The sequence below is a fragment of the Nostoc sp. genome (assembly GCF_036917935.1).
GTDB lineage: Bacteria > Cyanobacteriota > Cyanobacteriia > Cyanobacteriales > Nostocaceae > Nostoc.
Genome location: NZ_JBALEL010000064.1, coordinates 1 through 57,671, shown reverse-complemented (window position 1 = coordinate 57,671; position 57,671 = coordinate 1). Strand labels below are relative to the sequence as shown.

General features: G+C 41.5%; 52 protein-coding genes and 4 pseudogenes (1 of these 56 running past the window's edge). 25 read left to right on the top strand and 31 right to left on the bottom strand.

The features are described 5' to 3' along the window. Positions 1-188, top strand: partial view of a tetratricopeptide repeat protein gene (locus V7K62_RS28425; protein WP_334870114.1) — the final stretch only. Its footprint begins 892 nt before the window's first position; only the last 188 of its 1,080 coding nucleotides appear in the window; its start codon lies off the left edge, out of view; the stop codon is at positions 186-188. A gap of 99 nt (positions 189-287) precedes the next feature. Here V7K62_RS28425 and V7K62_RS28420 read toward each other — a convergent pair whose 3' ends face one another. Both V7K62_RS28420 and V7K62_RS28415 read right to left on the bottom strand, forming a co-directional pair. Then, complete coding sequence (locus tag V7K62_RS28420) at positions 288-1,004, bottom strand: hypothetical protein (RefSeq protein WP_334870112.1); 717 nt, start codon at positions 1,002-1,004, stop codon at positions 288-290. Positions 1,005-1,394: 390 nt separating this feature from the next. Next, positions 1,395-2,921: a sensor histidine kinase gene (locus V7K62_RS28415; RefSeq protein ID WP_334870109.1), complete on the bottom strand. Its 1,527-nt coding sequence runs from the start codon at positions 2,919-2,921 to the stop codon at positions 1,395-1,397. Positions 2,922-3,360: 439 nt separating this feature from the next. Here V7K62_RS28415 and V7K62_RS28410 point away from each other — a divergent pair, with 439 nt between their 5' ends. Next, the gene (locus V7K62_RS28410; RefSeq protein WP_334870107.1) at positions 3,361-6,240 is read left to right on the top strand and encodes a hypothetical protein; all 2,880 of its coding nucleotides are present in this window, start codon (positions 3,361-3,363) and stop codon (positions 6,238-6,240) included. A gap of 124 nt (positions 6,241-6,364) precedes the next feature. On the opposite strand, the gene V7K62_RS28405 is transcribed toward V7K62_RS28410, so the two are convergent. Together V7K62_RS28405 and hisG are read right to left on the bottom strand one after the other, a co-directional pair. Further along, entirely contained in the window at positions 6,365-6,796 is a 432-nt protein-coding gene (locus V7K62_RS28405) for a hypothetical protein (RefSeq protein ID WP_334870105.1), read from the bottom strand. A gap of 503 nt (positions 6,797-7,299) precedes the next feature. Beyond that, entirely contained in the window at positions 7,300-7,944 is a 645-nt protein-coding gene (hisG, locus tag V7K62_RS28400; RefSeq protein WP_334870103.1) for an ATP phosphoribosyltransferase, read from the bottom strand. Positions 7,945-8,020: 76 nt separating this feature from the next. Between hisG and rppA the strand changes: the two genes are divergently transcribed. Further along, positions 8,021-8,719, top strand: a complete 699-nt coding sequence (gene rppA / locus V7K62_RS28395; protein WP_334870252.1) for a two-component system response regulator RppA — start codon at positions 8,021-8,023, stop codon at positions 8,717-8,719. Here the strand turns inward: rppA and V7K62_RS28390 are convergent. The 3 genes from V7K62_RS28390 to V7K62_RS28380 all read right to left on the bottom strand — a co-directional run bounded on the left by V7K62_RS28390 (position 8,716) and on the right by V7K62_RS28380 (position 10,964). Beyond that, positions 8,716-8,931, bottom strand: a complete 216-nt coding sequence (locus V7K62_RS28390) for a hypothetical protein (RefSeq protein WP_334870101.1) — start codon at positions 8,929-8,931, stop codon at positions 8,716-8,718. The two genes, rppA and V7K62_RS28390, sit on opposite strands and share 4 nt — an antisense overlap. After that, positions 8,906-9,199, bottom strand: a complete 294-nt coding sequence (locus V7K62_RS28385) for an FAD-dependent oxidoreductase (RefSeq protein ID WP_334870098.1) — start codon at positions 9,197-9,199, stop codon at positions 8,906-8,908. Before V7K62_RS28385 ends, V7K62_RS28390 begins: the two co-directional genes overlap by 26 nt. 709 nt (positions 9,200-9,908) lie before the next feature. Continuing rightward, positions 9,909-10,964, bottom strand: coding sequence for a 1-acyl-sn-glycerol-3-phosphate acyltransferase (locus V7K62_RS28380; protein ID WP_334870096.1), 1,056 nt, complete (start codon positions 10,962-10,964; stop codon positions 9,909-9,911). 580 nt (positions 10,965-11,544) lie between these two features. Here V7K62_RS28380 and V7K62_RS28375 point away from each other — a divergent pair. Both V7K62_RS28375 and V7K62_RS28370 read left to right on the top strand, forming a co-directional pair. Beyond that, complete coding sequence (locus tag V7K62_RS28375; protein ID WP_442937348.1) at positions 11,545-11,796, top strand: helix-turn-helix domain-containing protein; 252 nt, start codon at positions 11,545-11,547, stop codon at positions 11,794-11,796. A 1-nt stretch (position 11,797) separates the two neighbouring features. Continuing rightward, positions 11,798-15,544 carry a PAS domain S-box protein gene (locus V7K62_RS28370; RefSeq protein WP_334870092.1) on the top strand — a complete coding sequence of 1,249 codons (3,747 nt, stop codon included), beginning with the start codon at positions 11,798-11,800 and terminating at the stop codon, positions 15,542-15,544. A gap of 27 nt (positions 15,545-15,571) precedes the next feature. Here the strand turns inward: V7K62_RS28370 and V7K62_RS28365 are convergent, their stop codons facing one another. The 11 genes and pseudogenes from V7K62_RS28365 to V7K62_RS28315 form a co-directional block, all read right to left on the bottom strand. Further along, positions 15,572-15,835: a type II toxin-antitoxin system RelE/ParE family toxin gene (locus tag V7K62_RS28365; protein ID WP_334870090.1), complete on the bottom strand. Its 264-nt coding sequence runs from the start codon at positions 15,833-15,835 to the stop codon at positions 15,572-15,574. Between the two features lie 71 nt (positions 15,836-15,906). Beyond that, positions 15,907-16,206 (bottom strand): annotated as a pseudogene (locus V7K62_RS28360) (ArsR/SmtB family transcription factor). Positions 16,207-16,223: 17 nt separating this feature from the next. Then, positions 16,224-16,619, bottom strand: coding sequence for a type II toxin-antitoxin system VapC family toxin (locus V7K62_RS28355; RefSeq protein WP_334870088.1), 396 nt, complete (start codon positions 16,617-16,619; stop codon positions 16,224-16,226). Beyond that, complete coding sequence (locus tag V7K62_RS28350) at positions 16,616-16,900, bottom strand: hypothetical protein (RefSeq protein WP_334870086.1); 285 nt, start codon at positions 16,898-16,900, stop codon at positions 16,616-16,618. The genes V7K62_RS28355 and V7K62_RS28350 overlap by 4 nt, the downstream gene beginning before the upstream one ends. 112 nt (positions 16,901-17,012) lie before the next feature. After that, complete coding sequence (locus V7K62_RS28345) at positions 17,013-18,218, bottom strand: aspartate aminotransferase (protein ID WP_334870084.1); 1,206 nt, start codon at positions 18,216-18,218, stop codon at positions 17,013-17,015. After that, positions 18,215-19,405, bottom strand: coding sequence for an iron-containing alcohol dehydrogenase family protein (locus V7K62_RS28340; RefSeq protein WP_334870082.1), 1,191 nt, complete (start codon positions 19,403-19,405; stop codon positions 18,215-18,217). Before V7K62_RS28340 ends, V7K62_RS28345 begins: the two co-directional genes overlap by 4 nt. 5 nt (positions 19,406-19,410) lie before the next feature. Continuing rightward, the gene (locus tag V7K62_RS28335; protein WP_334870080.1) at positions 19,411-19,665 is read right to left on the bottom strand and encodes a hypothetical protein; all 255 of its coding nucleotides are present in this window, start codon (positions 19,663-19,665) and stop codon (positions 19,411-19,413) included. Between the two features lie 168 nt (positions 19,666-19,833). Next, positions 19,834-21,024 carry an RNA-guided endonuclease InsQ/TnpB family protein gene (locus tag V7K62_RS28330; RefSeq protein ID WP_334870078.1) on the bottom strand — a complete coding sequence of 397 codons (1,191 nt, stop codon included), beginning with the start codon at positions 21,022-21,024 and terminating at the stop codon, positions 19,834-19,836. Between the two features lie 457 nt (positions 21,025-21,481). Continuing rightward, positions 21,482-22,003 (bottom strand): Ycf51 family protein, encoded by a 522-nt coding sequence (locus tag V7K62_RS28325; protein ID WP_334870076.1) that lies wholly within the window; start codon positions 22,001-22,003, stop codon positions 21,482-21,484. A 502-nt stretch (positions 22,004-22,505) separates the two neighbouring features. After that, positions 22,506-23,879: an O-antigen ligase family protein gene (locus V7K62_RS28320; protein WP_334870074.1), complete on the bottom strand. Its 1,374-nt coding sequence runs from the start codon at positions 23,877-23,879 to the stop codon at positions 22,506-22,508. Further along, positions 23,861-24,703 carry a YaaW family protein gene (locus V7K62_RS28315; protein ID WP_334870072.1) on the bottom strand — a complete coding sequence of 281 codons (843 nt, stop codon included), beginning with the start codon at positions 24,701-24,703 and terminating at the stop codon, positions 23,861-23,863. The genes V7K62_RS28320 and V7K62_RS28315 overlap by 19 nt, the downstream gene beginning before the upstream one ends. Positions 24,704-24,827: 124 nt before the next feature. Between V7K62_RS28315 and V7K62_RS28310 the strand changes: the two are divergent. The 3 genes and pseudogenes from V7K62_RS28310 to V7K62_RS28300 all read left to right on the top strand — a co-directional run bounded on the left by V7K62_RS28310 (position 24,828) and on the right by V7K62_RS28300 (position 27,827). Beyond that, positions 24,828-25,919, top strand: a pseudogene (locus tag V7K62_RS28310) (NAD(P)/FAD-dependent oxidoreductase). 533 nt (positions 25,920-26,452) lie between these two features. Then, a complete protein-coding gene (locus tag V7K62_RS28305) occupies positions 26,453-26,830 on the top strand; it encodes a hypothetical protein (RefSeq protein ID WP_334870069.1) in 378 nt (125 codons plus the stop codon). Positions 26,831-27,026: 196 nt separating this feature from the next. Next, positions 27,027-27,827 carry an SIMPL domain-containing protein gene (locus V7K62_RS28300; protein WP_334870066.1) on the top strand — a complete coding sequence of 267 codons (801 nt, stop codon included), beginning with the start codon at positions 27,027-27,029 and terminating at the stop codon, positions 27,825-27,827. A 409-nt stretch (positions 27,828-28,236) separates the two neighbouring features. On the opposite strand, the gene V7K62_RS28295 is transcribed toward V7K62_RS28300, so the two are convergent. Continuing rightward, the gene (locus V7K62_RS28295) at positions 28,237-28,503 is read right to left on the bottom strand and encodes a type II toxin-antitoxin system PemK/MazF family toxin (RefSeq protein ID WP_334870250.1); all 267 of its coding nucleotides are present in this window, start codon (positions 28,501-28,503) and stop codon (positions 28,237-28,239) included. 642 nt (positions 28,504-29,145) lie between these two features. Between V7K62_RS28295 and V7K62_RS28290 the strand changes: the two genes are divergently transcribed. The 3 genes from V7K62_RS28290 to V7K62_RS28280 all read left to right on the top strand — a co-directional run bounded on the left by V7K62_RS28290 (position 29,146) and on the right by V7K62_RS28280 (position 31,048). After that, complete coding sequence (locus tag V7K62_RS28290; protein ID WP_334870062.1) at positions 29,146-29,469, top strand: hypothetical protein; 324 nt, start codon at positions 29,146-29,148, stop codon at positions 29,467-29,469. Positions 29,470-29,472: 3 nt separating this feature from the next. After that, a complete protein-coding gene (locus tag V7K62_RS28285) occupies positions 29,473-29,670 on the top strand; it encodes a VOC family protein (protein ID WP_334870249.1) in 198 nt (65 codons plus the stop codon). Between the two features lie 466 nt (positions 29,671-30,136). Then, positions 30,137-31,048 carry a bestrophin family protein gene (locus V7K62_RS28280; protein ID WP_334870060.1) on the top strand — a complete coding sequence of 304 codons (912 nt, stop codon included), beginning with the start codon at positions 30,137-30,139 and terminating at the stop codon, positions 31,046-31,048. Positions 31,049-31,163: 115 nt separating this feature from the next. Here V7K62_RS28280 and V7K62_RS28275 read toward each other — a convergent pair whose 3' ends face one another. After that, positions 31,164-32,012 carry a M28 family peptidase gene (locus V7K62_RS28275; RefSeq protein ID WP_334870058.1) on the bottom strand — a complete coding sequence of 283 codons (849 nt, stop codon included), beginning with the start codon at positions 32,010-32,012 and terminating at the stop codon, positions 31,164-31,166. 319 nt (positions 32,013-32,331) lie between these two features. On the opposite strand from V7K62_RS28275, the gene dnaK reads away from it, so the two are divergent. From dnaK to V7K62_RS28245, 6 genes are all read left to right on the top strand, one after another. Then, on the top strand, positions 32,332-34,413 hold the full coding sequence (gene dnaK / locus V7K62_RS28270) for a molecular chaperone DnaK (protein WP_334870056.1): 2,082 nt from the start codon (positions 32,332-32,334) through the stop codon (positions 34,411-34,413). Positions 34,414-34,693: 280 nt separating this feature from the next. Next, complete coding sequence (locus V7K62_RS28265; RefSeq protein ID WP_334870054.1) at positions 34,694-35,686, top strand: J domain-containing protein; 993 nt, start codon at positions 34,694-34,696, stop codon at positions 35,684-35,686. 87 nt (positions 35,687-35,773) lie between these two features. Beyond that, a complete protein-coding gene (locus V7K62_RS28260; RefSeq protein ID WP_334870248.1) occupies positions 35,774-36,286 on the top strand; it encodes a J domain-containing protein in 513 nt (170 codons plus the stop codon). A 56-nt stretch (positions 36,287-36,342) separates the two neighbouring features. After that, positions 36,343-36,615, top strand: a complete 273-nt coding sequence (locus V7K62_RS28255) for a DUF3143 domain-containing protein (protein ID WP_334870052.1) — start codon at positions 36,343-36,345, stop codon at positions 36,613-36,615. Positions 36,616-36,753: 138 nt separating this feature from the next. Beyond that, positions 36,754-38,490: an eCIS core domain-containing protein gene (locus V7K62_RS28250; protein WP_334870050.1), complete on the top strand. Its 1,737-nt coding sequence runs from the start codon at positions 36,754-36,756 to the stop codon at positions 38,488-38,490. A 233-nt stretch (positions 38,491-38,723) separates the two neighbouring features. Continuing rightward, on the top strand, positions 38,724-39,518 hold the full coding sequence (locus V7K62_RS28245) for a pentapeptide repeat-containing protein (RefSeq protein WP_334870048.1): 795 nt from the start codon (positions 38,724-38,726) through the stop codon (positions 39,516-39,518). Between the two features lie 55 nt (positions 39,519-39,573). Here the strand turns inward: V7K62_RS28245 and V7K62_RS28240 are convergent, their stop codons facing one another. The 5 genes from V7K62_RS28240 to lysA all read right to left on the bottom strand — a co-directional run bounded on the left by V7K62_RS28240 (position 39,574) and on the right by lysA (position 43,413). Further along, entirely contained in the window at positions 39,574-39,774 is a 201-nt protein-coding gene (locus V7K62_RS28240) for a DUF2442 domain-containing protein (protein ID WP_334870046.1), read from the bottom strand. A gap of 181 nt (positions 39,775-39,955) precedes the next feature. Continuing rightward, entirely contained in the window at positions 39,956-40,126 is a 171-nt protein-coding gene (locus V7K62_RS31685) for a DUF4160 domain-containing protein (protein ID WP_442937347.1), read from the bottom strand. 125 nt (positions 40,127-40,251) lie between these two features. Beyond that, on the bottom strand, positions 40,252-41,001 hold the full coding sequence (locus V7K62_RS28235; RefSeq protein ID WP_334870044.1) for an isoprenyl transferase: 750 nt from the start codon (positions 40,999-41,001) through the stop codon (positions 40,252-40,254). Next, positions 40,998-41,921 carry a diadenylate cyclase CdaA gene (cdaA, locus tag V7K62_RS28230; RefSeq protein WP_334870041.1) on the bottom strand — a complete coding sequence of 308 codons (924 nt, stop codon included), beginning with the start codon at positions 41,919-41,921 and terminating at the stop codon, positions 40,998-41,000. Before cdaA ends, V7K62_RS28235 begins: the two co-directional genes overlap by 4 nt. 94 nt (positions 41,922-42,015) lie before the next feature. Continuing rightward, positions 42,016-43,413 (bottom strand): diaminopimelate decarboxylase, encoded by a 1,398-nt coding sequence (gene lysA, locus V7K62_RS28225; RefSeq protein ID WP_334870039.1) that lies wholly within the window; start codon positions 43,411-43,413, stop codon positions 42,016-42,018. Positions 43,414-43,505: 92 nt separating this feature from the next. Here lysA and rimI point away from each other — a divergent pair, with 92 nt between their 5' ends. From rimI to V7K62_RS28185, 8 genes and pseudogenes are all read left to right on the top strand, one after another. Continuing rightward, positions 43,506-44,057: a ribosomal protein S18-alanine N-acetyltransferase gene (gene rimI / locus V7K62_RS28220; RefSeq protein ID WP_334870036.1), complete on the top strand. Its 552-nt coding sequence runs from the start codon at positions 43,506-43,508 to the stop codon at positions 44,055-44,057. A gap of 609 nt (positions 44,058-44,666) precedes the next feature. Beyond that, a complete protein-coding gene (locus tag V7K62_RS28215) occupies positions 44,667-47,135 on the top strand; it encodes an ATP-dependent Clp protease ATP-binding subunit (protein WP_334870034.1) in 2,469 nt (822 codons plus the stop codon). 212 nt (positions 47,136-47,347) lie between these two features. After that, complete coding sequence (locus V7K62_RS28210; protein ID WP_334870033.1) at positions 47,348-47,620, top strand: hypothetical protein; 273 nt, start codon at positions 47,348-47,350, stop codon at positions 47,618-47,620. Next, a complete protein-coding gene (locus V7K62_RS28205) occupies positions 47,617-47,982 on the top strand; it encodes a clan AA aspartic protease (protein WP_334870032.1) in 366 nt (121 codons plus the stop codon). The genes V7K62_RS28210 and V7K62_RS28205 overlap by 4 nt, the downstream gene beginning before the upstream one ends. Before the next feature lie 137 nt (positions 47,983-48,119). After that, positions 48,120-48,326 carry a hypothetical protein gene (locus V7K62_RS28200; protein WP_334870030.1) on the top strand — a complete coding sequence of 69 codons (207 nt, stop codon included), beginning with the start codon at positions 48,120-48,122 and terminating at the stop codon, positions 48,324-48,326. Beyond that, complete coding sequence (locus V7K62_RS28195; RefSeq protein ID WP_334870028.1) at positions 48,326-48,595, top strand: type II toxin-antitoxin system RelE/ParE family toxin; 270 nt, start codon at positions 48,326-48,328, stop codon at positions 48,593-48,595. The genes V7K62_RS28200 and V7K62_RS28195 overlap by 1 nt, the downstream gene beginning before the upstream one ends. A 232-nt stretch (positions 48,596-48,827) precedes the next feature. Then, a complete protein-coding gene (locus V7K62_RS28190; protein ID WP_334870026.1) occupies positions 48,828-51,965 on the top strand; it encodes a UvrD-helicase domain-containing protein in 3,138 nt (1,045 codons plus the stop codon). Between the two features lie 41 nt (positions 51,966-52,006). Further along, positions 52,007-52,144, top strand: a pseudogene (locus V7K62_RS28185) (Uma2 family endonuclease); the annotation flags it as partial. A gap of 102 nt (positions 52,145-52,246) precedes the next feature. On the opposite strand, the gene V7K62_RS28180 reads toward V7K62_RS28185, so the two are convergent. From V7K62_RS28180 to V7K62_RS28155, 6 genes and pseudogenes are all read right to left on the bottom strand, one after another. Beyond that, positions 52,247-52,993 carry a creatininase family protein gene (locus tag V7K62_RS28180; RefSeq protein ID WP_334870024.1) on the bottom strand — a complete coding sequence of 249 codons (747 nt, stop codon included), beginning with the start codon at positions 52,991-52,993 and terminating at the stop codon, positions 52,247-52,249. Between the two features lie 398 nt (positions 52,994-53,391). After that, positions 53,392-53,665, bottom strand: a pseudogene (locus V7K62_RS28175) (cupin domain-containing protein). A gap of 22 nt (positions 53,666-53,687) precedes the next feature. Then, positions 53,688-54,047, bottom strand: a complete 360-nt coding sequence (locus V7K62_RS28170; protein WP_334870020.1) for a Mo-dependent nitrogenase C-terminal domain-containing protein — start codon at positions 54,045-54,047, stop codon at positions 53,688-53,690. Between the two features lie 589 nt (positions 54,048-54,636). After that, a complete protein-coding gene (locus tag V7K62_RS28165) occupies positions 54,637-56,097 on the bottom strand; it encodes a protein kinase domain-containing protein (RefSeq protein WP_334870018.1) in 1,461 nt (486 codons plus the stop codon). A 48-nt stretch (positions 56,098-56,145) separates the two neighbouring features. Continuing rightward, the gene (locus tag V7K62_RS28160; protein WP_334870016.1) at positions 56,146-56,694 is read right to left on the bottom strand and encodes a GIY-YIG nuclease family protein; all 549 of its coding nucleotides are present in this window, start codon (positions 56,692-56,694) and stop codon (positions 56,146-56,148) included. Between the two features lie 72 nt (positions 56,695-56,766). After that, positions 56,767-57,096, bottom strand: a complete 330-nt coding sequence (locus V7K62_RS28155; RefSeq protein ID WP_334870014.1) for a hypothetical protein — start codon at positions 57,094-57,096, stop codon at positions 56,767-56,769. Positions 57,097-57,671 lie beyond the last annotated feature (575 nt).

Sequence of the window (57,671 nt, the reverse complement as noted above, 5' to 3'; positions counted from 1 at the left end):
AGTTGCAAAATGTGCGAGAAGAATTAAAATCTTTTGAATCTTATGCTCAGTTATATAAGCAACAAGGTAATTACCTAACTGCCCGCAATTTTTACGAAAGGGCGATTATATTGGCGCGGACATTGCAAGACAGCAAGCAAGAAGTGCAATTGCTAGATCAGCTAACTAAAATGCTTCACCGGAAGTAGCAGTAGGACACCGGAAATCTTTTGCATCGTTGAAAGTAGGGGCAATTGATCAATTGCCCCTACTGTTTTGTGTATAATTTAACCCACGCCTTGACCCTACTAATTCAAGAACACTGAACCGTTTGGTTCAATTCTCATAGCACTTCTACCCTGTGCTGCATTGGTAGCTTCCTTAAATGTAACTTCCAAACTTCCTGGCTCTGAAGAAGCTTGTGGAGTCACTATCAACTGTCCGCCATCTTCTCGTTCAAATGTTAGCGTTACTGGTGTCTTTAGACTTTGCAGTATTACATTTGACTTACCTTGTAGCGATCGCGGTGCCGTATCGCCAATCACTTGGAAAGTTACATTAGCCGCAGTATCATTCACCAACCTGATATTAACTGCACCATTATTGAGTGCGATCGTCGCACTGGGGGTTTGCCGTGGTTGTAGCAGTGGTTGTTGGTCAGTGGAAACCGCCCCTGATGAGGGCTGTTGAGTTTGATCTTCAGAGGCTGGGCGTGGTAGTCTGACACCTGGTTCTGGAGCTTCAGCACCGCCGACACCCAATTTTGTTTGCTCTTGTGATCGGGTAGTAGGGACAGGAAGAAGCCCTTGAGCAGCTAGTCTTTGTGTTAGTGCGTTGGGAGGACATCCCTGTGGTACTACAACCTGATTATTATGTGGTTCTTCGTAGAAAATACGAGGACAAGGGTTAATTTTGGGAGTAGATTCTTGTGCTACTACTTGAGGAATTGCTGGCAGACTAATCAGTAATCCACTACAGATAGCACCAAATAACTCAGCGGACTTGCGAAAATTTTGAGATTTCATATTCCTTATTGACTCCTAAAAAAACATCAGACTGAATCTTTTTTTAATAATTTGCAAACAGTATATTGGATTAGATTTAAGCTGTTATTGATGTAATCCTACCAAGTATCTCTATTTTTTGTATCTAACCAGAGACTTGAAAATAATCTGAAATTAGACATAATTATTTCAATCCCAAGGCTGAAAAAGTCAAATCATTAGTGATAAATTCCCAAAATAGCCAAGAAAAATTAATCAGTTATGATCACTACTCAAGCAAATAAATAAGAGTAGAAAGATTAAAGTGTAGCAATCCAACAAATGGCTAAATATTGCAACTATTGCGACATGAAATAGCAAATTTGTTTGCTTTTCTACATCTATCAGAGGAAACAAACATTTATTACCAAATTAAGACTCAAGAGTTATTGGTAAAATGACAGTAAACGTGGTGCCTTTACCAAGGTCACTTTCAACTTGAATATGACCCTGATGATGTTCGACAATAGCTTGAGCGATCGCTAATCCCAATCCTGAACTAGTAGCGCTGGCTGTCGCTGTATTCCCAGTTTTATGAGTACGTGCCGGATCTACCCGATAAAAGCGGTCAAACAAGCGTGGTAGTGCTGACGCTGGAATTCCAACTCCAGTATCACTCACTTTAACTTGCAACTGGGCACTGGTGTAACGTAGTCCAGAAACACGATTTATTCCTTCTATCCGCGCCAATTCCACTTTCACCCGTCCACCGGCTGGAGTGTAATGCAAAGCGTTAGCAATTAAATTTGTGAACAGCCGCACTAGTTGATCCCAATTGCCCACAAGGGTAAACCAATTTTCCAGTAATTCGGGGCTAGTTTCAGAGGCAGGAGGATCAACTAAGTCTAGAGAAAGAGCGATTTCTTTTTCAGGGACTAATAATTGTTGTTCTTCAACCACCTCTATTAGCAAAGCGTCTAGCGGACAAAGTGAAAAAATATCTTTGCTAATACCACTATCCTGCCGTGCTAGGAAGAGTAAGTCATTGACTAACTTACCCAAACGCTGCGTTAACCGTTCCACCACCTTTAACTGCTGCCGATACTGTAAATAAGTAGTCGCTTCTGCCTCTGCTAAATCCAAGTCAGCAAGGGCAACTTGCACATTGGTTTGAATCAAAGTAATGGGACTTCTAAGTTCGTGGGAAGCATCAGCAGTAAATTGTTTGAGACGTTGATAAGACTCACCTACAGGTTCCATCGCTTTACCCGAAAGAAACCAACCACTTGCCCCTACAGAAAGCACCATTAACGCAATACCTAGCGCCAAATCAAAAATTAACTGGCGACTGGGTTTAGTGACTTCAAACCAGGGATGACTAACACGCAAATATCCTAATACTTGCCGTCTCACTTCCACCCGTTGGGTGACTTGTCGCAATAATAGTGGGGAGTTAGGAATTTTAAATTTTGTTCGCGCAGCGTTAGCGAGTCCGCGTCCCTTGCGCGTCTCGTAGAGAGAGTCATTTTGAATTTTGAATTTTGAATTTTCATTTTCTCCCCTGACTACACGCACAGTTTCACCAGTGCGATTGGCACGAATGGGAATATTTAGGGGTTCAGATAGGGTTGACCAAAGTAATTTACCAGTCGGACTAAACCATTCTAGGTCGATGTGGTCATCTTCTACAGTGTCGGTATTGTCACGAAAACTAGCTTCTACATTAATGCGAAATTTATCTGCATCAGCATTAATTGGCTCAAATATGAGTGTAGATGCACAGCCACTAGTTGTGAGGCAACGCTCCACTATTTCCACTACATGGTTAAGGGTGTCATCAATCCGCTCAATCAATGTACTGCGGACGTATAAATAAACGCCACTGGCAAACAGTAGTAGTAATACAGCAGTGACGGCAGTGTACCAAATTGCAAGACGGCGGCGAGTAGCCTGAAACATATTTTTTTTTACCTACTTTTTTGACTCAATATCATCACATTACGTGTTTATACGGCTAAAAAGTAGAGCGCTTTTCTCGCTCTGGTGATTTTGCTGAGGTTTAATTTTTGCTGAAGAATTAGACTTTTGTTGCAGCAAATCTGCTTAATCCTATTTTATTTTTTACAACCAGGATAAAAAAATCGGTTTTCTTTGGCTATATAGAATTACCCGAAAAGATTCTTGAATTCATTCAGACGAGACAACAAGAAATCCGATTTATAAAACTCACATTCTGACTAGTTTTTGATACTTAGAAATTAATTTTGCTAGGTAAAAAGGCAGATTATATTCAGTATTTTTAACTTATTTTGATTTTTATAATTAAGTCTATTAAACAGCATATTTCTATTGTGTAAAACTGCAAACTTTCAAATATAAGAATGGGGAAATCTCACCAATGAGATTCAAAAAGAATCAAAAAATAATTGCAAAATGCTTTTTTCTCTCAGCCATTTTGTTCAAAATAATACTAGTTCAATTTTCTGCGATCGCATTAGGTTTTGACGGTACAAACAATATTGCTTTGAAATCAGAAAATAATCCAAATGCTAGTAATAATAGTTTGCTCAAGTCTAAGAAAGTAAATAATTCCCCAAGTCAAGCACTATTAAAACCAACTTTAAAATCTGCTGTAGATAAAACCAAACAGTTATCCAAATTCACCATAGCTGACGTTATTCCAATTGAAAAATATAAAGTAGAACCTACCAAGCCACCTGAGGAAGGTGAAGAAGAGACTAAACCAAATATAACTAAGCCATACACACCAACACAACAAATCCTAATAGAGAAACTACGTCTTTCAAAAAAGCAACAACAAACAAAACAAAAACAAATAATTATTGATGCTCTCACACTTAGTGCCAATAAATATCCTTGGATTGTTAACCCAACAGATAACCTTACTTTTTCTACGGAATTATTTAAGCCAAATGAGGATGAAAATTATATAGATACGGATATAAGTGTAAGATTTTCTGGAGACAATCAGATTATTAATAAATTTACTTATGCTAAATTTCCTAAAGCTGACCAGTTTTACTGGGTTCTCGATCAAAATAGAATAGTAATTGAAACTAAAGGCTCCCAAGTAGGTATCCTCTCTCAAGGAAGACAAACTAATACTTATATCACCCAAAATGTTACATCCCAGCAGGCATTTTGGGGATTACAAACTCTGTTCGCTATACCGACAGATTTTCAGAGTTTAGCTGGAGAAGTTGGTACTAATAATTATTCTGTAACTTCAATAGCAGGAGAATTGGTAAATCCTGAAGGTATACCTGCTGGTAGAGTTATTATTAATAGTGGGATTGACTTAAACAATCCTAATGTCACAGTTCTCAAAAATCCTATTCCACTTCTTGGCAGTGGCTCTACTTTGAGTGCTGATGGTGGGCAAGCATTATTTCAATCTTTAGATGCTATCAATACTCCCAAAATTCTGCAAGGCTTTCCAACGACGAATTTACAACCTTTACTAGATGGTGGGAATGTTAGACTCCAAAAAGGCGAAATCATTCCTAACAACGTCCTAGAAGCTGCTGGCATTTTCTGGGGAGATATTTTGACAGGAGAAGGTTTTGGTTTTACTGCTCCTGTCTCTTCTTTTCCGGGTATTAAGGTTGCTCAACTTGGAAAATTTGATAACTTTGACTTGTTAAACGTAGCAGTCAATCCTTTTCTCTCTCAATCCGAGAAAGACTTTCATTATCTTAACTCTTTAGAGTGGCTATCTTTAGGAAGAAGGCAACCTGTATTTGAGACACTATCTGAAACTCAAGAAACTTCTGATTGGCACAGAATTTATGTTAGCCATCCTCATAATCGTAGCTTAATTCAATATGACCCAATTGCCGTTAAAGCTACTTACTCTAATATTTTTGCTGCTCCAGGATTATCTCTAACAGCTAAATTTAGCGATACTAGTATTGATGCAATTCAATCAGTGAATTCTACATTAGGCTTGCTATTAGGTGGAGCTTTTGAAGCTATCAAAATCCCTAATATTCAACAAGGTTTAGAAGAAGCTAGACAAAAATTTAAGAATGGAGAAGGTTTTATTCCTTTAAATACACCTGCTACATCTGAACAAAGAAAACAAATCAACAACAGGCTAAATCGTACTTTATCCTATGCCAATGCAAGTAGTGGACTAGAGCAGGTATCTGGAACTTACACACTTCCTAGTCAAGTAACTCCTAACAACTCCAGCATCTTGCAAATAAGAACGGGAAACCACAAACGAGCAGTTCAGTTTCTGCAAAGAAATATTTCTATTTTAAATGAAGGTGATACCTTTTTTTCCGATCTCAGGCTCTCTAATCAGAAATTTGGCCCTCTAACTTATATTGGTGTCCCAATTCCTTTAAATGATACTTCCATTAATCCTATTAACAAATCCTCTGCTGTGGAAGTAATTTTGACAAACCCCCAAGGGCAACAATTTGTACAAAAATTTAATTCAGCAGATGCAACGATAGTACCTATCCAGGTGCGATCATCTGATTTAGCATTCGATTATATGGAACTCACTAGAGTTGACAAAATAGGTGTTAGTTTTAATAGCTTTAACGGTTATCTATCTTTACCGACAGTTGAATTATTAGCAGCAGGTTCTTCTGGAAATTTTAACTATAGTGCCAATTTAGGAGCGTGGTTTAATGTAGATGCCAAGTCTGCGCCAGGCGTTTCCAATAATAATTTAGGAACGGAAGAACCAACTTTAGGTATCTATACTAATATACTTCTCAACTATATTAAAACTGATGTAAGGTTCAATTCAGCTAAAAAACCTGTAGCTGTTAATACTCACGTACCGTACTTGAGATTTGACTGGAATAGTGCCTCTAATAAAAATAATCCTTTTTCTACCTATTTAAGTTATTTCTATCAGCATCAAGAAAGAAATTTTGGTTTTTCTTTAGCTCCTGGTATTGCTTTTATTGAGAATAATAGCAATGGTGAATTTTTAGGTCTTTTCAATGGAGAATTTAGCACTAGTCATGGCTTGAATTTGAAGACAAACTTAGAGATGGGCAAAGAATGTTTCTTTGAATTTCAAGGATTACATAGAGTCAGTAAAAATATTTCTGCCGGTGTTTATCTAAAAAATTATAGTGTTAATAATCTGGGTTTGAGCAGCCGAGTTTCTGGCATCAACTATGGACTCATTGTCAGGCACAATTTCCCAGATAATAGTGTGTTTATAGAAACTCAAATTGGTACAGGTGAAAATGGGTTTGACCTCAAGCTTCAAGGTGGTTATCGATTTTGATGGTATTAATGTAAAGTACCAAAATAGAGATGTTGCATTGCAACATCTCTATATCATTGAACAACAAAATTCCTGACTTTTCTAAAAAGTCGTGAATTTAAGCCTTTCGATTTGTAAATCCTGTCTAATCTAAAGCACCCAAGCCATTATTACCAGCGCCCGCTCGGATTATAGTTGTCATATCTTCAATCGATGCACCACTATTTAATAAATTCGCTGCTGTATCAATAAATGAGTTTGGGCTAGAGACTGTAGTAGTTTTAACTACTCCTGGAGTTATAGTCAGACTAGTTATGGTTTCGTCATTTCCGCCTATTATCCCCCCATAAGTAGGTGTAATTTTTAAACCTCCGTCAAAGTACGAGCCAGAAGGTAAAATTACCTCGCCACTGACACCGAGAAAAGTACCAGAAGGTCTAATCAAACTAATAGCGCCACGAGCAGTAGCTTGCTGGGCATTTGCTGGCGCTGCTAAAAAATTTCCTACACTCACTAAACCGAATAGGCAGATACTTCCCCGCAGAATTAGAGATAATTTGTTAGATAAATTATTCATGATTTTATTAACTCCTCATGCTTTTCGCCTTAGGCTCGTTTCCAGATTTTGCTTGGGAATGCAGACTCAACCTCGACTAGCAAAAGTAGAGGCGTAATCTTTTTTTAATTCCTTTTTGCAGATAAAATATATAACCCTGGCTGTGAGCATTTTGTTAAAAATGGACATTTTTAGGGTTCGTATTATTACGCAAGCCCTCTAGCCATTTTTCGGTGAGTGTTTCAGGGTTTATATTGATATCACTAAAGCTATGTAAAGGGATGATGAGGAGTCGAATGGCAATTCAGCAACGCTTTGATTGCATTTGCTGAGGAGTTAAAAAAAAATTTAATGCTTTGTATACGGACAGTTGCTACACGTCTTATGCAACACAAGGTAGGGGCTTTTAAAACCTCATTGCGGTGCCGCGAGTAAAGAAGGCGGCAGCCCTCTCAGTAGGCGTTCCCAGCCTGGGGCTGGGAACGAGCATCCGAAGAAGCGTGATTACAAATTATAAATTGGTATTAAACCTCTACCAAAACGGCCTCTCGCAGCTTGGCAATCACATCATTCAAATTACCCGTGTTCAGGCGGTAACTCAGAGGATGGGCAATTAACCGCGCCGTGCTTTGATACAGAGTAGCAATTTCAATCAAACCATTTTCGCGCAGAGTCCGCCCTGTAGAAACCAAATCTACGATCGCTTCTGACATACCAGTAATTGGGCCTAGCTCTACTGAACCATACAATGGCACTATTTCTACAGGTAAATCCAGACTGTGGAAATATTCACGAGCGCAATTCACATATTTTGAAGCCACTCTACCATGCGGTGGTAAATCTAAAGGCGATCGGTAAAAACTAGATGCTTTTACCGCTACCGACATCCGGCAATGTCCAAACTGCAAATCCACTAAGTGGGCAACTTGCGGCTGCTTCTCCCGTAGCACATCGTAACCAACCACCCCCAGTTGTGCCTGACCATATTCCACATAAACGGGTACATCCTGCGCCCGCACCAGTAAAGCTTTTGCAAGTCCCTTAGTGTCAGGAATTTGAAGTTGGCGATTTCCTGAATCTAAAAAAGCACTAAAATCTAACCCAACAGATTGTAGCAAGCGGATGCTATTTTTAAGTAGTTCCCCTTTTGGCAATGCAACAGTCAGCATTCTATTTCTTAGTATCCTTGGCGTTCGGACAGTTGAATAATATTGAGAATATCTCTATATGCTTACCACAAGCAGCATGAGAATTTTATTAGTTGATGATGAAGTTGAACTAACTCAACCCTTGAGCCGTTTGTTAACTCGTGAAGGTTACGCTGTAGATGCCGCTTATGATGGGACATCTGGCAGCGAACTTGCACAAACAGGCAGTTATGACTTACTGATTTTAGATTGGATGCTGCCAGGAAAAACCGGGTTAGAGATTTGTCAGGAATTGCGACACCAAAGCAAAACCACTCCCGTGTTGTTTCTCACAGCTAAAGATACTCTTGATGACCGCGTAGAAGGTTTAGATGCTGGTGCGGACGACTATTTGGTTAAACCTTTTGAACTGCGGGAGTTACTAGCCAGAGTCCGCGCTTTATTGCGTCGTTCCGGTTCCCAAATCTATGAAACTACCACCGGACGACTGACTGTCGCTGATTTAGAACTCGATTGTGACAATCAAGTAGCCTATCGCCAAGGACGGATAATTGAGCTATCGCAAAAAGAAAGCCAGTTATTGCAATACTTTATGGAACACACTGGACAGCTGTTAACTCATGCCCAGATTATGCAAAATTTGTGGCAAGAGGAAGAACAACCCAGTAGCAATGTGATAGCGGCATTAATTCGCTTGCTGCGGCGTAAGATTGAGGTGGGTAAAGAAACTACGCTGATTCACACAGTTTATGGCAAAGGCTATCGTTTTGGTGCTTCATCAATGGAGTTAGTTTAGCTGCCTACTTCCAATTCACAATCATTCGGTTCATTGGTAGAAGAATCATTGACTTTTTTCAGTCTTTGCGACTTTAATTCCTGTCGAAGTTTGTTGTAGAGGGATGAATCCACAGGCATCATAATTTGTGAAATCCCCTTCCAGACACCAAGCTGATTATTTGCACCCATATCTTCCATGAGTTGCTCAGTATAACGCCAGGATAACGCCATCTGTGGAACATTCGGGTAAGTAATTCCGCATTTGCTCTGCTGTGGGCCACTCTAGGTAGGATGCAGGCATGGGATAGTCTGAAAAACTATATGTGTCACCTGTATTCTGGGTTGTTAATCCTGGGTAAGTTCGAGATTTTTCCCAAACACCACCCAGTCCTTTTTGTTTCTCGAATATAGTAACGTCGTAGCCTTCTTCGACAAAAGTTTTTGCTGTCACCAGACCGCTGATTCCAGCCCCAATCACGCAAATTTGTTTGATTTCCATTCTTTTGTAAGTAAATTATGAAATAATTTCTGCAAAGATGAATTTACAATAATTCAGGCACAAGTATCAAAACGAAAATGGCTATATTTTGCCGTTGATTGATAAGTTTTGCTTAAGCTGTGGTAACGACAACATAAGCATTTGCTACAAATAGATCAGCATTCGTAACGAAACACGTAGTGTTGGTTACTAACGCATAAGTTGTGGTTACTAACGGATAAGCATTCGTAACGAAACACGTAGTGTTGGTTACTAACGGACAAGCTGTGGTAAGAACAATAACTTTATTCATAACCACAGCTTCTGTGTTGTTATCACAGAAACTTTATTTGTAACGTCGCTGGTGCAAAAGTACTCAAATTTTTGTAAAGAGGATTTTCGCAAAGCTTCGCATCGCACGAGCATAATCTAAACGCTGCGGTTCATTGTCCTCAAAGTTACTGGTGAGTAATGGCGATTTATTCTTCAGCGGAGTAATTTTATTAACTTACTAGAAGCCGTCTATACAGCATCAGCAATATTTTCGCGGATTTTTTCTAGAGGCTTAGTTAAAAGTATAGTGGCGATGTCTACGACGGGCTACGCCTACGCACTCACAACAGCCGTCAGTGTCACAGGTTCCATAAATTTACTACAAACTTACAGCAGTTTTCATTTAATTGAACCACATTGTAGGCCTGTTATAATCAAGAAATTTCAGCTTGTAGTATTAAGATTTAAGCAAAAACTGATTAATTTGAAGTTGCAGTTTTTCTCGTAATTGTTGCGCCTGTTGATAAGCTACTGTACGCCCTTTCTTTGAGTGGGTGTCTAATCCTGCTGGTTCTAAGGGTTGAATAAAGCAACGTAGACGAGTTCTCATTGCCCAAATTCCCATTGAGGGAAACAGAATTAAGACCAGCATTAAAGGCGAAAAAGGCAAGAATGGTAACTTGACTAGTCGTTGCAATTTGATGAAATTAACAGCCCAAGGATGCAGAAATTCACTGCCGATGCAAACTATTGGGAGAATGGGAATATGATAGCGATCGCTCAACTGAATAAAACTCACATCAAACTTTTCTAGTTGATAGCGTCTTTTCCAACCTTTCAAAGGCCCGCGGATGCCTTCGGGTGCATATAAGATAATTTTACCTTGAGTGTTCGCCGTAGGCGTTGGCTGCCCCATCGCTGTCTCAAAATCATCTAATTCGGCTCGCACCCCACCTAAAACCTGCGACCATTTAGGTGGTAGCCACCAAATCACCCAAGGATGCTCAAATAATGCTGGACTTGCTATGGGTTGTACCACCCATCCTTTCGCTTCACTTAATAAATAACCCAAGGTCAAAAAATCCCAAGGAAAACACATGCCGGCGTGATTCATTGCTACAATCAATGGCCCTGTTGATGGCAAGTTTTCGACTTGTTGCAATTCTCCCCGAAAATAATATTTAACGATGGGGCCAATAATTTCTGAGCCAAAAGCTTGTTGATATTTGGGATCAAATTCACCAACTTCTTGGCGGGGTGGACGAAAACCTAGACGCAACCAGCGACTCAGCAACGCTAGATAAAAGCCGCCAGGAATTAAAAATAATCCATATTCTAACCAATTCCAACCATCTGGATCGTTATGATAGTGCTGCCAATGGCGATTGAATAAAATTAGCCAGCCTGGAGGATACCAAAGACAAAACCAATCAAACCAGCTAAATATATAGCCTTCACCTGGCGTATTTTCCAGTTGAGTGTTTAGCAGGTCTTTGGAGTGTTGATTAATCAAAACAGTTAAAGTTTAGGCAAAAATTTTATTCAATGTGCATCATAACTTTCTAGTTTTGCCATTGGTATCCTACCGTAGAAGTAAAATTAACTTAATTATTTTGAAATCTATCTCAACTCTAGTTGCCAAAATTAGCGATGATTGGGAAACTTTGATCAAATATAAATATAGCGGTTCTCGGCCCAAGTGATGTACAAGAACCCCACCCCCAACCCCCTCCCCGCTTGCGAGCAGGGGGCTATGACGTACCTAATATGATTAGGAAACGCTATAAACAAAATTTATAATAAATTAATTTGGGTATTAGGCATGAGAATATAACGCAGCAGCAAAATTTTGGCTGTGCGTGATGGCTGAGAATCATCAAATCGTCTTAAATAATACTATTGTGGGATCACATATTCAACAAAATTTAATGTTTATTTTATATCTACCTTCTACATTGAACTGTAATCCGTGAACACTGATTACTGAATATTGGTGTTCAGCCAAAAGATGAAATTGATAGCAACTGATGATTGTTGAAATTCTTCCTCAAGCTGGAGACAAATGGCGAGACACCTGTCCTACTCTTCTGATTATGAAACTAGGAAAGCCACTCAAAATTTCAAATTTAATCCGTGAACTTCGGCAGCAACTCGATCTCTCTCAGGAAAAGTTTGCAGCTAAGTTGGGAGTTTCTCTGCGAACAGTCAATCGTTGGGAGAACGGATCTACAGTACCTTCGCCGATGGCACTAAAGCTAATTGAAGAAATGTTAGAGAAGACGGGCAAAACCAAAAGACTAGTGAACGAGTATCTCCCAAAATCGGAGCAACGGGAGGACTCTTAAGATGATGGTGAAAGTACCCGAAACAATTTTGATGATGCGTTCTCGGTTCCTAGCTTATGGTGTGATGATTGTGGCAGTCATAGCAGCACTGCTGTTGACAAAACTGTTGCTGCCAGTTTTTGATCCGAGCGTATTTACATTATTTTATGCTGCTGTGGCAGTCAGCGCCTGGTATGGCGGCATGGGACTTGGAGTATTAGCGATCGCTTTATCTGTGACAATTGCGCTCTATTTTTTGATCGAGCCAGTCTACTCGTTTGATTTCTTCAGCTTGCAAGTCTTGGTAAGATTAACCACGTTCTCACTAGTATCCTTCTTAATTACTGCACTCTCTTCAGAGTTACGCACTGCTAGACGCAAGGCAGAGACAAGCCTCAAGTTGTTGCAAAATAGCGAAATGCGGTTTAGCCGATTGGCAGAATCCAACATCATTGGGGTGATCGTAACTGATGTGAACAACGGCTCGATCGTGGAAGCCAATGAAGCTTTTCTGAAGATGATGGGCTATACGCGAGCAGATTTCTCCGCTAGCCAAATCAACTGGCGCGAGATTACCCCACCTGAATATCTGCTTTTGAGTGAGCGTTCAGTAGAAGAACTGAAAACTACCGGAGTATGTAAGCCCTTTGAAAAAGAATACATTCGTAAAAATGGCGATCGCATTCCCGTTCTGCTCGGTTCTGTTGTCTTGGGAGACAATCAAGAAACGGTGATTGGCTTTGTTGTTGATTTGAGCGAACGCAAACAAGTAAAACAAACTTTGCGAGAGAAGGAGGAGCGTCTGAGGTTAGCTAACGAGCGGTTTGAGTTAGCAGCATCTGCGGTAAACTGTCTCATTTATGACTGGAATATAGAACAGGATACCGTTGAAAGAACCGAAGGGTTAACCCGAATTTTGGGTTATTCTCTCGCAGAAGCTGAAGCAACTGGTAATTGGTGGTGTGAGCTTGTCCATCCAGAAGATTTGCAACGTGTACAAGAGGCGGTACTTGCTTTGGCAAAAGGCGATCGCTATGCTGCCGAGTATCGAATTCGCAACAAAAACAATCAGTACATCTATGTGTTGGATCAGGGGATAGTGGTGCAGCGAGATGCTGATGGAAACCCGGTACGCTTAGTTGGCAGCACTACAGATATTAGCGAACGCAAACAGGCAGAAGAAGCAGTCCAAGCAAGTGAGGAGCGGCTCAGAAGTTTTGTAAAAGCGAATATAGTTGGCATCCTCTTTGGTGATGTAAATGGTAGCATCACTGAAGCCAACGATGAGTTTTTGCGAATTGTCGGCTATACCCAGGAAGATATCCAGACAGGTAGACTATCTTGGGCTGATATCACGCCCTCTGAGTACCAATATTTAGATGAACTGGCTATTGCCGAGGCAACAGCGAAGGGAACCTGTACTCCTTATGAGAAAGAATGTATTCGCAAGGATGGTTCCAGTGTCCCGGTTGTAGTTGGCTACTCCCTTTTAGGAGAATCTCGCCATAAATCAGTCGCATTCATTCTGGATATTAGCGATCTCAAACAAGCTAAAAAAGCGCTGAGTCAGAGTCAAGAGCAATTCCAAGCTTTTATGGACAATATTCCCGCCGCAGCATGGATTACGAATGCAGACGGGCGTGTACTTTACCTCAGTCCAACTTATTTGAGTACATTTGATTTAGCAAGAAATAAGGCGATTAATAAAAATATTTTTGAGCTATACCCAGCCCAAATCGCTCAACCTCTCCTCGATAACATTAGAATGGTTGCCGAGACGAATCAGGTTGTGCAAACCATTGAGTCTGCTCCACGCACAGATGGCACCCTCGGCGAATTTTTGGTTTATAAGTTTCCCATTGCCAATGCATCTGGGCAACGTCTGGTAGGAGGAGTTGCAATTGACATCACCGAACGCGAACGCGCCCTTCGTGAACGTCAGCTTGCTGAACTTGCCTTACAAGAACGCAGTGAAAGACTTAAACTGCTCTCGGAAACAACCAGTGATTTGCTTTCAACCGAGCGCCCCTTGGATTTAATGAACAGCTTGTTTAGCAAACTCTCGGCGCAGATGGATTTGCATTTTTACTTCCACTATCTAATCGATACACACGAAAATAAGCAGAGACTTCGGTTAGTAGCTTGGAATGGGATTACTGATGAAGTATTTCAAGCAATTGAATACCTGGAATTTAATCAGGGGATGTGCGGACTAGTGGTGCAAGAAGGCCGTCAACTCGTCGTCAATAATGTGACGCACTCTACGCATCCAAATGCCCACATTCTCCATGCTTTGGAAATCACAGCTTATGCAGGCCAACCATTAATTGCTCAAGGAAAGCTGCTTGGTGTCCTCTCTTTTGCCAGTCGCACCCGTACCCGCTTCACTTCTGGAGAAATTGCTCTATTACAAGCCACCTCCGATCAGGTGGCGGTTGCTCTGGAACGCGCCCAGTTAATGGCTTCGTTACAGCGACGCAAAGAAGAATTGATCCAAGCTAACCGGATCAAAGATGAATTTTTGGCGGTTCTTTCCCACGAACTTCGGACGCCGCTAAACCCGATTTTGGGATGGGCGAAGTTACTACAAACGAAAAAGTATGATCAAGCAACCACCACTCGCGCTCTCGAAACCATTGAACGCAATGCCAAGCTTCAAACTCAATTAATCGAAGATTTACTGGATGTCTCTCGCATTCTGCAAGGTAAACTTAGTCTGAATATTGCTCCTGTAAATCTGGAAACTGCGATCGCCGCAGCTATAGAAACTGTACGTTTAGCTGCTGAAGCCAAATCTATCAATTTGCGATTTACAATTTTAGACTTTCCTGCGGAACGCTACGCGAACGGCGTGAGCGCTCAGTCGAACGGTTTTGGATTAGAAAATTCTCAAATAAATTTAGAATCTATCGATTTTAATAAGCAGCCTGACAATTTAAGATCCAAGATTTCAAATCCCAAATTTCTAGTAACGGGTGATTCCAGTCGCTTGCAGCAAGTAATCTGGAATTTACTTTCCAATGCTATTAAGTTTACACCCCAAGGTGGAGAGGTAGAAATTAGTTTAGAGTCTGTTGATTCTCAGGTTCAGCTGCGAGTCAGTGATACAGGTAAGGGAATTAACCCTGACTTTTTACCATTTGTTTTTGACTACTTCCGACAAGCTGATGGTGCAACTACCAGAAAATTCGGCGGACTGGGATTAGGATTAGCTATTGTTCGTCACATTGTCGAGCTACATGGTGGCACAGTAAAGGCAGAAAGTTTGGGTGAAGAACAGGGAGCAAGCTTTACAATTATGCTACCGCAGATCAAGATTCATCTAAATAATCAGCAGATTATCTCTAAACCTGATGATTCGCCCGATCTAAATGGGTTGAAAGTTCTGCTTGTGGATGATGAGCGTGATACGCGAGAGTTAATTGCTTTCATTTTAGAGCAGTCTGGCGCGGTAGTAATCCAGGCCGCATCTGCTATAGAAGCACTACGAGTTATGCCTCAGTTCCAGCCAAATCTGCTGTTAAGCGACATTGGAATGCCGGAAGTAGACGGCTATATGCTGATACGTCAAATTAGAGCTATGTTACCAGAACTTGGAGGGAAAATTCCCGCGATCGCTCTGACAGCTTATGCAGGTGAGGTTGATTATCAACAGGCAATTGCCGCCGGATTTGGGCAGCATATCACCAAACCAGTGGAGCCAGCTAAATTACTTCGAGCGATCGCTAACCTGATGTGTAATTGTAGTAATCTGCAAACTAACTCATGACCATTTTAGGTCTAGTGCCAGCTAGTTTTAGACTTCATTAGATTCCTGATTCTCACCTAAGGTTTGTTGTGCGGCGTGTCGAATGTGAACTGTGGACGCTTCACTATCCTCAATAATAGTGAAAATAATTCGGTATGAATTACGACTTTTGCCATACATAATTTGGCGAATCTCTTTGCTGAAATACTTATTTTCCCTTGCTAGAGGACAACGTTTAGGCATTTCCGACAAAGACTCGATTGCTGAGAGCAATCCTTGATACCATTGTTTTGCTCTCTCAGGAGACATCATCGGTTTTCTGTTCGTCTGCTATTCATACTCAGTAAGTGTACTTACCCCTAATCCTAGCAGAAACGGGCAGATTAAATTACGCTACTATGGTTAAAATCTGCCAGATATTCTTCTAAAACACTAAACTGGGGCAAATTCAAGCTGTAATAAATCCAGCGTCCTTCCTGACGGGAGTTAACTAAGGTAGCTTCTTTGAGGGTTTTCAAGTGAAAAGATAATTTTGACTCACTTACCTCCAAAGCCTTGCACAAATCACACACACAGAATTCTCATCGTTGTAGCAATTCTAACAGTTTGATCGTAAGTGGATCTGAAAGGGCATGAAAGACTCTAGCAATTAAATCAGGAATCGTGGTGGGGGAGGTTTGTATGAATTAGATTTTGATAATCAAGGCAGAATTCTTTTTACATCAGAATAGGCAAGTATTTTTTCATCTACACTCACCAAAGGAACATCATAAACTCTTGCTGTTGAAACTATAATTCTATCGGCTGGATCTTTATGAAAATTACCTGGAAGTGAGTAGGAATCAATGGCAATTTGGGGAGTGATTGATAAAAGAAGTACTCCTTCTTGTGCCAAAGCAATATTAAACCATTCTTGAATCGAACAGAGAAGAATTAACTTATTCTGGGTAACAAGTCTGCTAATCTCTAACAAACTTATGGAGCAAACACCTAAACCATGAGGTCTTTCCCTATTTATTGCCTCACGGTGGAGAGGAGTCAACCTTGAATCATTGTGATTCCACCAAACCCAAATATGAGTATCAAGAACGATCACAAATCATTCACTTCCAAATTCTGATTCATTTCCCAATCATCAGGAGAAATAACGGGTTCATTCGGATCTGCTAAATAAGCGTAGGGTTGCATTTTCAAAAGAGGATTAATGGCAAATTTGCCTTGATTCTTAGAAGAATAGCTAATTTGCCCAAACTTTTCTTGAATACTTTCCCTCAAAATAGAAGAAGCTAGTTCTTCAACAGACATTTCTTTTAAAGCAGCAGCTTTAATTAGAGATTCTTGAGTTTCTTGACTGATGTAAATATTAGTACCAATCATTTTTAACTCTATCTACTTTTTTACATGATATCAAACATCATCAGCAAAAATTTTAGTCATGTAATGTTGGGTTTCCTGACTCTATTCAACTAACGAGATCGGCGATCGCTTCTCAAGCAGAGACTACAGCTTCAGGCTGATAACGGATACCAGCTTGCTTGAAGCGATGTAAAGCTTCACCCAAGCGATCGCAGTCGGCAATCAAACTAATCCTGACATAACCCTCACCTGCAACCCCAAAGGCATTACCTGGAGTCAGGACAACACCAGTTTGTTGCAAAACATTCAGGGCAAAATCTGTAGAACCCATGCCAACAGGACACTTCACCCAAAGATACATTGTCGCCTTGGTTTTGGGAATATCCCAACCCAACTCTCCTAATCCTTGAATCAGGAAATCGCGGCGGGTACGGTAACGTTGTTGTACCTCGTGCAAATACACATCTGGCAGTTGTAAAGCTGTTTCGGCTGCTGTTTGTAAGGCGGCAAAAATACCGTAATCCAAGTTAGTTTTCAGTGTCCGTAAACCTTGAATTACATGGCGGTTCCCCACCACAAACCCAACACGCCAACCAGCCATATTATAGGTTTTAGATAAGGTGTGAAATTCTACACCAATTTCTTTCGCGCCGGGAATTTCTAACAAACTAGTGGGTTGATAACCATCAAAAGCTAACTCGGCGTAACACAAATCATGCACCAGCAGAATTTCATATTTGCGGGCGAAGGCGACGATTTCTTCAAAGAATTCGCGGGGGGCGGTGGCAGCAGTGGGATTACTGGGATAGTTGAAATAGAGGATTTTGGCTTGTCTTGCAACTTCGTCAGGAATGGCAGCTAAATCGATTAACCAATCATTCTCTGGTTTGAGAATCAAACTGTGGATTTTCCCACCAGCGATCGCCGGTCCCCGGAAATGTGCCGGATAAGCGGGAGAAGGAACCAGAACTAAATCGCCAGGATTAACGTAGGCGAGTGCTAAATGGGTTAATCCTTCTTTAGAACCGAGTAGCGGTAAAGCTTCGCTATCAGGATCGAGAACCACACCATAACGGCGATGATACCAGTTAGTGATCGCGCGGCGGAAACTAGCTGTGCCCTCAAAGGGTGGATAACCGTGATTGGCGGGATCTTTTAAAGCAGCGATCGCCGCTTCGACAACTGGGGCTGGCGTTGCACCATCGGGGTTTCCCATACCCAAATCAATTAAATCTAACCCTTGTTCCCGTGCTTTAGCTTTCAGTTCATCTAAACGGGCAAATACATAAGGTGGTAGTTTTTGTATGCGTTCTGCTGGGACAATCCAATTTAAACTCATAAAACCTCGTCACTCATTCCCTTGGGCGAAACTCGATTTGTAGTGTCTTTACTATCTATAGGTGCAGTGGTAGAAACCATTGCCGCCATCAACTGTTCCAACGCGACTTTAAACGGTAGTCGATGGATGTCAGAATTAGGAAGTAGGGCAATTTCAGCGGCCGTTTGCAACTCGCCTAATGTAATATTACCCAATCCCAAATCGCTCAATTTTTGGGGTAGTCCAATTTCTGCGTAGAACTTTAACAACTGTTGTCGTGCTGATGCGGCTAGTTGATTACCTTGTAGCATTTCTTCTAAACGCAGTTGCACTAAAATCCCAAAAGCAACTTTTTCGCCATGAATACTGCCATGTCCTGAAATATGAGTTAAACCATTATGCACGGCATGGGCGGCAACTGTGCGACATTGCGCCCCTCCAAGTCCCCCAACTACGCCGGCGAGTAAAACAGTGGCGTCTACAACTTCTCGCCAAACCTCACTACCTGGTTCTTCGAGGGCAGGGGCTGACTTTTGTAAGAGAATATCTCGCAAAACTCTTGCTTGTTGCACCGCCGCAATAATTAAAGTGTCTTGCAAATGTCCACTGCTAACTGAGGCTTCATACCACTTAGCGATCGCATCACCAATTCCAGCTACTAAAGTACGTTGTGGTGCAGTTTTAATCAAGTCATAATCGAGTATCAGTAAATTGGGACAATGAGATAGCGTCACGTCGTAGAGAAACGCCCCATCTTCCGAATAAACATTCGACAAGGCACTCCAAGCTGCACAAGTAGCCCCGGAAGTCGGAATTGTCACCACTGGCAACTGTAACTGCTGCGCGAGTAATTTGGCTGTATCTAGGGCTTTGCCGCCACCAACACCGATAATCACATCAGCTTTATGTTCTTTTGCCGTTTTCTTTAAAGATTTCAGGCTAGCTTCACAGCAATCTGCACCATAAAAAGCTTGGACAGTATGTAATTGTTGCGTTTCTAAAACTGGTTGCAAATTTTCTTGGCTGATGGCGAGAGTAGATTCACCTGTGACAATCAAGGGACGACTTCCTAAACAGGAAATCTCAGTTGCGGCTGCTTGCAACACCCCAGAACCACGAATTACTTTTGCTGGGGCAACTGTGAGCGTAAATAATGAACTAGAGGTTTGAGTAGACAAAGAAGGTTGAGTAGAAAAACTATTAGGCATATAATCTAGTTTGCCAAAACTTTGATATTTCTTAATAATATAGACTGGTGAGCAGGGATACTTGTTGCCAAGCTGGTTTTTGGATCGCTCCAACCTTGCACCCGGCTCATCTGGATTTGAGCCAAGCAATGAAATAGACAAAGCCTGTTGCCGACTGATTGAGTAGTTTGACGACGTTGCTTGAATCTATGATGCCCATTCACCTGAAATTCCGAATTATCAAAGTTTTGAATAACCCTATAACTAATTAACATTACCATTGTCAGATTCTCAAGAAAAGCAATCGAGAATTGATAATGTGTCGCTGGTCATGCTATTTCATCCAATCCTTAGCTAGAGAGACATAGATAGGGGTTTGCAAATTTGACACTCTCAGCGCTGTTCGCGCTTGCGTCTCCCTTTGGGAGAAGCGACTGAGATTCTTGAATCTAAGACATAACTTGCTCTTGCAGGTTTGCACCAACTAGAGTAGCGGTTTCATCTCCCCAAGCGTTGCTTGCATCAAGTGCAAAGGTTCCAGTATGCCCTACTGTACCCAATCCTCGACTAAGGATATTTCTAGCTGCGTTTTCATCCCTATCCATCACACAACCACACTTACAAACGTGCGTTCGAGTTGACAGACTTTTCTTAACAATTTCACCGCAGCTAGAGCATTCCTGGCTACTATATTGCGGATTAACCGCAACTGTTACGCGCTTAAATACTTTTGCAAAGTATTCAATCCACACGCGAAACTGATACCAAGAAGCATCGTTAATAGACTTGGCTAAACAATGATTTTTCACCATATTTTTAATCTTCAAATCTTCATAGGCTATCAAGTCGTTAGACTGAACTACGCACCGTGCTAATTTCACAGCATGGTCTTTACGTTGCCTACTTATTTTGAGGTGGCGTTTACCTAAAATCTGTCTAGCTTTGCCTCTGTTTTTTGAACCTTTCACTCTTCTGGAAACACGACGTTGTGAACGCTTGAGAACACTTGCTCCTTTACGAAGAAATTTAGGGTTCACTAAGCTTGCCCCGTTTGAATCGGTGTAGTACTCTTTGAGTCCAACATCTAAGCCGATTGTGTTACCTGTTGGCTCTATATCTTCTGAGCGGTCTACGTCAACGCAAAACTGAACATACACACCATCTGCACGTTTTACCAATCTCACCCGTTTAATCTGGTTAATTTGGTAGAAGTGCAAATCACGAGTACCTTTAAGTTTTAATCTCCCAATACCTTTTTTATCACTGAAAGTTATGGTTTTACGATTATCTGCAAGTTTCCATCCTGATGTTTTGTATTCAACAGAACGACAATCTTTCACAAATTGTGGATACCCCTTTAAATCCGGAACACCCTTCTTACAGTTGTCATAAAACCGAGAGATAGAAGACCATGCTCGTTCAGCACTGGCTTGTCTTGCCATTGAATTGAGTTCATTAGCAAAGGGAAAATTAGCCGCAAGGACAGCACAATATTTCTGCAACTCGTTTTTACCAGTGCCTTTAACATCCATCCATAACCGAATACAGCTATTGCGAATGAACTTTGCAGTGCGAATTGCATCATCTATTGCCACTAATTGCGCTGACTTCCCATAAGCTTTAAACTCAAAAACAAGCATCCTTCTTACCTCCTATCTTATACTACCATGCTTGGCGTAAAACTAATCCGAAGTTAAAAAATATCCAATGCGACTAAAGTCGCACGAGTCGCTTATATCTCAGCACTAAAGTGACTGAGCTTTACGCCTACCGGAAAACTTGTAAGCCCCTAAAACTGACTTAATTTGCTGCAAGGATTTTTGAAAATGGCAAAAATGGTAATTAGGACAACAACTGACAAATCACAACTGTCAGTACCCATTACCCGCACGCTAATTAACTTTTTCCCACAGTGGAACCACTAAAGTGTGAATATCTTAATCTAAAAATAACTATTAATGTATCAGTAAATACAAAATAATTTTTGTCATCCTGATAACAGGTAAATTACTTTTGTGATCTGGCATTGGGTATGGGGCATGGGGTTATATGGGGCATTAATTATTCTTCTCCTCCGCTCCCCCTGCCCCCTGCCTCTTAAGCGTTGGATTTTGGCAATTGAGCGAAATTGTCTGTGTAAATTTTGACTGTTACCGGGGAATTTTGATGAGAAACGAGCGATCGCTTCACCTCACCCAAGTAAACTGGTACAGAAATCCCTGCTTCCCGGTGGATAATAGTGCGGGCGCGAACTGTCAAATTATCGTCTTCCCGTGTACCAGAGCGACCATAAGAAAAGAGATTACTAGCTGCTTGACGTAAAGTTGCTTCTAATTGTGTGGGTGTAATTTTGGGTGATGTGGCAATCACCGCTTGGGTTGAGCCATTGTCATAAACTAAAGTGTAGCGAACTGCTCCGGGAATCACAGTCCGACTCAAGGGGACTATTGAGAGTCCAAATAAACCACCAGTCAGCACCAGCATAAAGCCAGTCGTACCCACCAGCCGAAAGCGGATGCCCCATTTGAGAATAAAAGCCAAAACTGTTAAGGCAGCAAATACCAAGGTAGCTATACCTGACCATTGGGTGTACTGAAGAAAGTTAGCTGTTGTGAGCATAGGTTATTGAGGCGTCTTTTTTTCGTTACCGACACACCCATTTTACCGAGAGGTTACACCATAAGGGTTATTGTAGTCTTTAATGCCAATCAAAATATTAGGCAAACTGCTATTAATGTTCCAAATTCCTCAGTTAATCAGAACAGTATTGGCTCACCAGAGACGATGTGGGAATTTTGAGATGTCTGCAACTTAGTTTGACATTCCTTGATGAAAGCTCAAATTATTTCAGATATTCCGTCAAATTCAATAGTTTTTGAAATTATGCTTAACTGAAGAAAAATGATAAATATACAAAAGGGCATCTACATAGAGATGCCCGTCATGCAAGAAAACCCCAAAGGGTTGTCCTTACACCTTCCCAACAATCAGCAACAGGGACTAATGAAGTATTCATTAGTCTCTTTGTATAGTAATATTATTAACCTCTAAACCTAGATGTCCCCAGTGTATACACGGAAAAATAACTAAACGCTGTTCGCTATTGCCTAACTAACTAATTTTAACGAGATGCAAGCCTGTGTTTTTCGCGATCGCGATGTACTACTCCAGAAATAGCAGCCAAAATTAACCATGAAAGCGCATTCAAACGAAAATCGAAGAGGGTTACATCTACTGTATTTAATAAAATCCACCCAACAAAAGCCAGAAGATAACTGAAAAATATCAATTTGTCTGCTGGATTTATATATTTTAACTTTTGCAGTAATTGGATACCTGTAATCAAAATCCAAGCGAGTAAGCCACAAAATAAAAAAGCACTGGGAAAACCAGTTTCAGCAGATAACATCAAAAACAAGTTATGGGGATGACCCAAGGGAATCTGCATCTGGGCTTTGTAAAGTGTACTAAAACTGCGTAACCCCCAGCCAGTCCAAGGATGTTCTTGAGCTAAAGACCAGGCAAACTCCCACTGAGTTTTTCGCATTAAAGCGACTGGTCTATCTGGATACATATCGTCATTTAACCTTGCCCAAAAGAATGCAGGAACTACCAAGCGAAAAATTTTAGCGACTGGTGAGGGAGCAAAAGCTGCCAAAAACACACTAGAAACGATCGCAGCAACACTACCTACAAGAATGCGCCAACCTTGGTAGAGTGCATAAGCTAAACAGGCAAAAATAGCGATCGCCCACCCATTACGCGAGTTGGTGAAAATCAAGGTAATAAAATTCGCAATCACCGCCACTGTTAGGAAGAGAAAGGGAACTGGGGACTGGGGGAGCAGAGGAAAAGTTGCAGTCAGTCTTTCCCCTCTGCCTCTTATGCCCAATCCCCAATACCCAATCGCCAATCGCCACTGTTCTAGCCACAAGCCGAGACTAAGGATGAAAACTATTACTAGATAAGCTGCAAAGGTGTTAGCGTGCAAGAAAAATGAAGCGATGCGGCCCGGCGGATTTCCTCCTGGTATGACTGTCCAACTCAACACAACCCACAAAATCTCGAACTTAAAACTCCATCCCAAAAATAACTGCCCCAAGCCGATAATTACCACCGGCATGGAACCGATCACCAACATCCAAGCCATTTGCCGCAATTGAGCAAATGTTTGAATCAGAGCGCTATGGGCAACGAAAAGTAAAAAGAATGGTAATAAATTAAATAAGCCGAGGAAAGCTGCTATCTTGTCCTGGGCAAAACCAGCACTCACGATTAGCAATACACTCAAAAGGGCAAATCCCCAATTGAGGGGGCGGCGACTAATTTTGTGGGATTGTTTCAGCCAAGTGATTAATGAGACAAAACCTACAGTCACAGCCCCCAACAAAGGACTCAATGGGAAGATTAACAGTGCCCATAGAGAGTAGTTCCAAGAAGATTGCCAACGAGACTTGAAATAGTCAAAAACCTTGTTCAAGCTGGCTCCCAACATTCCTCACGAGTGAGGCGAATTTGAGCTAAGGCGAAGATGGTAGGGATGATTCGACCATAGTTAGTAGCGATCGCTCTCCACCCTAAATCCGCAAAAAACCATGTCCACATGATCGGCCCAATCACGGCAAACATAGTCCGGGTTGCCCCATAACGAGCTGCACTTACAGTCATACCCCGTTGCGCCATTTGCATAGCTACATAGCTTTGAAATTGCGTTGTAGCTGCTTCTGAGCCTGTAATTGCAGCTTGCTTTGCTACTTCATAAGTAGCAAAGTGGATGGCAAATTGACGGGCAATTTGCTTAAGTACAAGTGGCTGGAGAAGAGAAGTAACCGCTAGCGCACTACCGCCCTTGAAAAGTAACCCCAAGGGATCACGTTGCAATAAAAGTGGTAACGGTTGTTTTAGTTCTGATTTGAGCAGCTGACGCTGCACCTGTACAGTCAATTTTTGCTTTTCTTGTTCAGGCAATTTTTTCCACACCTGTCCTAGCAGATGCAAAAATACTTCTGCTTCTAAATCAATAGTTGCCAGCTGATTAGAATAGGGAATTTTTAGATACTTACATACTTGAACTAACGCTTGTCGGTAAGTTACCTGGCCTGTGCGTCCCCGTAATACTGTGATCCCATCTGCCGCCAAAAAGCGAAAGCGGCCCTCTAGTGCGTCTAGCCAGGCTTTCCTTTCTTGGCTTTGCACTTCGATGGGTTCGGGTGTGCGTACATAGTCTAGGGGATTGAACTTACGACTAAATAGAATTGCCGTTAAGTCTTGCAATTCTTCTTCGGTTGCTAACTCTAGCGCCGCCCTCATTTCATCCAATTTCCCATCCTCCCTTCCATGCAGCTTTCTGTACCTTATTCTACTATTAGCTTTCAGCAGTCATTAGTAGTAATTTTGTCCTTTAATAACTAATGACCAATAACCAACTAGGGACTATTGACTCATGACTGATATTGCAGTGATTGGTGCCGGAATCGCCGGTTTAGTCTGCGCCCAGCAGTTAAGTCAAGCTGGATATTCGGTGGTAGTGGTGGAAAAGTCGCGTGGTTTGGGAGGAAGACTAGCTACACGCCGCTTGCATGGAACTTTGGCGGATCATGGGACTTGTTACCTGAAGCCAAAGGGTGAATTGTTGGGGCGTTTTGTGGAGATATTGCGAACGCGCCATATCCTCGAAGTTTGGACAGAGGAGGTTTACGAACTCACAGCAGATGCTCCTTTATCTCAACCCAAAAACCGTAGTCCGCGTTATGTTGCACCTGGGGGAATGAGTGCGATCGCTAAATCTCTCGCCCCAGGTTTAGAAATATTACTGAATCAGCGTGTCATCGCTATTACCCCAACTCCCGAAAATAATTGGCGTTTAACCCTCGAATCTAGTAACGAAGAATTAACTGCAAAAGCTATAGTCGTCGCCATTCCTGCACCCCAAGCTGTGATGCTGTTGGCACCTTTGGGTGAAAGTGTATTGGATGCAGTTTTTCTTGATCACTTGCGTTCTGTAGAATTTTATCCTTCAATTAGTGCGTAGACGCAGAGCGGCTTGTCGTCAGACATCGCTGGATATCCTTCTACATCCCAACCCCTCCCTCAGTGGAAAGCCCTAACTTTTGTAGATGATGCTGATTTAGCATGGATTGGTTTGGACAGTAGCAAGCGTCCTAACCCTCAACAACCACATTTTGTGGTACAAAGTAGCGCTGATTTCGCTCAACGTCATCTAGAATCACAGGATTTACAACCTGCGGGACAATATATGTTGCAACGAGCAGCTGAATCTCTGTGCCTCGCTTGGCTGAATACTCCCGAATGGATGCAAGTACATCGTTGGCGTTATGCCTTTCCTAGCCGTCCTTGGCACGAAGTTTTTTTGTCTGCTGGAACTCCCTTACCTTTAGTTTGTTGTGGTGATTGGTGTGGCGGCAATCTTGTGGAAGGTGCAATGCTTTCTGGATTAGCTGCGGCTGATGAAATTAATCATCAGTTGCGTCATCTACCTTTCGATAATGTGAACTTTTTAAACGTTTTTGCCTGATAATTTCATCTGTCGCTAGACTGATTTTGCACTATAGGCAGTCGCTATTTTTCTGACTGACTAAATCAAAGTCCAACAAATAAGTTTTTTAGATGAAATAGCAAATTTTTCCCCAAACCTAAAAAGTGATGTAAATTACCCAAAAAGCTTAATTTCATTAAAAACTTGTTCTTAATTAGAGTTGCTTTATTGCTGTTAATCTTGATCCCCTAGCTTTTATGCTGCGTTTTATGTAGATTTACACCAAAAAGTCAGAAAGTTGAAATAATGAAGATTATAAATAAAAAATGTCGGTAACTTACCAGCTTATTGGACGCTATTTTAATAAGTCATGCTGTAAGACAGTATAAACTTTAACTAAAATAAGCAAAGCCAAATGTCTGATATTGTCCCAAGTTAAAAGGCTAGTTTCAGGGTCTATTGTATCTATTCAGTTGAATTACTTTTAACTGATTATGATCACGACGTTGCCATCTAAAAAAGTTATTTTCTCCACCAAGCATTGACTTGATTAAAAAAGGAGTTTGAAAATCATGAAAACGGTAGTTAATTTAACACAACAATCAGTAGTGGAAGAGATTGAAAGTGTTTTAAATACATATCCATCCCATCCATATCAACAAGCCTTTGCGATTCCTGATTTACGCCAAGAGCTAATTACTTTCGTCCTCAAGCGTATTCCCTCTTTTTACAGCGTTATGTCTGACGAAGAGATTCCGCTAGCGGAGCCTGAACAAGGAAGCTTGGGTTATTATAAGTTGCCTCGTAAACCCTTAGAGCAGCAACTACATTTACAGAATTTGATTCACCAAGGCATTTGTTTAATCGTTCAAGAAAAGTCAGATTGGATTAGCCGTCGTGTTTGTGAAACAGTTCAACCAGCTTGTGAACCCTCTCACTGGTTTGGTTAATAGTTCTAACAAGATTTGGCTCTCTGCTGAGATATCATAACGTCCGCAGTGAATTTTGAATTTTTGAGCTAATCCCACAGCCTTTAGTCGTGGGATTAGCTCAATTTTTTTTAAGTAGATTCCTCTTGAGGTGTAAACTTTGACAATTACTAAGTTCAAAGGATATTCCCAGGACATGAGAAAAATAACTGCTCTAATGCTAAGTATTTCCGTAAGTGTCGGGGTGGAAGCATTAACACCCAAAGTCACTAATGCCCAATTGTTTTACCCACCAGCAAGCGATCGCCATTCATTAATGGTAATCGGTCAAGGGGTTGTGAGAGTGCCAGCAGATACAGCGGATATTGAATTGGTATTCAGTAGCGGAGGTAGCAATGATCAGTTACAAACGCAACCGTCATCTCTACCCGAAACCCGCAGCCTATCCTCACCGACTCTACTTTTAAATTACAAAACAGCAGCAGAATCTTTACCCAGCAAAAAATCTCTAACTAAAGCAACTCTTCAGCCTGTAGTGGATAGTATAGTTGCTAAAGGGATTAGTGCTGATAAAATTCAAGTGCAAATTAACCCTAATTCCAGTGAAAATAACGCCAAGATATTGGTGAGACTGGAAAAACCAACGCGCGATCGCGTTCAGGAAATTGTTGCTACAGCGAACAAGTCCACGAGCAAACTTGAAAACCTTTCTGTCAAGAGTGTCGGTGTTGAGTATGCAGTAAATGACTGTCAAGCTTTGCAGAGTTCAGTTTATCAATCAGCGATGAAAGATGCTCAAAGCCGCGCTCAGGCTTTAGCAACTGCTATGGAAGTTAAACTTAGTACTCCTTCTGTCGCCGAGCCATTTTACACATTATTTTATCCCTCATGTAGTTCTAAAACTGGAGTTCCTTTACCGTCATTTGCGAGTTTTTTATTATCACCAGCTTATAATCCAGATGCCCCGGCAGAAGTTGAAATGAAAAAGGATATTTTTGTGACGTATACAACGAAATAAACATTTATATTTAGTGCGTAAATGCACAGCGACTTGTCGTCAGACATCGCACTTTGATTTAGTCCAAATTGGAAGTGCGATCGCTTAACTTTTTTCTTCTGAGTCGAATCAATAAGGATAGGTGCGATCGCGCTTCTTCTTGACTTCATATTTCTCTCTTTATATAACCCAAAATCTACTTAGATAAAATTCTAGTTTTCTAACTGTATATTTAAATATTTTGCTCTAACTTCATCGGAAATTTTTACGGCTTTTACTACTGACAAATAATAGGAATAGGGGCTGCTTTAGGAGCCTATCACTTCGGGAAATAAAACAAAAAATAGTAAGGTAATTCAAGGTGCGTTACATTATGTTGACGCACCCTATAGTTTTAATATGCACGTTAATAAATGAATTATACAAATCACTAATAATACTCAACTACGGCAGCAATAGCAGCAGCAACTTCCTCCATAATTTCACTCGAACATCCTCCAATTTTACGGATAAATCTTTGTATATCCATCCCTCGCAGTTGCAAAATATCTACAGCAGAAGTTTTTGTTAGACTATTTGCACTGTCTGGTTCAATTTTAACGTGCCAAATATTGCCAGCAGAATATTCTTTCCAGTCTGTGATTGGTGCAATCAACTTAATGGGTAGCTTGCCAACACCATCAGAACTTACTACTATTCACTTGAATCTAGGAGGTTGTTTTAAAAGTGGTTAGATCCCCCCTAGCCCCCCTTTTTAAGGGGGGAAAACTTCTTAAAATCCCCCAATTTATCGGGGGATTTAGGGGGATCTAAAACTTTTTGCTACCAACAACAGGACTTTTCAAATATCCTCTAGACTAGATTGCTGATTTAAAACTCCAATAGTGAAAAAACTCCAGAAATGTTTGTGACAAATCTGGAGTCAGGAAAGATACGCATTTACCTATACCAAATTTTCACCCTGAGAGAATCCTACGTCATCAGGGTATACACTCAAATATAGATAAAAGTATTTGAGGATTCTCGTTTACACTCCTTCTCTGTGGGAAGTAACGCAAAACAGCCTCAGTTTATCTGGGGCTGTTTTGCGAGACTTGTTTGGTAGGAAGGGTACATCAGTAAGTGATGCCCGTGTTAAATATAGATAATTCAGTATGCATCCTTATTCAGCCATGTATTGCCATATCAGGATGATTGGGAAAATTTTTATGGCTTTATTCCAAAAAGAAACTCCAGATGCACTTAAGGCATTCTGGAGCAGTAACAGGTTTCTAACATCAATCAATTTTTACATCTGCGATCGCCCGATGTCGTTAGGGTATATACTCAAATGTGTTTTATGTCTACTCATCCGCAAATCGACCAACAAGTTACCTTCCTTTATACCCATAATCTCAATGGATCTACAGAATTCTACGAACAAAAGCTAGGCTTGGAGTTATGGCTTGACCAAGGAACCTGTCGAATTTATACTGTTAGTGGCTCTGGATACTTGGGATTGTGTCAAGCAAGCGAAAAATCAACTCCTCCAACCGACAAGCAATCAAGTGTCATTTTTACCCTGGTAAGTGGGTGGACAAAAATATTTACAGTCATTGCGAGCGAAGCGAAGCAATCCCAGCCCTTGCGATTGCTTCGCTTCGCTCGCAATGACGTTGTGTAATTAATTCTGTTCCACTACTTAACACAACAGGTGGATGAATGGTTTGAATATCTCAGAGAACGTGGCATCGAATTTGAAAAGTCACCTATACTAAATGAAAAGTACAACATTTACCATTGTTTTTTCCGCGATCCTGATGGTTATTTGATTGAAATTCAACGTTTCCAGACTAACGACAAGAAAAAAGACATAACCAAATAAGTTATGTCTAGGAGTTTAATTTACAGGGCAGGATTTTTACAGGTTAGAACTTTTTTATTTACTGGGGTACATGATACCGAATAATGCTGTATGAACATTATCGATAGGAATATACCTTTTTTTCTATAGATTTATCGGGGTGAGATGCGGGATTTATGCAGCCACGGGAAAATCTTTACATTTGTTTACAATTGTCGCGTAGACATCGCTTTTGACTTTTATATAATGTTACCTAATTGACGAGCAAAAAACTCTTTGCATTAGTTCTAATAAGAAGTATTTAACCGAATTTGAAATTGGATAACATAAACTAGAATACAATACATAGTCGCCAGGATATTATGTTATTGGCAAGAATAGTTTTTCAAGTATCTCTTTACTAATTGTGTTAGTTTTATAATGATTATTTTTAAGCTAACAAATATTGAACATATCGATTCAATAAATATCTTATTAGGGTGACTAGATGATAGCCGAAAAAATCAAATGGGTACGCATAGCATTACAACCTAAAGGTTCAGTAATGAAAGCAATTTTCAAACATATTTTATGGTGTGGAGCTTTCGGATTTTTAATTTCTCTACTTCACCATTTTGACAAACCTGTATCCCAACCTATTTTAGCAAATGTTATTCCTAGTATTGTTTTAGGTTTGTTACTTGTCTTTCGGACAAATACTGCTTATGAGCGATTTTGGGAAGGGAGAAAATGCTGGGGTTCTATAGTAAATAACGTCCGAAATCTAGCGAGGCAAATTTGGGTATCAGTTGATGAAATTTCACCAGAAGATAAAGACAATAAAATTACGGCATTAAACTTATTGGCAGCTTTTGCTGTAACAACTAAATTACATTTGCGAGGAGAAACTGTCAATAGCGAGTTAGAAGATTTAATGCCATCTACTAAGTATATAAAACTGAAGATTATGAATAATCCTCCTATAGAGGTTGCCTTTTGGATAGGAGATTATTTACAGCAACAGTATGATCGTAATTGCCTTAATAGTTACCAGCTAACATCTATGCAAGAATTATTGAATAATCTTGTGGATAATTTAGGTGCTTGCGAACGTATTTTAAAAACGCCTATGCCGCTTGCTTATGCTATTCATTTGAAACAATTGCTGATACTATATTGCTTTTTACTACCATTTCAAATAGTAGACAGTCTCGGTTGGTGGACAGGTTTAATTTCTGCTTTGGTTGGGTTTACTGTGTTTGGCATTGAAGCCATTGGCTTAGAGATAGAAAACCCCTTTGGCTATGACGCCAACGACCTACCCTTAGATGCAATTTGTGAGACAATGAAACGTAATATTGACGATTTAATTACTTTGACTCCCAATGCGCGATCGCATAAAGATAGTATAAACAATTGAAAGAAGTTGAGAATATTGATTAAAAAAAAGAATATTAAGATATAAATAACATCCTAAAAAGAGGTGCGATCACTTTGTCTTATTTGGCGAACTATAAACCTCTTCTAATATCTTTTCACAACCGCCGAATTGCCATCTCTAAACTTTCACATACACCAGTCAGAAAATCTAAATCCAAAGTAGCGATCGCATCACTAGCTTTGTGATAATGTGGATTTCGCAAGAATGCCGTATCTGTCACCATAATGGCCGGATAACCCAAATCCCAGAATGGTGCATGATCGCTAAGTCTGGTTTGGGGAACTATTAAACCTCGATTCGGCACGGGTAGCCATTGACTAGATACGCCAGCTTTGCGAATATTACGGCTTATGCCAATTAAGTCAGGCAATGTCCGCAAGTTGCCAATTAAAGCAATAAAATCACCTGTATCTGGGTAGAAGCGTTCCAGAGGAGGGGGATAACTTTGGGAGCCAGGTGTAGAATCCTTATAGCCCAGCATTTCTAAGGAGATCATTAAGCGTAGCTGTTGCTTTTGTTGATGCAACAGGGCTGCATAATCAGCACTACCCAGTAAGCCGTATTCTTCCATATCGAAAGCAACCAGTCTTAAGGGATATCTTATAGGTTCGGCAGCAAACTTTCTCGCCAATTCCAGCAACACCGCCACACCTGTAGCATTATCATCAGCCGCAGGTGTTCCTGGAACTCCATCATAATGAGCGCCAATTAAAATCGGTGGCAAATCCTTTTTTTGCCCTCTGGCTTGGGAGGGTAAATTTAATATCAAGTTATTACAAGCTTTGCCTCTGACTTTAAAGGTGTGGATTTCCACACTCCCCGATTGGGAAAATTGCTGACGGATGTATTCTTGGACAAAAAAATGCCCAGCCGTTGCCATGTAAGGATCGCGTTCTCGCGCTATCTGACTCAGGGAAGTCTGTAATCGCTCTGTTAAATTCAAATTTTTAAGATGGTGGCAATAATATTAGAGTTTTCAGGCACTCAAAAAAGTAGAGCAAGCATTATTAAGGGGAATTTACCAACTTGCAGATACCGTAAACAGAAGTAGGCGGATAACAAGAATTGAGGCTGCTTGGGCACACCAACCATCTCAATGCTATCCTAGTCTTGCAACTATCTCCTCTAGCTGCACATCTTAGCTTACTGCTTTAATGATGACTATTATACCATTGAGGTGGTTTCATCCTGTAGCACAAAGCTAGAGGTAGTTCCGCCCAATCATAATAAATATATAAGACACTTTAGGAGAAGAATAACGCATGGGCAAGGTAGTCGGCATCGACTTGGGTACAACCAACTCAGTAGTCGCCGTTATGGAGGGTGGCAAGCCGGTGGTGATTGCCAATGCAGAAGGAATGCGAACAACCCCCTCCGTAGTTGGCTTCAGCAAAGAAGGTGAAAGGGTGGTTGGGCAAATGGCACGGCGACAAACCGTCCTCAATCCCCAAAATACCTTTTTCGCAGTTAAACGCTTCATTGGGCGGAAGTATGGCGAACTTAACCCAGATTCCAAGCGTGTACCCTACACCATCCGCAAAGATGAAGTAGGTAATATTAAAATTGCCTGTCCCCGTCTCAATAAGGAATTCGCCCCAGAAGAAATTTCAGCAATGGTGCTAAAGAAATTGGCAGACGATGCTAGTCGCTATTTGGGTGAACCAGTCACAGGGGCAGTGATTACAGTACCCGCTTATTTTAACGATTCTCAGCGGCAGGCAACCCGCGATGCTGGCAGAATTGCTGGTTTAGAAGTGCTGCGGATTCTTAATGAACCGACTGCGGCATCTTTGGCTTATGGATTAGATCGGGGTGACACGGAAACTATCTTAGTCTTTGATTTGGGTGGTGGCACCTTTGACGTGTCGATTCTAGAAGTAGGCGATGGGATATTTGAAGTCAAGGCTACCAGTGGAGATACGCAACTTGGTGGAAACGACTTTGACAAAATAATAGTAGATTGGTTAGCAGAGCAATTTCTGGAAACAGAAGAGGTAGATTTAAGACGCGATCGCCAAGCTTTGCAACGTCTGATGGAAGCTGCGGAAAAGGCCAAAATTGAGCTTTCTGCTGTCAGCGTCACCGATATTAACTTACCCTTCATCACCGCCACGGAAGATGGCCCCAAACATCTGGAAACTCGTTTAACTCGTTCCCAGTTTGAAGGTTTGTGTGGTGATTTGGTGGGGCGCTTACGGACACCAGTGAAACGCGCCCTCAAAGATGCCGGACTTTCACCTAGAGACATTGAAGAAGTGGTTTTAGTTGGCGGTTCTACACGGATGCCAATGGTGAAGCAACTTGTGCGGGACTTGATTGGTACAGAACCTAACGAAAACGTCAATCCCGATGAAGTCGTAGGAGTGGGTGCAGCAATTCAGGCAGGAATTCTCGCCGGCGAACTCAAAGATGTGCTGCTTTTGGATGTCACACCCCTTTCTTTAGGATTGGAAACCATCGGCGGCGTGATGAAAAAACTCATTCCCCGCAACACCACCATCCCAGTACGTCGTTCTGACATTTTTTCCACCTCTGAAAATAACCAAAATACTGTGGAAATTCACGTAGTCCAGGGCGAACGGGAAATGGCAGCAAACAACAAGTCATTAGGACGGTTCAAGCTGTATGGCATCCCGCCAGCGCCGCGAGGAATTCCCCAAGTTCAGGTGTCATTTGATATCGATGCTAATGGTATTTTACAGGTAACAGCTTTAGATAGAACGACTGGACGAGAGCAGAGTATCACCATTCAAGGCGCTTCCACCTTGAACGAGTCGGAAGTGAATCGGATGATTCAAGATGCTCAGAAATACGCCGATGTCGATCGCGAACGTAAAGAAAGAGTAGAAAAGCGGACTCGTTCTGAGGCGTTGATTTTCCAAGCAGAACGACAACTCAGAGAAGTAGCGCTGGAATTTGGTATGCAGTTTGCCCGCAGCCGCCGCCAAAGAATTGATAATATTTGCCGACAACTAAAGGAAAGTCTTCAGGAAAATAGCGATCGCGGTATCGATCAAGCCTACGCCGACTTGCAAGATGCTCTCTATGAGCTAAATCGGGAAGTCCGTGAGACTTATGCTGAAGATGAAGATGACGACTTATTTGGTACTATCCGTGACATCTTTACTGGCGGTGATAAAGATAAAGAACGCGAATCTCCCAGAGATACATATCGAGAACGCGACTCATACAGTAAAGACTATGGCAAAGATTACGGTAAAGACTATGGCAGAGATTATAGCCGCGATAATCGTTCTTCCTCTTATGAAAGCCGTCCTCCACGTAAATCTCGTCCCAGCTACCAAGATAACTGGGATGATGAAGAAGACAATGATTGGTTGTAAGTAGAAGGCAGGAGGCAGGAGGACGTTCGGCAAGCGCTCAGTCGAGCCGCAGAAGGCAGGAGGTAAAAGCTCCTCAAGAAGCTGATTTCACTGGTTGGCATTTTACATTTAATTATGTCTACCTAATTAGTACTTCTGATCAGAGTTAAGAGTAGAAGTTAAAAATTAAATCTTTCAACTTGTAACTCCTCTCTCCTAACTTCTAATTAATCCAAAATCAAAAATCGTTCGACTGAGCGCTGACGGCGAAGTCTAAAATCTAAAATTTAAATAACTGACTATGCAAAATTTGCCGAACTTTCGCGATTACTACGAGATTTTAGGAGTATCTAAAGATGCCTCTGGTGAGGAAGTTAAAAAGGTTTATCGGCGGTTAGCAAGGCAATATCACCCCGATCTCAATCCGGGTAACAAAGAATCGGAGGAAAAATTTAAGGATATTGGCGAGGCTTATGAAGTTCTTTCCGATCCAGCCAAGCGATCGCAGTACGACCAGTTTAGCCGCTACTGGAAGCAAAAAGGCTTTGCGGGCAATAAACAGACGCCAAAGGCTAAAACTTGGCAGAGTAGTGCTAGCGATCGCAATGGCAATCAGGACGTAGATCCAAGTCAATTCTCCGACTTTGAGAGCTTTATTAATCAAGTTATCGGCGTCAAAAATAAGGGCGCGGCAAATAACTCTAGTAATGGTAGTAGCGATCCGTTTCGTTCCCCTAGAACAAAAGTTGAATACACCGTTAACACCCCACCCCGCACAACCCGCCGGGATATAGAAGCCAGATTAACACTTCCCCTAGAAAAAGCTTATCAAGGTGGTAATGAACGCATTCGTTTAGAAGATGGGCGATCGCTAGAAGTTAATATGCCTCCAGGGATGGTAACAGGTCAAACCATTCGTTTGCGGAACCAAGGCGTTGGTGGTGGCGACCTATACTTAAAAATTACTGTTGAGCCTCATCCATTATTTAAGCTAGAAGGTTCAAATATCGTCTGCCAAGTACCAGTTACTCCCAGCGAGGCAGTTTTAGGAGGACAGGTAGAAGCACCTACTCTTGATGGCCCTGTAAAAATGACCACTCCTCCCGGAGTTAGGTCTGGTCAAAAATTTCGACTAGGGAATAAAGGCTATCCCAGTGATGACGGTAAACGTGGCGATCAATTAGTAGAAATTCAAATAGTTACACCGAAAAATATTAGTCAAGAAGAACGAGAACTGTACGAAAAGTTACGGCAAGTTGAAACCTTTAAACCCCGTGCTGATTTAATACGTTAGGAATAAGATATCAATCAATAAGGATTTAAAATATAAAAAATATCTTTGAGCAAAGTGACTCAAACAGCCGTGAATCAGAATGGAGCAATGCCCCAAAGCAGTGAACCAACTTATTACTCCCTGCTAGGTCTGCATCCCTGGGCATCGGTAATTGACATTCGTCGCGCTTATCGGCAACTGAGCAAACGCTATCATCCTGATACTACAGACTTGCCGACTGCGATCGCTACTCCCAAATTTCAGCAAATTAACGAAGCATACGCTACCCTTAGCCATCCAGAACGGCGCTTCGGCTACGATTTAAAAATTGGCTATTCCCGCTTTGGAGTGATTCAACCACCTCCTGATTTGAATCATCCCGTCTCGCGTTCTCATGACTGGTCAAAATCAGCTTACCTCGATCCCAGCGATCGCCCCTTATCATCTGGCGAAATCTTTGCTTTATTTATGCTGGTGTTAACATTTGTAGGTTGTCTGTTATTAGCAGTTGCCATTGGCTTAACTCGTGGCGAGGCTGCTTTTCAAACTCATTTGCTGAAACCAACTGCATCTGTACAACAGCAGATTACATATATCTCGCAACTAATTACCCCTAGATAATTAAAAATTACAAAATTTCCTAATCCAAAATCCAAAATCCAAAATCTAAAATTCCTATGCTTCTTCTTCCCTCTGATACTCCCTTATATAATCATCCCCTACCACAAATTGAGCAGTGGCTAAAAGAGCAAGGCTGTCAACAAGACGAAACACAGAGGCATTGCTGGCATATACAGCGACCTAGTTGGCAAGCTGAATTATGGCTTGATGTTGAGCAAATTGTCGTGCGATATGTCCAATCTGGGGAAAATGGACAAGATATCCAACGCTCATTTAAGTATTCTCTGAGTCGGGATGATGTAGAACAAGCCGTGTTTTCAGGGCCATAGGGAAGTGCTGACCGTATAGTTCACCGTAAATTTAGACCAAAGTCGATAGCGATCGCATTTTGATCAACTGTAAAATTTGTGGGTATAAATCCCGGCAGCAAGAATCACGGCTGTACCCATTGTTCAAGGAAGGCTGAGATGAGCGATGTCTACGACGGGCTACGCCTACGCACATTTGGGCAGAAGGAAGCAGGTACATCAACTTTTTCAAATTCATCGCTTGTCTCACCACAGACTCCGACGCTGGCGAACCCAACACGCGGCTTTGGTTTACCAACGAATAATGTCATCCAAACAGCAACTGAGGAATCAACCAACCTTGAAGAAGCGCAGGCTGCTAACGAGCAATCCTTGTTATCAGAAACCATTCAGCAACGGTCTTTTAGTCATGACATGAGTCGCATGGTGTTGCGTCGTCCCCAGGCAAAACTGACGGTGGGAAAAGCAGGGGACAAGTATGAGCAAGAAGCGGATCGGGTGGCAAATCAGGTGATGCGGATGGTTGTGCCAGATAAACTTAACGCTCAAAGCGTACAGTCTGTACAAGATTCCTTGCAGCGCAAATGTGCAACCTGTGAACAGGAAGAAGACAAAATACAAACTAAACCATCCATACAAACGGCTACTGATGGTGGCTTACAGGCAGAGGATAATATTGAAAGTCGGCTCAATAGCAGTAAAGGTGGGGGGAGTGCGTTGCCGGATGAGGTGCGATCGTTCATGGAACCGCGCTTTGGGGCTGACTTTAGTCGGGTGCGGGTGCATACGGGCGGTGATGCGGTGCAGATGAGTCGAGAACTGGGGGCACAAGCCTTTACCCACGGCTCCCATATCTACTATGGTGCGGACAAGGCTCCGGCTAAGAATGAGCTAACAGCTCATGAATTAACTCATCTGGTGCAGCAAACGCAAAGTGTGCAGCGAGTACCTAATCCTAGTCCACAAGTGATAAATGTACCTCCCCAAACAATAAATTCAGCGCCCGGCGAACTCTCCCCAGAGGAGCAAGCGTTTTTCAATCTGACTAGCGAAGCACTGACCCAAGTTAGTCTGGTCGAGTCCCAGTTTAGTGCATGGCTGAGTAGCATTACGATTCCTTACGCTCTTGCTTGGACATCCCACAAAAATGCTTTAAAGGCTGCGGATCAGGCAGCTAAGGAAGCTAATGCGCTCCTAATTGGTGTGGTACTAGCGGCAATTCCTGGGGGAGTGGGTGGCACAGTGGGTAACGCAATGAAAAATTTAGGAGCAGGGGCTGCATTAGTAGATGGTGTTAAAGATTTAACCAAGTATGGTTTGCGAGAAGCGGGTAGAGCAGTCACCAAGAGTCCGGGAAGTAAAGGAGACGCTGATCCAGCAGGAGCCAGACCTACCATAGGAGGGATTCCTAGTTCGTCCATACAAGGAGGTTCAGCATTTGAAGCAATGCCTGATGATCCCCTCGTGTGGCAAAACAACACCAATAAGCGGTCTCAAAATGAAGTACTTATACCCGCCAAGCAGAATATTTTAAGCTGGCAAAATAAAGTGAATAATCATGATCCTAACTTTCAGATCAACTTTAATCCGGTCGAAGCTATTAAGTCCACTCTTAAGCTAAAAGTCGATAAAACTTTCTCCCTGTTTTCCCTTCCTCCAATAGAAAATAACCTCAAGACATCTTATGAACAAGGCTTTCTCATAGACTGGATCAATACAGAGGCTGCTAAATCTTTCACCCATGTACCGAGCGCTCGAGATAAAGCTATGGACAAATTGATCAAGTATGGACGCAGCATTGGTATAAGTGATGTCGATGCACGTCTTCGACAGGCGGGGGTGTTATCATCAAGTGAAATGTCCAGCGTCAGCGCCGGTGGCATGATGGTTAGATAGGATGTATGTCTACATGAGAAGTGCTTCTATGCGGTGAAGGTTATAAAGGGCATTTTGACTCTTAGCTCATAATCACTAGTGCATCGTGGCAGAAGTTTTGCACCAGTTTAGTAGATGGGTAGATGAGTAAATGGGTGAATTATCTACTACCCATCCACACTGTAACTGAATAGTTATGTGCGCCTCCCTGCACTAGGTCAAGTTTTGCATAAAACAATTAATTTTCGATGACTATGTCTTACATATTTGATAGCCGAACTCAACTGATTGAAAAATTAGAAGCGGCCTCTAACAGTCTTCAGACTTTCGGTTTCAGAGGAGTTGACCTTCGAGGAGTTGACCTAACTGATGTGGAATTCACGTTTGTTTCGTTGCAACTTGCCTGCTTTGACGGAGCAAACCTCAGTTCAGCTAAATTCCGTTATGTAGACATAACAAATGCTTCTTTTCAAGGAGCCTGTCTTAATAATGCTCAATTTCATTTTGTGCGTGGGGGAGCCGTTAATTTTGAAGGGGTAGATGCCGCTGGTAGTTATTGGGATCGATCTAGTCTCGTCGGTTGCAACTTTAGGGAGGCCAATCTTAAGAAATCTAGTCTAGTTAACAGTGGGTTAGAGCGCGTGTCATTTGACGCTGCTGATCTCACGCTTGCTACCCTTGCTTGGTCAAATCTAGATGGTGTAACCTTCCGAAATACAAATCTAGATCATGTAGAAACGATTGGAACCAACTTGACAGATGCAGATCTCACGACTGCACGCAACTTTGCCTACTGTCGTGAGATAGTTATTGAGGTGCTGAATCGGCATGTTGAGCGTAATCTTGAAATTATGCAGTGGTTAGGGGCAGTTAACTTCCTTAAACAATGGTGTTACCCAACTTGGGCTGAACTTTTGAAAAACCAACCAAACTATCTAAAAAAAGTAATCGAAATATTTGAAAATTATCCATATTCTGGATGTTTGGAGGCATTCCAGCAAGCACTACGAGCAAAAAGTGATGGCTCCAATGGCTCCAATCCATCCTAGTGCGATCGCGGTTATTGAAGGACTGAGTGGATGAAAAGGGAGGAGAGCGATCGCGTTATGACTGCTGAATGCGATCGCCAGCCTTGTCTTCACTCTCCATCAAGGAGACACCATTCTTCCAAAGCTCATACTCGCTAAGATCAATCTCCTCATTCCACACAATCCCATAGCCCCCTTGCTCAACCTTAAAGTTCTTTAAAAAAGCAGGTTGTCGAAGTGGAGAAAACATTGGAGTATCTAAAGAGATGACGAACATCGTATTTTTTCACCTCTTGATTGGTAAATTCAATGACTAGAGTAGTATCATTGATTGCTTTGGCGTGATGAATTCGAGGATACTTCATACTGCTCATAACCTAAATTTACTTCAAAGGAGGTAGCTTACGAAACTCCTGGGTGTTCCACATTTGCAACATATCTTGCTGGTATAAAGTTGCTCATTCTAGGACTAGCTTTTGTGCGCGATTTGGCAAATCTCCTTCAATGATTTCAAGTGATTCAATGCTGACTAAGGCATTGTACTCGCCATAGATCGCATGAAAATGAGGTGGAGGGTTCGATCGCCAAAGAACACTTGAATCACAATTCCATAGAACCGTGCAACCTATGGCATAACGACATATAACAAATACTTAACCCGTTTATTCTACCAAAATGCGTAGTTTACCGCCGCAGGCATCGCCGATCTTGTAGCATCGCTAAGACATCCGACGAAAGTGGCAGATGCACTATTTTATACTTTCCCAAACCGCCGCTCCCGTTGCTGGTAGGCACACAAGGCGCGGTGAAACTCAGCCCGGTCAAAATCGGGCCAAAGAGCATCGGTGATGTAAATTTCTCCATAAGCCATTTGCCAGAGAAGGAAATTTGAGAGGCGCATTTCTCCACTGGTGCGAATTAACAAATCTGGGTCAGTAATTCCGGCTGTGTACAAGTGGCTCTCAAACACCTGTTGATCAATTTCATTTGGTTGTAGCAGACCTTGCTGAACAAGTTTTGCGATCGCCTGACAAGCTTGTAAAATCTCTTGCCGTCCGCCATAATTAGTTGCCACCGAAAACCGGATACCGCGATTATCCTTAGTTTCTTCCATTGAACGGGATATTTCTTGTTGGAGCGATCGTGGCAGGTCTTGCAAATTCCCCACAAACTTGATTTGCACATTCTCTTCGACCATTTCCCGCAGTTCTTGCCGCAAAACTCTTTGAAACAGAGTCATCAAAAAATCCACTTCTTCCTGCGGTCTTTTCCAGTTCTCCGTTGAAAAAGCATAAGCTGTCAGCGCCTGAATTCCCCAATCCTGACAACAGCGAAGTAAATCCTTAAGAGCATCTACTCCTCGCTTATGACCCATAATTCGGGGTAGACCCTGACGTTTAGCCCATCGACCATTACCATCCATAATCACCGCAACGTGTTGCGGCAATAGTTCTCGTTTTAAGTCAGTAGGTAAATCTTGCAGTTTAGTTTGTTGTGCTGTCATTTTTTATCTCGAGAAGCGGTCGATGGTAATCCGAGTAAACGTGAAACCAGTGCTAGTGTCTTTCCACCTATCCGACGAACAAAACTCAATAGACCAGGAGCAACAGCTTCCCTATCCACGGTTGGAGACAAAAGAGCCTCTAATGACTCTTTCAGCTTCCTAATCGTCAGGGGTCTATTTAGGGTTCCCCGTTCCGCTAAGGAAATAGAACCCGTTTCTTCAGATACAACGACACAAATGCAATTTTCGACCCGCTCAGTAATTCCCATTGCCGCCCGATGGCGTGTTCCCAACTGGCGCGAGGCTGTGCGTCCCGAAAGTGGTAAAATTATACCCGATGACACGATCCGTGAGCCACGAATCAATGTCGCTCCATCGTGTAACAAAGTTTTCGGCTGAAAAATTGTTTGAATCAGTTCTTTAGAAACCTCCGCATTTAGCTTTACTCCTGGCACAGAAAAATCTCGCTCATCAATTGGCCCTGTGGTTTCCACAATTAGTAAAGCTCCAATGCGGTTTTTTGACAATTCTTTAACAGCCTCAACAATTTCATCAATTACACTATCAGATTTGGGGATTGCCAGCCGATCGGGTTGAAATAGCTGGCGGAATTCGCCACGCCCCAATTGCTCCAAAAATCGCCGAAACTCTGACTGTAGAGCAACTGCCATCGCCACAGCACAACCAATCACTAACTTTTCTAGTACAAAACTGAGCAGAGGTAGTCCGAATCTGCCACTTAGTGCTGAGGCTAGCATTAAGATAATGAATCCCCGCACCATCCATAGTGTCCGGCGCTCACTAATAATAACTAGTATCATGTACGTCAGCGCCAGCACTAACACAATATCCAGAGTCCCAAGTAGCAAGGACTGTGACCACCCCAGGTTTGTCAGCCATTGCTTCCACCAATCTCTCATGACATCTGGATTACATTTTTGCCTCTAATTACATTTAGTCATTAGTCATTAGTCATTAGTTCCTGGCTAATGACCAATGACTAAGGACAAATGACTATTTCTTTAGTCTTTCTGGTAGGCGATCTTGTCGAATTAAATCTTGATAAGTTTCACGTTGCAAAATTAAATTTGCTTCGCCATTCGCCACTACGACTGCTGCCGGTCGGGGCAAGCGGTTGTAGTTAGATGCCATACTGTAATTGTACGCACCAGTTCCCATAACTACGAGAATATCCCCTGGTTCAGTCTTTGGGAGTAGGGCATTTTTAATCAGAATATCTCCTGATTCACAATGTTTACCAGCAATTGTGACTGTTTGGGTTAAGGGAGAAGACATTTTATTGGCAATCACTGCCCGATAAACTGATTGGTAAGTAATCGGGCGGGGATTATCAGACATTCCGCCATCAATTGCCACATAGGTACGAATTTCTGGGATAACTTTCGATGAACCGACGGTGTAGGCAGTGACGCAAGCTGTAGCAATTAGCGATCGCCCTGGTTCACTCAGTAATTTCGGCAAAGGCAGATTTTCGGCTACACAAGCTTCTTGGATTACTTCACAAATCGCCTTCACCCACTCTTCAATGCTAGGGGGATCGTCTGATTCTATATACTTAATCCCTAAACCGCCCCCAACATTTAACTCTGTAATATTTAAACCATACTTCCCGGCATCCCTTAGCCACTGAACCATGACAACAGCCAAATCTTGATGCGGTTGGCGCTCAAAAATTTGGGAACCAATATGAGCGTGTACTCCCACGCAATTGAGGGTAGGTTGTTGACTGACAAAGGTAAAAACTTCGTCTAAATCGTTGGGATCAAAGCCAAATTTACTATCTAAGTGTCCCGTGCGGATATATTCATGAGTGTGACACTCGATACCAGGAGTTAGCCGTAGCATGATGCGGATTGGTTGAGCAGGCTGGGCGATTTCCACAAGGGTACGCAACTCATACCAGTTATCCGCCACAATGGTCACACCAGACTCGATCGCTAAAATTAATTCTTCACGAGATTTATTATTTCCGTGGAGGTAAATTTTATCGGGACTAACACCCGCTTGTAAGGCTGTGTAAAGTTCGCCCCCAGAAACTACATCGATTCCTAAGCCCTCAGAGGCAGCGATCGCACAAACTGCTAAACAATTCCAAGCTTTTGAGGCATATAATACTTGAGATTCGCCCTTGTAGTATTGCTTGAAAGCATCTCGGTATTGCTGACAAGCTGAACGCAGGGTTTCTTCATCTAAAATATATAAAGGTGAACCAAACTGCTCAACTAGGGTTGTGACATCACACCCACCAATTTCCAGGAGGTCATGATGATGAACTCTGGCACTCAAGGGTAAAAGTTCTTGATTAGGCGAGGGGTTTGCGTTCGTGCTGCGCCCTTGAGGTAAATATTGACTTCCAGAATGTTGAACCCCAGTGGGGTGAGTCGATACCATAACTATAAAAGTTTTCCTTGTTCAAATTACGGGCTTTGAGTTCGTCTCCCGCTTCCCAGTTTACAAACGGTTTGTAACGTTATTCAATAAATGTGATCTCATTAGACTTAGAAATTCAATTACTGAAAACAGAACATCTGAGTGCATTGTTGGAACTGGATCAAGCCTGTTTTGGCGGTCTATGGACAATGGAGGGCTACCAACGAGAGTTGGACAGTCCTAACAGCGATTTGCTGGGTTTGTTTTCCCCTGTCTCTAATTCGAGACTATTGGGAATGGGTTGCTTTTGGTCAATTTTAGACGAAGCGCACATTACAATTTTGGCGGTTCATCCAGAATATCATCGTCAAGGAATGGGTGCGGCTTTATTATATTCACTGATCAAGACAGCTTGCGATCGCAAAATGGAGCGAGCGACCCTTGAAGTGCGAGCTTCCAACTTGGGGGCTATATCTTTATATCAAAAATTTGGCTTCAAAACAGCGGGGCGGCGGCGGCGTTACTACCAAGATAACGATGAGGACGCGCTGATTCTTTGGCTCCCAGATTTACAACACTCCAAATTTCAAGCAACTTTAAACCAGTGGCATTCTACAATCAGCGATCGCCTAGACAAATCCTCTTGGCACTTGCTTTTTAAGTAGTTAGGGATTATTGGAGGCAGGAATTTAGATGAGTCTTCTGGTGTGCCCGGTCTGCGAACAACCCCATCTAATTCCAAGCCACTAAATAAATAGGAGATTTTGGTGTTTTTGACTTAAACCCTTGCTCTAAGTGCGTTGGCGTACCCCGCCGCCGGCATCGTGGCAGAGAGACTCCAAGACACTATTCCTCCTCCCATTCTTGTTAATTTTGAATTATCGGGGCTTGTAATCAGCTTCAGCACAAAAAACAACTTTGCTGCGCTTATTAAATTTAAATATATTATCTAAATAGTAATTAATATAAATAAATCCTATATAAAATATTTTTGCTTGATATTAAAAAATATATATGTTAAATATAAATGTTTGGGATTGAGTCAAGAAACTCTTAATCTAAGCAGTCAGCTATTTGTAATAAATCCCAAAAACGCTGGTGAACTAAAGCTCCTCAGTACACTAGCCGCATAAAAGTAGTCAATAGTTAACAATTCGCTCATCAACCCAAGTCATAGCTTCAGGATGTCTATAATCTGTTATACAGGCATCCAAAAGCTTTGCCTGTGCTAAAATCAGCATACCGGCACGACCGCAGGTGATGGGAAAAATGCCATGTTTGAACGCTTCACAGAAAAAGCCATTAAGGTAATCATGCTGGCCCAAGAAGAGGCCCGCCGTTTAGGTCACAACTTTGTCGGAACCGAGCAGATCCTCTTGGGTTTGATTGGCGAAGGCACTGGAGTGGCTGCCAAGGTGCTGAAATCAATGGGCGTCAATCTCAAAGATGCCCGAATTGAAGTTGAAAAAATTATCGGACGGGGATCAGGCTTTGTTGCCGTGGAAATTCCCTTTACGCCACGGGCAAAGCGAGTTCTAGAACTCTCCTTGGAAGAAGCACGCCAACTGGGGCATAACTACATTGGTACCGAGCATCTGCTGTTGGGCCTAATCCGCGAAGGGGAAGGTGTCGCAGCCAGGGTGCTAGAAAACCTCGGTGTGGATCTATCTAAGGTAAGAACCCAAGTCATCCGCATGTTGGGAGAAACTGCCGAAGTTTCACCAGGCGGTTCATCCGGGCGCACAAAAACCCCGACTCTGGATGAATTTGGTTCAAACCTGACCCAGATGGCAATGGATAATAAGCTCGATCCGGTGGTGGGACGCGCTAAGGAAATTGAGCGAGTGATTCAGATATTGGGTCGCCGAACTAAAAATAACCCAGTGCTGATTGGGGAACCAGGGGTTGGTAAAACGGCGATCGCTGAAGGTTTAGCTTCACGCATTGCCACGAAAGATGTCCCTGACATCCTCGAAGATAAACGCGTGGTCACGCTGGATATTGGTTTGCTCGTAGCAGGAACCAAGTACCGGGGTGAATTTGAAGAACGCTTGAAAAAAATCATGGATGAAATCCGCTCGGCGGGTAATGTCATTCTCGTGATTGATGAGGTACACACCTTAATTGGTGCGGGTGCAGCAGAAGGTGCCATTGACGCAGCGAATATTCTCAAGCCAGCTTTGGCTAGAGGTGAGTTGCAGTGCATCGGTGCTACAACCCTAGATGAATACCGGAAGCACATCGAGCGAGATGCAGCTCTTGAGCGGCGTTTCCAGCCAGTAATGGTTGGCGAACCTACAGTTGATGAAACAATTGAAATTTTATATGGTCTGCGCGAACGCTACGAGCAACACCATAAACTGAAAATCTCCGACGAAGCATTAGTAGCGGCGGCGAAGTTATCAGATCGTTACATTAGCGATCGCTTCCTCCCAGATAAAGCTATCGACTTAGTTGATGAAGCTGGTTCTAGGGTGCGCTTGATTAACTCCCAACTGCCACCCGCAGCCAAGGAGTTAGACAAAGAACTGCGTCAGATATTAAAAGAAAAAGATGACGCAGTGCGCTCTCAAGACTTTGACAAAGCTGGAGAACTGCGCGATCGCGAGATGGAAATCAAAGCTGAAATCCGCGCGATCGCTCAAAGCAAGACCAATGCAACTGGCACAGAAGGTGAAGAACCTGTAGTTACAGAAGAAGACATTGCCCACATTGTCGCTTCCTGGACTGGGGTACCGGTGAACAAACTCACCGAATCTGAATCTGAAAAGCTGCTGCACATGGAAGACACCTTGCATCAGCGTTTAATCGGTCAAGATGAAGCTGTGAGAGCAGTTTCACGGGCAATTCGTCGCGCTCGTGTTGGTTTGAAGAATCCCAATCGACCCATAGCTAGCTTTGTCTTCTCTGGGCCGACTGGTGTGGGTAAAACCGAGTTGGCCAAGTCCTTGGCTGCATACTTCTTCGGTTCTGAAGAAGCGATGATCCGCTTAGATATGTCGGAATACATGGAGCGTCACACGGTCAGCAAGCTGATTGGTTCGCCTCCTGGTTATGTTGGTTATAACGAAGGTGGTCAGCTAACCGAAGCCGTGCGGCGGCGTCCTTACACCGTGGTGTTATTCGACGAAATCGAAAAAGCGCACCCCGATGTATTCAACATGCTGCTGCAAATTTTGGAAGACGGTCGGTTAACCGATGCCAAAGGTCGCACGGTGGACTTCAAAAACACCTTGCTGATTTTAACTTCCAATATTGGTTCTAAGGTAATTGAAAAAGGCGGTAGCGGTATCGGCTTTGAATTCTCCGAAGATGCCAGCGAGTCAACTTACAACCGAATTCGCTCTTTGGTGAACGAAGAATTGAAGCAGTACTTCCGTCCAGAGTTCCTCAACCGACTCGATGAAATTATCGTCTTCCGTCAGTTGAGCAAGCCGGAGGTAACACAAATCGCCGAAATTATGCTCAAGGAAGTATTTGGTCGTCTGACGGAAAAGGGTATCACCTTAGAAGTCACAGACCGCTTCAAGGATCGTTTGATCCAAGAAGGTTACAGTCCCAGCTACGGCGCAAGGCCATTACGTCGAGCAATTATGCGCCTGTTAGAAGATAGCCTAGCAGAAGAAATTCTGTCTGGGCGTATTAAAGATGGCGATACTGCGATCGTTGATGTCGATGAAAATGGCATTGTCCAAGTTAGTTCTGAACAGCGCCGGGAATTGTTACCCCAAGGTGTTGAGTAAGATTTAGGGTTTGGGATTTAAGTCTCAAATAAAAATTAGAACGCGGTAGAGTATTTATTGCTCTACCGTTTTTTATTGACTAAATATTCATTAACTGCTTCAAATTTGGATCTAGTAGCATTTGGTCTGCGGTAGTATATCGTTCACTAAACCGCCTTGTATTATAGCTTGGTAGTAGAATTAGGATACAACATGAACAAAGGAGCAAGGACGTGCAAGCCATACTTTTAAGCCGCGAAGAAGTTGGACGACGTGCGAAAGAATTATATGAAAATAGCATTCGTCAACAAGTAGAACGAGAAGAAAACATCGGTAAAATGGTGATTATCGATATAGAAACAGGTGAATACGCAATTGATAAAACAGGCTTAGAATCGGCACGATATTTACGTAATAAAAACCCATTAGCTCGACTTTTTGGTATTCGCATTGGTTACAAAGTCGCTGTTTCCTTCAGTGGTGACATGGAGCGCGATTATCGGTGATTTCTGGTATTGTCAAGAACGGACGCGCAACCGTTAACATCATATTTCGACTGCCCAATCAACCAGATTTTACTATTGAATTTGTTATCGATACAGGTTTTACAGAGTTTGTTTCCTTACCCACAGCAGCAGTTACTCTATTGGGTTTTCCTTTTGTGTATGATATGTATGCAAATTTAGCTGACAATAGTAATGTAATCTTGCCAATACATCAAGCTACCATTATTTGGAATGGAGAAGAACGGGAAGTGAATGTACTTGCTACAGGACGGCTACCTCTATTAGGAACTGCTTTACTTGATGATCATGAACTTGTCATACAGTTTACCCTGGGCGGTTTAGTAACAATTGATGAATTGTAGTTGCTTTCTGGATATATCTACTTTCTATCAACAGCAATGAGAATTATTACCCCAAGGATTTGAATAGGATTTAAAATTTTAGCTTTATCGTTACCATGTTAGATTGATCAGATAAGCACTAAAAGGTGTTTCCAATTATGACCTTCAGTGATGTAGTTGAAGCAATTAAAAGTCTTTCCAGCGACGAAAAGTTAGAAATTCAACTGTTATTGCAGCAATATCTACGGGAAGAAAGGCGTGAAGAAATTTATCAAAATTTTCAGGCGGCGCAAGTAGAACATCAAAATAGTGAACTAAAGTTTTCGTCAAATATCGATGAACTGAGACAACTGCTAGAAGAGTGATGTTAAAAGTAAGTTTCAGTTCTTCATTTAAACGTGCTTTTAAAAAGCGAATTCAAAAGAATGTAGATTTAGAAGAACGGTTTTGGCAAAAGTTGGAGCAGTTTACAGCAGATCCATTTGATCAGGGTTTAAAAACTCATAAGTTGTTAGGTAAGCTTAAAGACTTATGGAGTTTTAGTGTAGATTCTGACAAGAGAGTAATTTTTTACTTTACAGATGATGGCGATGCTGTGTTTGTAGATATTGGTAGTCACGATGAAGTTTACTAAGTAAAATCTATTAATAGGCGGATAAAAATCAATATTCAAAAAACGGTAGAAGACAAAACTTATCTACCGTTTTTTTGTTGTCTACCAATACGACAAAAACACAAATAGCAGATGAATCTAACCTTATCCCTTCTATAATTTCTGCTTCACTGTTAATTATGCTCTGTCTGCGGGAAAACTAAGAATAGGCGCTTAAGTCGCTGCAAGCAGTTGAGTAAAAGTTAGGCAGAGAATGGATAGCAGTTCACAGATTAATAATATTAAAGATTTTGCTGAAGTAATTGGAAATAACTATAGCCTCTGGAAGCTTCTTCTAGGAAGAGAAGTTGTACATTTTGTCAGAGGAAGAGGACGAGTTTCGTTATTAGAAAATGACTGGTCAGAGATATGGGTAAGCTACCCAACTATTGACACTATGCCTTTTGAGAAGATTGGTAATTATACTATCAAATATAAAAAAAATACCTTCATTAAAGAATTCAATAGTATAAATCCGCCACTTTGTTCTGAAGAAATTACTGAGTCCACAAAAAAGCGAAGAATTATTAGAAAACTTGATGATATAGCTATCCAATTAGAGGAACAACGTAAAGAACGCACTCGCCTGGAACAAAAGCAGAAAGAAAAAGAAAGGCTACAGCTAATAGCAGAGCATGAAGAGAAAAAACGCAAACTAGAAGAACAACGTCAGAAACGTGTTCACCTCGAACAGCAACGCAGAGAAAAAGAAAGGCTACAGCTAATAGCAGAGCATGAAGAGAAAAAACGCAAACTAGAAGAACAACGTCAGGAACGCGTTCGCCTTGAGCAAGAGCGCAGAGAACAAGAGAGGCTCAGGCTCATAAAAATAGAAGAAGAACGACAAGAACGCGCTCGTTACGAAGCAGAAAAGCAAGGTTTACTCAAGAGATCAAAAGAACAATTTGAGGAAGATTTTCTTAATGCTGACAACTTCTATCAAGCTAACTGTCCTAGACACATATCATTTGAAGAGTACCAATCTGAAAAGTTGAGTTATGTACAATCTTGGGTACAAACCAACTTAAATACCTCACCTGACCTTGAGCAAACAGCAGCAATTGGTGCTGTGGAAGGTCATATACAAGTAGTAGCACGGGCTGGAAGTGGCAAAACTTCAACATTGGTAAATCGAGCTTTATTTTTACAAAAACATTGTGGTGTTGCACCCAGTGAAATGTTGATTTTAGCCTTCAATCGCAAAGCTGCGGAGGAGATAAGAGAACGGCTGACTCTACAATTACAAAGTTCTATTCCTCATGTAATGACTTTCCATGCATTAGCATACGCTTTAGTTCATCCAGAAAAAAGTATTCTTTTCAATGAACGAGATGGACAACAAAACCAAGCCCAAGCTTTACAGACTGTAATTTATGAGTATCACCGCAAGCCAGATGTTTATGAAAAAATTCGCGTTTTGATGATGGCGAACTTTCGTGAAGACTGGGAGCGGATCGCTTGGGGTGGCTACGATAAAAGTCCTGAAGAAATGTTGCGTTACCGTCGCTCATTACCAAGAGAAGGGCTTGATGGAAAGTACTACAAGTCTTTTGGCGAGAAAGTAATTGCCAATTTTTTATTGGAACACAATATTATATACAAGTACGAGCGTAATTTCTGGTGGGATGGCATTAATTACCGCCCTGATTTTACGATTGTTACTGGTGAAAATCAAGGGTTAGTTATTGAATATTTTGGACTCGAAGGTGATCCTGATTACGATATAATGTCGGAACAAAAGCGAGAGTATTGGCGAAATCATCCTAACTGGCAGTTTGTAGAATTATCCCCGACAACCCTCAGATTTGAGGGAGCAGAAGATTTTTGTGCTTTACTTAAGCGATGTCTTGAAAGTTATGATATTAAGTGCGATCGCTTGACCGAAGATGAGGTTTGGAAGAAAATTAAACTTAGAGTTATAGACCGTTTTATCAAAGTAGTAGAAGGATTTATCCAACGTTGTCGCAAACTCTCCCTCACTTCAGAAAAATTAGCCTCTCTCGTTGATAATCACAATTGTGCTAGTGATGTCGAGCAGCGTTTTTTAGAGCTTGCAGAAAAGTTTTATCAGTCCTATTTACAACACCTTCAGGCAACAGGCGAGGATGATTTTGATGGACTAATGCAAAAAGCTGCCGCAGTTATCGCATCAGGACAAACTGTATTTCGTCGTAAATCTGGCACTGGCGATTTAAAGTTTCTTCGATACATACTCATTGATGAATATCAAGACTTTTCAGAACTTTTCCACCATTTGATAGAAGCAATTAGAAAACAAAATCCTCAAGCACAATTTTTCTGCGTAGGTGATGACTGGCAAGCAATTAATGGTTTTGCTGGTTCTGACCTTCGGTTTTACCAGAATTTCGCGCAGTTTTTCCAGCCTTCGCAAAAACTCAATATAGCTACTAATTACCGTTCAGCTACTTCAATTGTCGATATCGGTAATACATTGATGCATGGATTGGGTACTCCTGCTCGGGCCCATAAAACTCTGCTTGGAATGGTTGAGATTGCTGACATTGGACAATTTAATCCAACTGTAAAGGAACAAGAGCAGCATCCAGGGGACAGTATAACACCTGCCATATTGCGCTTAGTAGACAAGATTATCAAAGATGGAAAAAATGTGGTTTTACTCAGCCGCAAAAATAGTTTGCCTTGGTATGTGAATTTTGGTAAACATGCATCAAAAGATAGTATACTCGACAGCTTCTTAAACTTGGTGCGCTCCTACCTTCCAGAAGAATCAAGAAATGCTGTAACTATATCAACTGCTCACAAGTATAAAGGTCTTCAGAAAGATGTAGTTATAATACTCGATGCTGTCCCTCGTTGTTACCCATTAATACACCTCGATTTGATGTTCAGCCGTGTTTTTGGTGATACCATTGAGCGAGTCGTTGACGAAGAGCGCTGTCTTTTTTACGTTGCCTTAACTCGTGCAGTAGAGCATTTATTTATTGTTACAGAAACGAAAAACTTGTCACCTTTCGTTGAGGAATTAAAAAGTAGGACAAGAATTAACTTACTTGATTGGTTAGATTATCCGCCTTTTGTTGGAAGCATACAGCACATTACTGTTAAAGTCGGCAATCAGGCTGGAAAAGGTGGAAATGGTACTTATGCAATTAAAGATTTGCTCAACGCTGAAGGCTATAGGTGGAGGACAATTAAATGGTCAGCTTGGTGTTGTACCTATCCTGCACAGGATTTCTCAATAGAACAATATTTTGATAATACTCAGTGGATTTCTCAGGCTGCTGGTATTGAAGTACGATTTTACGATGATTTAGAGAATATGTTGGCAAAGTATCTTGTTGATCAAGGGCAATACATTGCTGTCATTTAAAATGGGAGAATATAAAGCATCATTGGGAGGAATCAATCGTCATGACTGTGATAGTTGCTAAGTGGACGATTGACGAATATCACCGCATGATTGACGCTGGCATTTTGAGCGATCGCAAAGTCGAACTACTCAAAGGAGAAATTGTTGAAATGTCTCCAGAAGGGGAACCTCACGCTTATAAATGTATATTTAATTTCACCAGATGTATAATAACTATTCTCAAGATATTTTATGCAGAGACACGATTTTACTCGCATCTCTACAATGTCTTTTCATGAGTTTTATTCTGCGTTTACAAATTCCAAATATCCATTACTAAGTTCTTTCACTGCCAAATCATAAAATTGCTTACCATGTTCTGGTGTTGCTAAAGCCGGATTTGATCCCATACGTCCATCTGGATAACGCACTCGAAAGTCAGCTGCACTATAAATCCTGTGTCCGCTTGCGACTTCTGGTGAAAGGGGCGCTTGCTTAATCGCCTCTGGATAAACGTATTGCGTAAGAGCAACTTCACTTGGCGTTGCATGAGAACCTTCTTGATCCCCATATAATTCTTTAGCTAGCTTATATACAGAACCGCACATAAACCAGTTTGCCACTTGACATTGCACCTGTTGAGCATTGGCAATCTGCAAATCTTCTAAATAAGCGTAAGTTTCTGAAAAAGCAGCTTTGAGGGTAGCGATGTTCCCACCATGTCCGTTAATAAAGTAGAACTTAGTAAAACCAGCTTTGGCTAAACAAGTTACATAATCTCGCACTACTTGAATCAAAGTGCTGGGACGTAGACTGATTGTGCCAGCAAAAGCAGTATGGTGTAGTGCCATCCCCACATTGATTGTAGGGCCGACGATCGCTTGAGTTGCATCACCCACACCGGCTGCGATCGCTTCTGCACAAATAGCATCAGTGCCAATTAACCCCGTTGGCCCATGTTGTTCTGTGGAACCAATAGGGAAAATAATCCCCTTTGACTGCTGTAAATAAGCTTCGACTTCTTGCCAAGTACTTAAATGCAGTAACATTGTTAATGATTTTCCTCTATAAAATTGCGGTGGGATGAAACCTTTTGCTACTAAATAGCATCTTCCGTAACTAAACTCCCACTAACACGATTATGAACTCTCTGGATTTTCTGTGCTGGCGATCGCACAAGATCCCCGACTTATTTTTTGAGAAGTCGGGGATCTTTGTCCACTACCAAACTTGGAGAGAATTAGACTATCTATTTCTATGAATATTGTTCAGGGGATGGAGTCGCAACCACTTTCGACAAAGATGCATATAAGCAATTTACTGATTCTGCCACTTTATCCTACGATACTCGCCGCGCACCTCCCCAGAAGAGAAATCAAAATTGAGTTATAAAATGTTGCTTTTCTCGATGATCAAGAAAACAAAGGGGATCAATTTTGAATCTTCGCTAATCAAAGTAATAATGCTTCTTGACGTCCTTTGTAATTTCCCATGTGCAGGACATACCAGCGGGAAAAATCACTAAATCGCCTTTACCCATTTGCACTGGCTGTCCACCATCAGGAGTAACAACTACGTCACCTTCCAAAAAATAACAAGTTTCTTGAGAATCATAAGTCCAAGGGAATTTTGAAACTTCCTTTTTCCAAATTTCCCATTTAAATACACCTAATTCATTGAGATGTTCAAGTCTTAAGTTGATGCTCAATTTTAATTTCCATATTGTGTTTTCTCTAGTTATATTCAGCAGTAGGATTGAATATCCTCTCCACACTGATCTACTAGATAACACAAAGCGCGAAAACGCAAGTAGACAAGTTCGTTATAAAGCGGATTCAGCTTACACATTGGCGGAATATGGCCTATTTTGCGACCAAAAAACATAATATCACGCTCGAATGGACACTGAGCAGGAATTAGTTTAGCAATAAATTTGGCTAATTTCCGATTCTGAATCTCAATTTTGTCGAGCCGTTGACGTAATGGTTGCAGTAAATCTAATTTGGGTTGAGCAAATTGCTTTTTACTACCTGTTTGATTCTTTTCTTCTAAAGGTTTAATAAAAGCAGGCAGAAAAATACGCTGATTCTGTGTTTTAAGCATAGTTTTAGGCAAGGTTTTCCTTGTGTAGATGAACTATTTGCCGATTGAGAATATCACCATGTAATATGTTTAGTCAATTTGCACTGTGCTTGTAGATTAGGAAGCAAAGTAAGCATAATACAAACAATTTACATGCATCTTTGGGAAGAGAAATGGTTTAACTAATTGTTATTTAAGCCCACCAAATCATCAAGAACTGTCCCGTTAAATACAAAATAACAAAGAAAATATAAAAATGGCATTTCTTTAACTTATGGATTTCTAATCTTGAAGATAGCAATCTTATATATTAAATATAAATGGCTGGTTCTGAAACTGACTAGTATCTAGAGATGTAGTTTATGGCACACAAACAAAGTCTTGTTCTCACCCCATATACATTTCGCTAGGATTAGCCCCTAATCTCTCTCAATTTTAGGGTATTGAATATCCATAAATTTGTCTGATATACTACACAAGCTAACCTAGATATTATCTAATAAGTAGCAATAAATCGTTTCATAAGTTCAAACTAATATTAGGACTGACGCTAAGGCATGGGGCATAGGTTATTTTCCCCAGTCAGCACTCCCCGATTATGAAAAACTTATTATTTAAAATATCTCAACTTGTTACTAGCCTGATATTTGCTAATATACTCTACATTGTATTGCTCTAATTTTGACAGCAATTTAGGTGGAAATGTCTTTGGTGAATATATAGGACGATACCAACGTTGCTTATTAAAGTAATCTTGTAACTCAGTATTATCAAACTGGCGACCATGACTGGCAAAAATCGAATTTCGCATAATATCTAGTTCAAAACCGCTTTTACCATCCAAATCTGCATCAGTTACAAATCTTTCAGAAAGCCAGAAATAATTCTTGAGAGTCGTAATATCATCTGGCGGTATTAATGTAGTTGAGGAAGGTGATTGAGTTGGAAAAGATGGGGTAATTGGTGTAATTTTGGGAGTTTCTATCACTGGGCTTGTGACATTTGACGGTGTTTCTGAGGGTAATACTGTTTTGTCTGCTGTAGGTTGAGAAGATTTTGGTAACACTTGGCTAATAATCACAGATGCACCAATTAACCCACCTGCAATCAAACTACCCATGAGGATATTATTCTGACTATTACTACTTTGAGGGCTAGGCTGTGGTTTTACAGGTACTGTCTGAGGTGGCGGTGCAGATACTACAGTCGGTTGAGTCAAGAGTGGTTGCGTCGGTGGAATTGGATTTGCTATGTTCTGCAAAGAATCCAGCATTGCTCTGGCTGTGGGGTAGCGATCGCGCGGATGATAAGCGATCGCTTTATCAATCATTCCTGCCATAATTGCGCTAACATGACTCGCATACTGTCGCCAGACAATTTCACCCGTTTGGGAATCGGTTTCTAGTTGTTGCGCCTGTTTACCAGTCAGCAAATAAATTACCGTCATTCCTAAACTGTATAAATCACTAGAATAAACTGGTCTACCTGCAGCTTGTTCACTCGGCATATAGCCAGGTGTACCAATCACAATCGAACTAGTAGGATTGCCTTGAGAATTTACTACTGTTCCCATTGACTCCCGCACAGCACCAAAATCAATCAGCACTGGTTTACCATCTCGATGACGCACAATAATGTTATCCGGCTTAATATCGCGGTGAACGATATGCTTAGAGTGAACGTAATCCAGGACTGGTAATAAATTCATGAATAATTCCTGGACAGCGCCTTCACTAAATAGCCCCTGCTTCTGGACTTTTCCAGTTAAAGTATCGCCTTCAACCCATTCCTGAACTAAGTAAAATTGTCCACCTGAGGAGAAGTAAGCATACAATGCCGGAATCTGGTCATTTGTGCCACCGAGTTCTTCTAAAATAGCTGCTTCGCGTTGAAACCTCTCTTGCACTAACTGGTAAATTTGGGGATTATTGTGAATCGGTCTTAGTTGTTTAACCACACAACCACGCTTTGAAGGCATATAGGTGTCTTCAGCTAGATAGGTTTCACCAAACCCACCAGCGCCCAGTGTGCGGATAACTTGATAGCGATCGTTCAGCAGCTGTATTGTCATAGGAGATTACAAGCAATATTCATAAGATAGTTTTCCCCAAAACTACCTTCATTTCAAATCTAGTAAACCTTCTTCTTTCAATTTAGGATTGAAGCGAATTTGCATTTGTAAACCACGCACTTCTAGCAATTGTGTTGAAATTTCTGCTTCTACTCTCCGTGCCACGTTTTTAAGAATTTTTATTTGTGCTAATTCATCATTAGCTGGATTTTGATATTTTGCCTGTTCTTCAGGTGTCATTACTACTTTGACATCAATGGGATGAGTCCATTTTTCCTTATTATCCCCATTGCCCCAAGGCACACTGCCATTTTCAGCAATCCAAGCATTTTCAGTATTTTCTAAAATTGTACGACTAGGGCGTTCAATAGTTTCAACTTTGACCCAATAGCATTGCTGTGGCTGACGAACTAAATGCTGCTTGAGGCTAAGATAAACATCACGGGAGTATCCGACAAATTGAAGTGCTTTTTCTTGGTCAAAGATAGCATATACGCCGATTTTACCCTGAAATTGTTCGGGTAGTTCGCCGCGATCGTCAATATAAGGAATATATTCCAGAGTTGCCAAAGAAGAAAGATTTGTTTCAGAAGCCATACATCAAATATCAAACTTACTATTTACCTTCAGAATTGAGAATTGCGAATTAGGAAAAAATTCTCTTTAAAATTATCCATTACCCAATTTTTGATAAATTGCACAAAGGCGGCTGGGTTTAAAAATCTTGGCACTGAACATGAAATTTGGTGGTACATTGACGATGATATAATCGTCAGATTCATGATATTTTTCAAATTCTGCTGGCATTCCTTTAGTGGTAGTTAAGCTGTAAGGAACTGGCTGGAAAAGTAATTCTGTAAATTTAAGTCGCTCACACCCCAACTGTTGGCAAATTTGGTTCAAGAAAGCAACGCTTGTCAATAAATTGAATAGATTTTCTTGAGCTTGTGCTTCAAGAGTGAAACTGCCATCAAAGCTATGAACTATTTTAAGTGACATTTTCTGTATTAATAGCTAGTTATTAACGACTAAGTGATATAGAGGATAGGCAACATATTACACATAGTCATCCAAAAGTGTTAGGCAACTAAGTCTACCTTTTTGTGCAGATGTGTTTGGTGAAAAATCACAACTTTAAATGTTCAGCCTATTAAATTGTAAGACTTCTATCAGCTACACAAGGAAGCTGACATAGTTAATAATCGTGAAGTTTAACAGATTTTCAAGCACAGGTGATTTCTGCTTAACCCTGTGCTGAAAAAACAAGTCTAATTCTCTGAAATATAATTAAGTTTGGGTGTCAGCAAGATCCATTTTGGTACTTTCTGGTGACGCGATCGCTATGTCTAAATTTAGTTTTAGAAGTTAAAACCCTTATTTAGTCTATTTTTCGGTAAATACCTCAATCTTTGAATCAACCTGTCGAATGTGGGATGAATGAATACTGGCACTGTTCAAACTTAACAATTATCGGGATATAACAAAAACCCCCAAGCTATGATGTGAGCTTGGGGGTTTTTGTTAGTAAAAAAAACCTGGCATCGAGCTATTTTTGCGTAGGGCTACCCCTAAAC

Excerpts from the sequence above, each read along its gene's own strand:
- V7K62_RS28170 (WP_334870020.1), bottom strand. The coding sequence starts at position 54,047 with ATGCTTAAAACACAGAATCAGCGTATTTTTCTGCCTGCTTTTATTAAA.
- V7K62_RS28365 (WP_334870090.1), bottom strand. The coding sequence starts at position 15,835 with ATGATGTCTCCTGAGAGAGCAAAACAATGGTATCAAGGATTGCTCTCA.
- V7K62_RS28405 (WP_334870105.1), bottom strand. The coding sequence starts at position 6,796 with ATGAATAATTTATCTAACAAATTATCTCTAATTCTGCGGGGAAGTATC.
- V7K62_RS28195 (WP_334870028.1), top strand. The coding sequence starts at position 48,326 with ATGTTAAAAGTAAGTTTCAGTTCTTCATTTAAACGTGCTTTTAAAAAG.
- lysA (WP_334870039.1), bottom strand. The coding sequence starts at position 43,413 with ATGGTATCGACTCACCCCACTGGGGTTCAACATTCTGGAAGTCAATAT.
- V7K62_RS28190 (WP_334870026.1), top strand. The coding sequence starts at position 48,828 with ATGGATAGCAGTTCACAGATTAATAATATTAAAGATTTTGCTGAAGTA.
- V7K62_RS28245 (WP_334870048.1), top strand. The coding sequence starts at position 38,724 with ATGTCTTACATATTTGATAGCCGAACTCAACTGATTGAAAAATTAGAA.
- V7K62_RS28215 (WP_334870034.1), top strand. The coding sequence starts at position 44,667 with ATGTTTGAACGCTTCACAGAAAAAGCCATTAAGGTAATCATGCTGGCC.
- V7K62_RS28420 (WP_334870112.1), bottom strand. The coding sequence starts at position 1,004 with ATGAAATCTCAAAATTTTCGCAAGTCCGCTGAGTTATTTGGTGCTATC.
- V7K62_RS28300 (WP_334870066.1), top strand. The coding sequence starts at position 27,027 with ATGCTAAGTATTTCCGTAAGTGTCGGGGTGGAAGCATTAACACCCAAA.
- V7K62_RS28375 (WP_442937348.1), top strand. The coding sequence starts at position 11,545 with ATGAAACTAGGAAAGCCACTCAAAATTTCAAATTTAATCCGTGAACTT.
- V7K62_RS28370 (WP_334870092.1), top strand. The coding sequence starts at position 11,798 with ATGATGGTGAAAGTACCCGAAACAATTTTGATGATGCGTTCTCGGTTC.
- V7K62_RS28235 (WP_334870044.1), bottom strand. The coding sequence starts at position 41,001 with ATGACAGCACAACAAACTAAACTGCAAGATTTACCTACTGACTTAAAA.
- cdaA (WP_334870041.1), bottom strand. The coding sequence starts at position 41,921 with ATGAGAGATTGGTGGAAGCAATGGCTGACAAACCTGGGGTGGTCACAG.
- V7K62_RS28240 (WP_334870046.1), bottom strand. The coding sequence starts at position 39,774 with ATGTTCGTCATCTCTTTAGATACTCCAATGTTTTCTCCACTTCGACAA.
- V7K62_RS28415 (WP_334870109.1), bottom strand. The coding sequence starts at position 2,921 with ATGTTTCAGGCTACTCGCCGCCGTCTTGCAATTTGGTACACTGCCGTC.
- V7K62_RS28155 (WP_334870014.1), bottom strand. The coding sequence starts at position 57,096 with ATGTCACTTAAAATAGTTCATAGCTTTGATGGCAGTTTCACTCTTGAA.
- V7K62_RS28325 (WP_334870076.1), bottom strand. The coding sequence starts at position 22,003 with ATGCTCACAACAGCTAACTTTCTTCAGTACACCCAATGGTCAGGTATA.
- V7K62_RS28160 (WP_334870016.1), bottom strand. The coding sequence starts at position 56,694 with ATGGCTTCTGAAACAAATCTTTCTTCTTTGGCAACTCTGGAATATATT.
- V7K62_RS28290 (WP_334870062.1), top strand. The coding sequence starts at position 29,146 with ATGTCTACTCATCCGCAAATCGACCAACAAGTTACCTTCCTTTATACC.
- dnaK (WP_334870056.1), top strand. The coding sequence starts at position 32,332 with ATGGGCAAGGTAGTCGGCATCGACTTGGGTACAACCAACTCAGTAGTC.
- V7K62_RS28335 (WP_334870080.1), bottom strand. The coding sequence starts at position 19,665 with ATGGTAATGTTAATTAGTTATAGGGTTATTCAAAACTTTGATAATTCG.
- V7K62_RS28255 (WP_334870052.1), top strand. The coding sequence starts at position 36,343 with ATGCTTCTTCTTCCCTCTGATACTCCCTTATATAATCATCCCCTACCA.
- V7K62_RS28385 (WP_334870098.1), bottom strand. The coding sequence starts at position 9,199 with ATGGAAATCAAACAAATTTGCGTGATTGGGGCTGGAATCAGCGGTCTG.
- hisG (WP_334870103.1), bottom strand. The coding sequence starts at position 7,944 with ATGCTGACTGTTGCATTGCCAAAAGGGGAACTACTTAAAAATAGCATC.
- V7K62_RS28250 (WP_334870050.1), top strand. The coding sequence starts at position 36,754 with ATGAGCGATGTCTACGACGGGCTACGCCTACGCACATTTGGGCAGAAG.
- V7K62_RS28340 (WP_334870082.1), bottom strand. The coding sequence starts at position 19,405 with ATGCCTAATAGTTTTTCTACTCAACCTTCTTTGTCTACTCAAACCTCT.
- V7K62_RS28260 (WP_334870248.1), top strand. The coding sequence starts at position 35,774 with ATGCCCCAAAGCAGTGAACCAACTTATTACTCCCTGCTAGGTCTGCAT.
- V7K62_RS28280 (WP_334870060.1), top strand. The coding sequence starts at position 30,137 with ATGATAGCCGAAAAAATCAAATGGGTACGCATAGCATTACAACCTAAA.
- V7K62_RS28350 (WP_334870086.1), bottom strand. The coding sequence starts at position 16,900 with ATGATTGGTACTAATATTTACATCAGTCAAGAAACTCAAGAATCTCTA.
- rppA (WP_334870252.1), top strand. The coding sequence starts at position 8,021 with ATGAGAATTTTATTAGTTGATGATGAAGTTGAACTAACTCAACCCTTG.
- V7K62_RS28410 (WP_334870107.1), top strand. The coding sequence starts at position 3,361 with ATGAGATTCAAAAAGAATCAAAAAATAATTGCAAAATGCTTTTTTCTC.
- V7K62_RS28330 (WP_334870078.1), bottom strand. The coding sequence starts at position 21,024 with ATGCTTGTTTTTGAGTTTAAAGCTTATGGGAAGTCAGCGCAATTAGTG.
- V7K62_RS28320 (WP_334870074.1), bottom strand. The coding sequence starts at position 23,879 with ATGTTGGGAGCCAGCTTGAACAAGGTTTTTGACTATTTCAAGTCTCGT.
- V7K62_RS28200 (WP_334870030.1), top strand. The coding sequence starts at position 48,120 with ATGACCTTCAGTGATGTAGTTGAAGCAATTAAAAGTCTTTCCAGCGAC.
- V7K62_RS28305 (WP_334870069.1), top strand. The coding sequence starts at position 26,453 with ATGAAAACGGTAGTTAATTTAACACAACAATCAGTAGTGGAAGAGATT.
- V7K62_RS28180 (WP_334870024.1), bottom strand. The coding sequence starts at position 52,993 with ATGTTACTGCATTTAAGTACTTGGCAAGAAGTCGAAGCTTATTTACAG.
- V7K62_RS28265 (WP_334870054.1), top strand. The coding sequence starts at position 34,694 with ATGCAAAATTTGCCGAACTTTCGCGATTACTACGAGATTTTAGGAGTA.
- V7K62_RS28390 (WP_334870101.1), bottom strand. The coding sequence starts at position 8,931 with ATGGCGTTATCCTGGCGTTATACTGAGCAACTCATGGAAGATATGGGT.
- V7K62_RS28165 (WP_334870018.1), bottom strand. The coding sequence starts at position 56,097 with ATGACAATACAGCTGCTGAACGATCGCTATCAAGTTATCCGCACACTG.
- V7K62_RS28345 (WP_334870084.1), bottom strand. The coding sequence starts at position 18,218 with ATGAGTTTAAATTGGATTGTCCCAGCAGAACGCATACAAAAACTACCA.